We start from the raw sequence: 47,009 nt of genomic DNA, 5'->3' as shown, positions 1-47,009 counted from the left end.
TCAAACTTTTCCTTTGCCATTCCTCAGGCGCCCTTTTGCGATTTGGGGGACCCTTGGTCCCGTGGTTACATCTGCGCGCGCGAGATATTGGGTTCAGGGGGGAAAATCAAGCACATCCTGATGGAAAAGCCAGTCAGGACGCCGGATTTTGCGTCACGACCTCGGTTTCCAGCGGCTGGATCAGGTCTGGACGGCGATCAAACCAGCCGTTGTCTTTATGTTCTTCGGCGAGCCACTCTTCAACCCGGTCGGCGACCTTCAGGGCCAGCCCACTCATCTGCTCTTCTTTTGTGCGTTCATGACCCGACCCTTTGAGTGCACTACCGCCGGTCGTGTCTTCCAGCACCTGAAACTGCTTTCCTTTAGCCAGAAACTCTTTCTTGTTCACATCATAAACGTTCACAAGAACGATTGCTGTGCTTTTGGGGTTGTAGATGACAGGGATTCCCGGAGGCGCAAGCATGTAGCCCTCAAGGCTGATGCCAATGTCGTATTCCTGCGCACCTTCGTACCGGCCCAGACGGATATCGACAGCATTCTGAATGGCGTTTTCCCACTCCTTGGGTGTCGCATCCCGTGAAACCGGGCCTTGCTTAGCCTTCTCAGCAAAGGCGTAGTTCACGCGCAGCTTGAACTCACCCAACGACTCAGGCGGCTCATAAACCTGCGTTTGTGTACACGCGCCCATCAGGGCCAGTCCGGTGATCAGGGTCAGAATGCGCAACATGTGTCTCGTCTCGATAGGCTTGTTTTCTTTGATCTAGCGCACCGATACGGCCTGTGCCAAGCCGTATCGGCGGAATTCCATCACAGCGAGGTGCAGATCACGAGAATTTATAGTCTCTCGGGAAGCCATAGGGCGCTTTCTTGCCAACGCCAGCCCGCTTTGCCAGCCATTGAGACATATCGGCCTCATGTCGGGTTTTGTCGCCCCCCATGGACCATTTCAGACCTTCTTCCCAATTGAAGGTCGTCACGTCAGACAGTCCGCCATCCAGTTCCAGTGTTCCCTGTCGACCGCGCGCCATATTGTATTTCTGTAGGCGCACGCCCTTGCCGCGGGTCATCTCGGGCAGTTCTTCTGTCGGGAACACAAGGAACTTACCGTTCTGAGACACAACGGCCACGTGGTCGCCCGCGACCGGCTTACAGATCATCGCCGTCTCGTCTCCTTTGACGTTCAGTACCTGCTTACCGTTGCGCGTCTGCGCCAGCACGTCATCTTCGGGCACCATGAACCCGTTGCCTGCGTCCGAGGCCACCAGCAGCTTGCGCCCCGGCTTGTGGATCAGGATGTCGATAATCTGCGCTTCGTTCGGCAGATCGACCATCAGGCGTAAAGGTTCGCCCATGCCGCGCCCGCCCGGCAGGTTTGCGGCACTGACGGTATAGAATCGACCATTTGAGGCGAAGACCAGCAGCCGGTCCGTCGTTTCCGCGTGGAAGATGAACCGCGGGCCGTCACCATCTTTGAACTTCAGCTCTCGCTTGAGGTCGATATGGCCGGTCATGGCGCGAATCCAGCCCATCTGAGAGCAGACCACCGTGATCGGTTCCTTGTCGATCATCGCCTCAAGCGGCACCTCTTCGACCTGTCCGGCTTCAGCAAACTGCGTTCGGCGTGCACCGCCTTCGTAATCTTTGCCGAAGGTCTTCTTGGTCTCTTTCAACTGCTCGGCGATCTTGGACCATTGCAAGCCTTCGTCGGCCAAAAGGTCTTCGAGGTTGGCGCGTTCCAGCATCAACTCGTCACGCTCACGGACGAGTTCCATCTCTTCCAGACGGCGCAAGCTGCGCAGGCGCATGTTGAGGATCGCGTCAACCTGAACCTCGGACAGCTCGCCCTCGCCCGGTTTGGGCGAGACGTAATCGGCCTCGCTGGTCGCGCGGACATGATCGATCCCCCAATCCTCGCGCATCAGCGCGGCTTTGGGGTCGTCGTCGTAGCGGATGATATCGATCACCCGGTCGAGGTTCAGGAAAGCGACGATAAAGCCCTCCAAGACCTCTAACCGGTGGTCGATCTTCGCCATGCGGTGACGCGACCGCCGGATCAGCACCTCTTGCCGGTGATCGAGGAAGGCGCGCAGCACCTCCTTCATCGAGCAGACCTTGGGTGTCACCCCGTCGATCAGAACGTTCATGTTCAGGCTGAACCGCACCTCGAGGTCCGAGTTTCGATAGAGCATCCCCATCAGCACCTCGGGGTCCACGTTCTTGGAGCGTGGCTCAAGGATCAGGCGGATGTCGTCTGCGGATTCGTCGCGCACATCAGCGAGGATGGGGATTTTCTTGGTCTGGATCAGCTCGGCGATCTTTTCGATCAGCTTGGATTTCTGAACCTGATAGGGGATTTCGGTGACGATGATCTGCCACTGGCCTCGGCCAAGGTCTTCAACCTCGTATTTACAGCGGAGGCGGAACGAGCCGCGACCGGTCCTATAGGCTTGCGCGATGTTCTCAGGCGGCTCGACAATCACGCCGCCGGTCGGGAAATCCGGTCCGGGCACGAAATCAAGCAGCTTATCATCGCCAGCATTTGGATATTTGATGAGATGCAAACAGGCGTTGCACAGTTCTTCGATATTATGCGGCGGAATATTCGTCGCCATCCCCACCGCAATCCCGCTGGCTCCGTTGGCCAGCAGGTTCGGGAATTGCGCGGGCAGCATGACCGGTTCGGTCAGCGTGCCATCATAATTGTCGCGGAAATCGACAGCGTCTTCGTTCAGACCCTCAAGCAGCGCCTCGGCCACGATGGTCATCCGCGCCTCGGTGTATCGCGAAGCCGCCGGGTTATCGCCGTCGATATTGCCGAAATTTCCCTGCCCGTCGACAAGCGGATAGCGGACGTTGAAATCCTGCGCTAGGCGCGCCATCGCATCGTAAATCGCGGCGTCGCCATGCGGGTGATAGTTACCCATCACGTCGCCAGAGATTTTCGCAGACTTCCGGAACCCTCCAGTTGCACTGAGTCGCAACTCGCGCATCGCGTAGAGGATTCGCCGGTGAACCGGCTTCAGCCCGTCGCGCGCATCGGGCAAAGCGCGGTGCATGATGGTGGACAGCGCATAGGTCAGGTAGCGCTCACCAATTGCGCGGCGCAGCGGCTCGGCTATCTCGCCCCCGTTCTCAGGGGTCTCCATATTGGGGTCATCGATCGTATCGTTCATACATGATGTGATACGACGCAAGCACGGCTTGGTAAAGCAATCGACACATATTTTGCTGGGGACAAGTCGCGCTTTTTGCAACAGGGGGAGGCAAGTATCGGATTTCCCCCATTTTTCGACTCAAAGCCCGATTTATGTTAAGCTCTCGGACATTAAGACTGCTGCCTTTATTGTTGTTACGATTATCCAGGGGGTGCGCCATGACGCGCGTAATAATTATCACATTTGCCATGCTCGGATGGAGTTTCTACGTGATGAGCGGAGGCCCGGATTTCGAGCCACGTGGAACCCGTGCAGAGCAACCCCTCCGCGTCGCTTCGGTGCCAGAGCCCAAATCAGCCCCCGTTCCAGCCTCGCGTGCAAAAGATCTTGTAACCAACGTCGCCGCACGCACCGTTCCGGCACGAATTGAGCCCGAACCCCTGGCGATTGATGACGCTGCCGCTGTCTTGTCCCAAGTCACAACCGATCCGTTGTCTCAGTTTTCAGCGTTTGACGAGAACGGAGTCAGCTTCACTCTGGCTTCGCTCGAGGACGGGGCCGCCGGATTGCTGCAAGTGGAAACCGAGATTCAGGACGACATCACCCCGACATCGCAGGTGGTCGAGCCGGAAAAAGACATCCGGGAGATTTCGGGCACACGGGTGAACATGCGCGACGGGCCCGGAACGATCTATCCCATCATCGCCAAGGCAACAATTGGACAACGCGTTGAGGTACTGAGTGATTCCGGCACTGGCTGGCTGCGCCTGCGGCTTTTTCCCGATCAGCGTGTGGGTTGGATTTCTGCCTCACTGGTTCGGAAACCAACAAACTGACGCAACTGTGTCATTGTCCTGCCCGGAACCTCGCAATAGCTATGTGCGAGGTTCAGTTTCGGAAACGACATGCAAAAATCCATTCTTATTACAGGCTGCTCGTCCGGCATCGGTCTGGACGCGGCGCACGGGATGCGCGCACGGGGCTGGCGTGTCTTTGCCTCCTGTCGGCAACAGCGCGACTGCGACCGGCTGCGGGCGCAGGGTTTTGAGAGCCCTCTGATCGACTACACCGACACCGACAGCATCACATCCGGTCTGCACCAGGTTCTGGAAGCGACCGGCGGTACGCTGGATGCACTGTTCAACAACGGCGCACATGGCCTTCCCGGCGCGGTCGAGGATGTCCCCATCGAAGGGCTCCGCCTGATTTTCGAGACCAATGTTTTTGGCTGGCACGAACTGACCCGGCAGGTGATTCCCGTCATGCGCGCTCAGGGGCATGGGCGCATCGTGCAGAACTCGTCCGTTCTGGGGCTGGTCGCGTTTCCATGGCGCGGGGCATATGTCGCCACCAAATACGCCATCGAAGGTCTGACCGACACATTGAGGCTGGAACTGCGTGATACCGATATCAAAGTCATCCTGATCGAACCGGGCCCGGTCACCTCGAAAATCCGCGTGAACTCGATCCCGGTGTTCGAACGCTTTATCGATTGGAAAAACTCGGCCCTGCGGCAGCGATACGAGGAATCGCTGCTGAAACGTCTCTACGAATCGTCGGGAACCGACAGGTTCGAACTCCCTGCTTCGGCCGTTACCGCGAAGCTGGCCCACGCGGTCGAATCCAGACGCCCGCGTGCGCGATATTACGTGACAACACCGACCTATATCGCCGGATGCCTGCGCCGTATTCTGCCGACCCGAACCATAGATCGCATCCTATCTGACATCTGAGGCGAAATTACCCGTTCGCTTTTGGCCCCATCAAGGCTAGATCAGAGCCATTGGGAAAACAAACGCGAACGGTGACTCTATGGACCTGTTGATGGTCGTACTGCTTTTGGCCATGGCGGCGGTGGTCGCGGTGCTGGTACTTGGCATCGCTAATTTCGGAAAACCCGGCAAGGACGCCGCGCTAAGAAGCAACAAAATGATGCGCCTGCGTATCCTACTCCAGTTCGTTGCCGTGGTGTTGATCGTGCTCTACGTCTACCTGCGCGGACAAGGAGTTTAGCAGATGGTCGTTCTCAACAAGATTTACACACGCACGGGTGATGACGGGAAAACCGCGCTGGGCAATGGTGAACGGGTCGCCAAGTATTCCGGACGCGTGGCGGCCTATGGCACGGTAGATGAACTGAATTCATTTGTTGGCGTGGCGCGAACCGAAGCGGACGGAGAGGTCGAAGCGGCCCTGTCACGCATCCAGAACGACCTGTTCGATCTTGGCGCCGATTTCTGCCGCCCCGACATGGACAAGGATGCCGAGGCCGACTATCCGCCCCTGCGCATCGTTCCCGCCCAGATCGACCGGCTTGAGGCCGAGATCGACGCGATGAACGACACGCTCGAACCCCTGCGCAGTTTCATCCTGCCCGGTGGTTCTCGTTTGGCGGCGCATTTGCACGTGTGCCGTACTGTTTCGCGACGGGCTGAACGGCTGGCGGTTGAACTGACCAACATGGAACCGGTGAACGAGACGGCTGTGAAATATCTCAACCGTCTCAGCGACTGGTTCTTTGTTGCCGCACGCTGTGCCAACAATGGCGGGCGGGATGATGTGCTATGGGTTCCGGGCGCGAACCGCTGACACCGGCGCTGGCGACCTGTATCGAAGACGCATATGCCGTCTTCGATAGGCCAAAGCCGACATCGCTGGATGTGTGCGAACGATGCTGCATGTATCCCGAGATCGAGGATCATTTCTTCGAGCCTGATATTCGGGACCTCCCCCTTCACTATGTGAAAGATTGGTTTTTTGCCGCCTCCGACCCGTTGGTCTCTCTGGCCCTGTCCCGCTATCTGCTGCCGCGGGTGATGGAATTGCTGGCACAAGGGCAAGAGATTGCAGACGTCGGCCTGGAAGTCAGTTTGAAACGATTCGGAACGGGCCTGCCGGATCGGTGGACAGCGCGGGAAGCCGAGATCATCAACCGATTTACCCAGCTTTATCTCGACCGGTTCAAAGCATCAGACCCTGCACCTCCGGACAACTATTTGGATGATGCCTTGTGCATGTTCGCCAGCGCCGGTCAGGACCCCGACCCTCTGTTAAGCTACGTCTGGTCATGGAGCGACGCGGATCTCTTTGGTCGTCTGGCCCACGATTGGAACATGGCAGGCCATTTTCCAAGCATCTGGTCAACAGCCTTCTGGTCGGAGGATGAGTTCAGCCTGCCCGGGCAAGCCACACGGGCAAAGCAGGTTGCAAAATGGTATCGCAGCCCCGAGATGATGGCCCGCGCCGCAGCCGCGATGGACCGGCCCGATCCGTCAGGCAACCTCCACAATCACGCAGCATGGATTCTGGATACATTGGCTAGCGCCTGAACTCACCCTGCTCCCCAACATCGTACCGGTCGGAGATTCAGCTTAGATTCCCGCGAGAAAAGGCAAAACGCGACGTCCCAACGCCATGACGTGACGATTTTGCTCTGTTGCCGGGCTGCGCAAGGCGCTATCTAAGCCTGCGAAAGCATCGGTCGAGCTGTAAGGCGGCTTGTCGTTTTTTTGAGGAGAAAGCGCTAAAATGAAGGTACTCGTGCCTGTCAAACGCGTGATTGACTACAACGTGAAGGTTCGCGTCAAAGCGGATGGTAGCGGTGTTGATCTCGCCAATGTGAAAATGTCGATGAACCCGTTCGACGAGATCGCAGTCGAAGAGGCGATCCGCCTGAAAGAAGCTGGCAAAGCCGATGAGGTTGTTGTGGTTTCGATCGGTGTGAAGCAGTCGCAGGAAACTCTACGCACCGCGCTGGCCATGGGCGCCGACCGCGCTATTCTGGTTGTCGCTGCCGATGATGTGCATCAGGACATCGAGCCTCTGGCCGTTGCCAAGATCCTCGCCAAAGTGGTCGAAGAAGAGCAGCCGGGCATCGTTCTGGCGGGCAAGCAGGCGATCGACAATGACATGAACGCCACCGGCCAGATGCTGTCGGCTCTGCTGGGCTGGAGCCAGGGCACTTTCGCGTCCGAACTGGACATCGAAGGCGACACCGCCAAGATCACCCGCGAGGTGGATGGCGGTCTGCAGACCATCAGCGTCAAGATGCCGACCATCGTGACCGTTGACCTGCGCCTGAACGAGCCGCGCTATGCGTCGCTGCCCAACATCATGAAGGCGAAGAAAAAGCCGCTGGATGAAAAAACCGCCGCCGATTATGGCGTCGACGTCACGCCGCGTCTGGAAATCGTCAAGACCGAAGAGCCGCCGGCACGTGCCGCTGGCATCATCGTGGGCTCGGTTGATGAGCTGGTCGAGAAACTCAAAGAAGCGGGGGCTGTGTAATGGCTGTTCTTCTTCTCGCAGAGGTTAACAACGGCGAACTGTCGGTTGACGCCACCGCCAAGACCGTTGCCGCCGTCAAATCGCTGGGTGACATCACCGTTCTGGCCGCAGGCGGCTCTGCCGCTGCTGCCGGTGAGGCCGCTGCCAAGATCGATGGTGTGTCCAAGGTTCTGGTCGCCGAAGATGCCTCGCTGGGCCACCGCCTGGCGGAATCAACCGCAGCCCTGATCGTGGGTCTGGCCGATGGATACGAGCATATCGTTGCCCCTGCCACCACCGACGCCAAGAACGTGATGCCGCGCGTTGCAGCCCTGCTGGACGTAATGGTGATCTCGGATGCGTCCGGCGTAGTCGACGCCACGACGTTTGAGCGCCCGATCTATGCGGGTAACGCGATCCAGACGGTGAAGTCGAACGACGCCAAGAAAGTTGTGACCATCCGCACAGCCAGCTTTGATGCGGCGGGCGAAAGTGGTTCGGCGGCTGTCGAAACCATCTCGGTCGGTGACAACCCCGGCCTGTCGTCGTGGGTCGAGGACAAGGTTGCCGAAAGCGACCGTCCAGAACTGACTTCGGCTGGCGTTGTTGTTTCAGGCGGCCGTGGTGTCGGCTCGGAAGACGACTTCAAACTGATCGAAACCCTGGCTGACAAGCTGGGTGCCGCCGTTGGCGCCTCGCGCGCCGCAGTTGACTCGGGCTACGCCCCGAACGACTGGCAGGTGGGTCAGACCGGTAAGGTTGTTGCCCCGGATCTGTATGTCGCTGTCGGCATCTCGGGTGCGATCCAGCACCTGGCTGGCATGAAGGACTCGAAGGTCATCGTCGCGATCAACAAGGACGAAGAGGCACCAATTTTCCAGGTCGCAGACTTCGGTCTGGTCGCCGACCTGTTCCAGGCGGTGCCGGAACTCACCGAAAAACTCGGTTGATCCCAGATAGAGATTTTTCGTCGAAAAATCTTGGAAGGCCCGCCAATGGCGGGCCTTTTCTTTTCTATCTAGACACCAACGTCGTTGATCGCGTGCGCTAGAGCCTCAGCTATTCTTCGATGCGTGGCCGGGCCAATCATATGCTCCGCCATTGGCTGTTGCAGGGTGCCAAACAACATGTCCTCAAGCTCATCAGATACACCGGAAACCTGAACGCCCAGTGTTGTGACCTCAGCACAACGGGGCCTTAGCGCTTCGATCATCTGTGAATCGACCGCAGCAGGTTCGTAGGGCATCGAAGTCGCAGCAGCACCCTCCACCTCCAGGCGCAGCATCACGACAGGAGGTCGGACCTTGTCCAGAAAGGTGCTGAGCCTTTCGATCCATCCTGTTCGCAATTCCTGTTCGACAAGCTCGATTCGGGCGTCTGATCGCGCCTTCAAACGGGTCAGCAGATGGCGGACAAAGTGGATATCCGTGAAATCTTCCTCGGGATACAGCGCAATGAGATCCGGGGTTGGCGTCACGAAACGGTCATTGCGGCGGGGATGCACGCGGTAGAAACGGTTTGATTGGCCCAGCAAACCAGGCATCTGCAGGACGCAGACATCTGCAGCGTTCACGATGTCCAGCAGACCCGCATCCTGCGTCAATGCCTCGACCCCGCAGAACAGGCTACCGAGGTTAAGGCATCGGCGATCCAGTCGGCGCTCCAATATGGTGGGAAAGGGATCTTCCACGAATCGCCCGAAGGTTTCCTCACCTCCCAAACACGCCACGTAGGAGCTGTTCAGAGCCCTTTGCGGGCCTCTGAAGTGCAACAGCGAGGCACCGTAGCTGCACGTTGTTTCAGCGGGGCCGTCCGCATTGATTGATTGATAGCTCATCACACTCACCCAAATTTTCACCCGGTTGCCATTTTGACGCCGCAGGTCTTGCAAAATCCCTAATGCGCGCATTTGAAGCGAATTTGACTGGCCCCCTCCCCTTGCCGCCTGAGCGGAACTGCCGATAATGTCGCCATATCCTGCAAATAAGGGCATCAGAACATGGACGTAAAATCAGTCGGAGTGATCGGCGCCGGGCAGATGGGCAACGGTATCGCCCATGTCCTGGCGTTGGCAGAGTATGATGTTCTGCTGAACGATATCAGCCAGGACGCGCTGGATGGCGCAATCACGACGATTGAGACAAATCTGGCGCGTCAGGCCTCGCGCGGCAAGATTACTGACGATGCAATGAAAGCCGCGTTGGGACGGATTACCACTACGTTGAATCTACCCGATCTGGGTCAGACCGACCTCGTGATCGAAGCCGCGACCGAGCGGGAAGCGGTCAAACAAGCGATCTTTGAGGATTTACTGCCACATTTGCAGCCCCATACGATCCTGACCTCGAACACCTCGTCTATTTCCATTACGCGACTGGCCAGCCGCACCGACCGGCCCGAGCGGTTCATGGGGTTCCATTTCATGAATCCGGTGCCGGTGATGCAGCTGGTCGAGCTGATCCGGGGGATCGCCACCGACGAGCCGACCTTCAATGCCTGCAAGGCGGTGGTCGACCGGCTGGGCAAGACCTCGGCCAGCGCCGAGGATTTCCCGGCCTTTATCGTCAACCGTATTCTGATGCCGATGATCAACGAAGCCGTCTATACCCTGTACGAGGGGGTCGGGAGCGTTCAGTCCATCGACCAGTCGATGAAGCTGGGTGCAAACCACCCGATGGGACCGTTGGAATTGGCGGATTTTATCGGGCTGGATACCTGCCTGGCGATCATGAACGTGCTGCACGATGGGTTGGCGGATACCAAGTACCGCCCCTGCCCGCTGCTGACTAAATATGTCGAGGCCGGATGGCTGGGCCGTAAGACCGAACGTGGATTTTATGATTACCGTGGTGAAGTCCCGGTGCCGACGCGGTAAGGGGAGAGGGCAGCCCTCTCTTGAGCCTATGGCTCAATTCACTCCCGAAGTATTTTTTGGCCAGATGAAGCTGCGGATCAGGATTTAGGCGTTTGGCCCAGCGCCATCGTGTGGTTTCTGAGCCAGGCCATGAAGCCACGAGGATCACGTTCCAGCAGAGCCATGTCATCGTCCGAAATCGGACCGCCGATCACCGGCGACTGGGGTCTGTTGCATGATCGGACGATTTCGTGCAGCAGGAGGCCCTGGCGAAGGATGGGCGATATCCGGTTGGCGATTTGATACCAGCGCGAGTTGCTTCCCGGGAAAAAGATCGGAACAACCTTGGCGCCCGACCGGCGGATCATCTTCGCGGTGAAGACATTCCACTCCCGCTCAATAGCTGGGCCGAACCAATCATCCGACGACATCACCACGCCAGACGGGAACAGCGCGACAACGCCTCCATCTGCCAAGTGTTTCATCGTTTTGCTGCGCATCTCGAGCATCTTGGCCTGCGCCTCAGGATCGTGCGGGAACGGCACCGGGATCATGAATGAGGTCGCAGCTTCATCCAATCCGGTCAGGACGGAACGGGTCAGGATGCGATAGTCACTGCGGACCCGGCCGATGAGTTCGGCGAAAATCATGCCATCGACCATGCCGTGCGGATGGTTCGCGACAACCACTACGGGGCCTTCTTTGGGGATACGCGCGATCTGTTCGGCGGGGGTTGTCAGCTCGATACCCATGGTCTTGAGCGCACCGCCCCAGAATTTCTGACCTCGGTAGCGTTCGTTCTGTTTCTCGAACTTGTTGACCATGCGCAGGATGGTCAGTTTGCCGGTACACCATTCAATGGCGCGGATAGCCGTAGACGTCCAGGCATCGTCAAACGAGTTTGCGTAGGTCAGGGTTCTGCGGTCGTAGATTTCGCCCTGATCTGTGTCATGCTCTGCGACAGGGCCTGTCTTGGTATCGTGCGTGGTTTCCGCCAATTGCCTGGTCTTTCATCCTTGATGTCGCGGCAGCCGTAACGTCAGAACCCTTCTCCGAATTTATCATTCACCAAGGTTTCCAAAGCTTCTGCCAACGCCTCAGCATCCGGGCCGGACGTCTCGACGTCAATAGTGGTTCCGCGCGACGCTGCCAACATCAAAAGGCCCATGATGCTGTCGCCTGAAGCAGATAGTCCGTCACGGGACACTTCGGCACGTGCGTCAAATCCTTCCACCACCTCAACCAGCTTGGCCGATGCACGGGCATGTAGGCCCTTTTCGTTGATAATTTTCAAACTCTTGTTCGTCATATGCATCTATCCGGTATCAATCCAGCGTCACATTTTGCGCATTGATGTATTTTCGTCCAGCTTCCAACGCCAGACGCACCGCCTCGGCCAATGGCAGGTGGCGGCTTTTGGCCAGTTTGATCAGCATGGGCAGGTTGGCCCCGTAAAGGATTCGCCGGTCTTGTGGCGCGCAGGCCCGCAGGCTGAGATTCGATGGGCTACCGCCAAACAGGTCGGTCACGACAACGACCCCGTCGCCCATGTCGACCTCATCAGCGGCGCGGCAAATCTCGGCTTGTTTCGCCTCACGATCATGATCGGCTTCAATCGGGATGGCCACCAGTCCGGGTTGTTTTCCGACCACATGCTGCGTGGCGGCCAAGTACTCCTGAGCCAATCCACCATGTGCAACAATTACGATCCCGATCACTCCGGCCTCACATTCAACGCACGTCTTTCCATCTCGCGATGCCTAATTGCCACCTGCTGCCCCCCCTCTGCAAGGGCCTTTGCAACAGCCTCGGCAACAGCGACCGAGCGGTGTTGCCCCCCGGTACAACCGAACGCAACCGAGAGGTGTGCCTTTCCCTCCTCACGGAACGCCGGAAGCAATTCAATCAACAGGTCTACGACCCGGTCGAAGAAAGCTTCGTAATTCGCGTCTGATTGAACATAGGCCGCCACATCGACGTTTCGACCATCCGCAGTACGCAATTCGGGTCGCCAATACGGATTAGCCAGGAAACGGCAATCAAACACCATATCCAGACCACGTGGCAGGCCTCGCTTGTACGAGAAGGACTCAATTGACACCGCCAGATGCCGCCCTCCTTTCGGCGCAAACCATCGCTCGACCTCCTCACGCAACTGATGAACGTTCAATGCGCTCGTTTCGATAAGTGTGTCGGCGATCTCACGAATCGGGGCCAGCAGTTCTTTTTCCTGTCGGATACCAGTTTCCGGGCTGGCATCTGCGGCGACCGGGTGGCGGCGGCGGGTTTCCGAGAACCGGCGCAGCAGCACCTCGTCGCTGCAATCCAGATAGAGGATCGTCAGGTCGACATCTTCCATCCGGTTCAGCTTGGCGGCAAGTTCGATGAAGCCGATGGTCGAGAAATCCCGGTTACGCGCATCAATGCCCAAAGCCATCGGACCTGTTGGCTTGGAACTGACAAGCAATCGCACCAGCAGACCCATCGGCAGGTTATCAATCGCCTCAAATCCTAGGTCCTCAAGCACATGGATCGCAGTTGAACGTCCGGCGCCCGAGGGGCCTGTCACCAGTACGACGCGCTGTTGTGCTGTCATGTATTCGGCCATTCCGGAGCCACGCGCCCCATCTTCAAAAGTTGCATAAGTCCTGCGGCCAAGTTGGGCACGCCAGCGGCGTGAAGCAAGGGAACAGTTTGCCCCAGCACCCGAACTTCTTCTGGTTCGGGCAAGCGCGCTGGCTCAGGGCCATCCAAATCCACAACATAGGCCAATCGGGCTGGCCCCGCCGGTTCAGCCCGCAACAAGCCGACACCACGTGCCTCGATCAATCCAAGGATTTGCGGAACTGCACTCGCCATCACATGGTTATCCTGCGTCAGTAGATTAACCCTGTCATCTGCAACAAGCTGAGCCCCCAGCGCCATCATCTGTAGCGCCAGCGCGGATTTACCCGTGCCCGAAGCACCGATAATCAACACGCCCGCATTCTGTACCGCTATGCAGGTGGCGTGAACGCAAGCTGTTTCCTGATCCGCAATGTCGGAAAGAGGAAGCTTGCCCATCGCTCTAGACAGGAAGCCCGACCACGAACCGGGCCCCCAGCGGGTCCGAGGTGATGTCCGCTTCGGTCGGGCGGATGTTTTCGGCCCAGATCACGCCGCCATGCGCCTCGACGATCTGTTTCGAGATCGCCAACCCCAGGCCGGAATTATTGCCGAAATGCTCTTCGGGGCGTTGGGAATAGAAGCGCTTGAAAATCTTGGTCAGAGCCTGATCAGGGATACCGGGGCCGGTGTCTTCGACCACGACCAGCACGCGGTTATCACGGCGGCGCACCCAGACACGGATGGCGTCTTTGTCCTCGCAGAAAGAAATCGCATTGGTGATCAGGTTGACAAAGACCTGAGCCAGACGCGCCTCGAGCCCGTTGACCACGATCGGGTCGGACGGCAGGTCAGTGATATAGTCGATGCCCTTCGAACGGGCATCTTCGCCCAGAAACTGACTGATATTGCCGAGCAGATTGAGAAGATCGAAGGGTTGCTCTTCTTCTTTTACCAGCTCCGCATCCAGCCGCGACGCATTCGAGATGTCACTGACCAGACGATCCAGTCGCCGCACGTCATGTTCGATCACCCCCAACAGCTTTTCCCGCTGGTCGTCACGCTTGACCATGCGCATGGTGCCAACGGCGGACTGCAGGCTGGCGAGCGGGTTCTTGATCTCATGCGCCACATCGGCGGCAAACTGTTCGTTCGCGTCAATTCGGTTGTAGAGCGCCGTAACCATACCGCGCAAAGCCTGGCTGAGGCGACCAATCTCATCCGGGCGCGCGCTGAGGTCGGGGATGCGGATACGCCCCGGGTTCACCCCCGTGCCACGATCCTTACCCATCTCGGCCGCCGCCGCCAGATCGGCAAGAGGGTTGGCAATGGTCGAGGCAAGAACGAGGCTCAGGCCAATCGAAACAAGAAGTGCGACAACAAACATCTGAAGGATACGCTCTTGTTCCTTGCGGGCCAGCGCATCAATCTCGCCCGCAGGGCCCGCCATCGCGACGGCACCCACAGGCGTATCGTCCAACAGGATCGGAGCGACGGCCACAATCACAGTCTGGCCCAGGTCGTCCTTCACGGCCTGCACCTGCGTCCCACCATCCAGCGCCTTTGGGATCATCTCCTGAACCCGCTGCGCCAGCGTCGGAGCCTCACTTTCAGAAGAACCGCTGAAGATCGCGGACACTCCACTCCACACCGCGTTCAGCGCGTCGCTGATCAGCGTGCTTCCGGTGGCGGTGCCGGCATCCCGATGCAACAGGCTTGGCAGTTCGGAGGCCGGAGATGCACCGCGCGTCCATCCAATCAGTGTACCGGTACTGTCATAGACAAAGACCTCGCCCCCTTCGGGCAGGCTGAGGCCCGACAACGTATCCCGTACATCCAGCGCTCCCGCCCCATTGGCGGAAGGCTGGCGCAGTTGGGTCTCAAAAACGTTGCTGACAAGCTGTGCATCCCCGACCAGATTGCCTGCGGTCTGTTGAACCCGCTCTTTTCGCGTGTCGTCCAGATACAGCAGCCCTGCCACCAGGATGACAAGAGCGATCAGGTTGAACGTGATGATCCTGCGCGCCAGAGGCGAATAGCGCAGCGTAAACAGGTTCCGCCGCGACCGCTTGGCCTGCAACTCGGCCGACTCGGGGTCCTGAGGAATGACCCAGTCATCCCCGAGAACGACGTCCGCGTCGCGCACTTGGTTGGCTTGTTCAGTATCGCGCACGAGACCCCTTCGCCTTTTAAAAACGGCCGCGCCTATTCTTCGTTATAACGATATCCGATACCATACAGCGTTTCGATCGCCGAAAACTCGGAATCTGCGGCACGCATCTTTTTGCGCAGCCGCTTGATATGGCTGTCGATTGTCCGGTCATCCACATAGACCTGATCGTCATAGGCCACATCCATCAACTGATCGCGGCTTTTGACAAAGCCGGGACGTTGTGCCAGCGCCTGAAGCAGCAAAAACTCGGTCACCGTCAGCGAGACATCGTTGCCCTTCCAACTGACCGCATGACGCAACGGGTCCATCCGCAATTCGCCACGCTCCATCACCTTGGTATCGCCCGAGGCGGCGTTGGTCACGTCACCATCGGTCGCTTCCTGACGGCGCAACAGCGCACGGATGCGTTCGACCAGAAGGCGCTGGGAAAAAGGCTTTTTGACGTAGTCATCTGCGCCCATCCGCAGGCCCAGAACCTCGTCGATTTCGTCATCTTTCGAAGTGAGGAATATCACCGGCATCTGGGTTTTCTGCCGCAGTCTTTGCAGCAGATCCATGCCGTCCATGCGCGGCATCTTGATATCCAGAACGGCCATATCAGGCAGCTTCTTGTTGAACGCGTCCAACGCAGCCTGACCATCATTATATGTTTCGACCTCAAACCCTTCGGCTTCGAGTGTCATGGACACGGACGTCAGGATATTTCTGTCGTCGTCCACCAGTGCAATCTTTGACATCGGGTTCACCCCTATTCCTGCTCACTCGCGCAATAATACGCTTTTTTGTAAGGCATTGTTGGCGGTTTTGAGTCGCCGAATCAATCCGTAACTGCGAATCGTGCCATTCTTGCGGCAGGTATGCGGCAAAATTGCCTTGCTGAACTCAAAATGCCGCCTTGATTTGTGGCAGGCAATTCGTGATGGCGCTAAACCTGAACTTGGTTGCGCTAACTCCTCCAAACCGTCCTGTTCATGCCCTAAAATACCATGATAAGAGGCGCCTGACCGCCGGACTATTTCCGGTATCCGCCCCAATGGCGCAGCCGGCCCGACAGCCAAAGCGCCGCCACAGGAGAAGACACACATGACATCTGGACGGGTTAACCCGCAATTCCGCCTCGAAGATCAGGGCATCGAGGGTCTGGGCAATGTCTATTACAACTTCATGGAACCGGCGCTGATCGAAGAGGCGCTGAAGCGCGGCGAAGGCACCCTTGGCAATGGCGGAGCCTTTTTGGTCACCACCGGCAAGTTCACGGGCCGTTCCCCCAAAGACAAGCATGTCGTCAAAACCGACAGCGTCGCCGACAGCATCTGGTGGGAAAACAATGCCGCCATGAGCCCCGAAGGCTTTGATGCGCTGTACGAAGATATGCTGGCCCATATGAAAGGCCGCGATTACTTTGTGCAGGACCTGGTGGGCGGGGCCGATCCCAGCTATTCGATCAATGTGCGCATGGTCACCGAACTGGCCTGGCACAATCTGTTCATCCGCCACCTGCTGCGCCGTCCGGATCGCGAGGACCTGGATGAGTTCACGGCAGATTTCACAGTCATCAACTGCCCCAGCTTTCAGGCCGATCCCACCAAGCATAACTGCCAGAGCGAGACCGTGATCGCACTGAACTTCGACCGTAAGCTGATCCTGATCGGCGGCACCGAATATGCCGGTGAGAACAAGAAATCCGTCTTCACCCTGCTGAACTATATGCTGCCGGAAAAAGGTGTGATGCCGATGCATTGTTCGGCCAACCACGCGGTTGGAAACCCGGTCGATACTGCTGTGTTCTTCGGCCTCTCCGGCACCGGCAAGACAACCCTGTCCGCCGATCCGTCGCGTATCCTGATCGGGGATGATGAACATGGCTGGTCAGATCGCGGCACCTTCAACTTTGAAGGCGGTTGCTATGCCAAAACGATCAACCTGAACGCCGAGGCCGAGCCGGAAATCTACGCGACCACCAACAAGTTCGGTACGGTGATCGAGAACATGGTCTTCGATCCCGAGACCAAGGAACTCGATTTCAACGACGACTCGCTGACCGCAAACATGCGCTGCGCCTATCCGCTCGAATATATCTCGAACGCATCCAGCACCGCTCTGGGCGGGCACCCGAAAAACATTATCATGCTCACATGTGACGCGTTTGGCGTGCTGCCTCCGATCGCGCGGTTGACCCCGGCGCAGGCGATGTACCACTTCCTATCGGGCTTCACCTCGAAAGTCGCCGGAACCGAGCGTGGCGTGACCGAACCCCAACCGACCTTTTCGACCTGTTTTGGCGCACCCTTCATGCCGCGCCGCCCCGAGGCCTATGGCAACCTGCTGCGCGACAAGATCGCCCAGCACGGCGCGACCTGCTGGTTGGTCAACACCGGCTGGACCGGCGGCGCCTATGGTGTTGGCAGCCGGATGCCGATCAAGGCCACACGCGCTCTGCTGACAGCCGCGCTGGACGGATCGTTGGCGGATGCGGAATACCGCAAAGACGCCAATTTCGGCTTTGACGTACCGGTCTCGGTTCCGGGTGTGCCTGAGGTTCTGCTGGACCCGCGCCGCACCTGGGACGATCAGGTAGCATTCGACAAGCAGGCTGAAAAACTGGTGCAGATGTTCGCCGAAAACTTCGAGCAATACCTGCCCTTCATCGACGAAGATATCAAAGCCGTCGCAATCGGCTGACCCGGACCGGGGGCCTTCGCGGCCCCCGTTTCGCCCCGGATTACGTTGCGGCAACCGCATACTCACCGACAAGTTCATTGCGGGAACGGGTAACTTGCGCTATCGCATTCTATCTATGAAACTCTGGAACCCGGCGCGCATTTATGTCGGTTTTCTTGGAATTTGAACGTTGGACGATCCGGGCGATCTTGCTCACACCTCGTTTCGGGCCGTTCTGAAAGGGTAACGACTATTTCCACATGGGGATGGGTGTCGGGTTGAAGTTCGCCAAAGGTTTTAGCCTTTCGATATGCCTCGGTCAGACACGGAAACTATAGGCAGGTTATGACTGAAATCTCAAAACTCACCGAACTGCGCAAACTTATGCAGAGCATGGAGCGTACGCTGGGACTGGAAGAATTGTCTCCGGTCGAGCGCGACATCTATTACGCCGCCGAAGAGCTGTCAAAAAACGATCGGGAAGTCCGCACCTTCGGCCTGATCGAGCATACGCTGGTCAAAAGCGTCTCACGCCCGACCTTCTTCCGCGCTCTCAAGTCGCTTGTTCAGAAGGGCTATCTTTCGCAAAGCGGAAGCGCCAATCGCGGGCGGTATCTGGTTCATGCGCCCAGGTGATCGCCGCCTGAAATCTGCAAACGGCTAAGCCCCGTGAACAGATGGGCCACTGACACATTCTATGCCTCTTTGGCCTATGTTGCCGCATCGCTCCTCACATTCGAGGTTCTGATGCCGCTTCAGAATGTCTTTTTTCCAGAATACCCCAGCTACGCCAGCCTGCTGTTTCTCCCGCATGGGGTTCGGGTGCTGTCGGCCTGGCTGCTGGGATGGCGTGCGATATTCGCCCTGCTTCCAGGCGTAGCCATCGTCTTTGTCATGATCGGTGGCTGGGATGTATTGCTGCCCAGCAGGTTGCTGGCGATTACCATCGCCGTAACGATCACCCCTGCCGTTTTCTATGCCTGCAAGGCGCTGGGCTGGGATCTGTTCCCCCGCGCCGACCGGAAACCCTGCTGGCTGTGCGTGATGGGCGTTGGAGTCATAACGTCCGTACTGGTTTCAGGCCTGACCAATATGGCCTTTGGCAGTGCCACCGCCGAGTATGTGGCCTTTCTGATCGGCGATATATCGGGCTTGTTCTTCCTGATGTTGGGCCTGCATTTCGCATTCCGGATTGCCGATAGGCGCAGCTAACCCATAATGCCGCGCCGCAGCAGGTTCAGCCCGGCAATCAGCAGAACCAGCAGCGTGAGCTTGCGAAATTGTGCCTGATCGATCCGATCCTGCAGAAACAGGCCCGCGCGCATCCCCAACAGCGCCGGTAAAATCAACAATGCCGAAAACAGCGTTGTTTCGGGCCGCAAAACACCTGATCCCACATGCGCCACCACCAGAGCCACCGCACCCAGCCCATAGATGACCCCCTGAACCCGCATCTGGTCTTTCTTCGGCGTATTCAGCGCCGTCAGATACGCAACCGTTGGCGGCCCCCAGACACCTGAGATGCCGCCGACGGCCCCTGCAACCGCACCCACCAGCGCCTCGACCCGCATCGTAGGCTTCTGCAGCGTCAGCTTGAGGCCCAGAAGTTGAACCAGCGCAAAAAAAGACACCGGCACACCCAGCGTCAGCAGGAAAGTCCTGGTGGACAGGACGTTGATCAATTGCGCGCAGGCTAGAAGGCATACTAGCCCCACCCCCAGAAAAACGCGGAACCTGCGGATTGATGCCATAGCAGCAGGTGCGCCTTCGCGCAGGGCCTGCACTCCGTTGGTCACGAGGGTTGGCAGGATCAGGCCCGCAAGCGCCAGATTGGGGGGCAAAACCATACTGAGCCCCGACACGAACACCATCGGCATGGCGAAACCGACCATACCCTTGACCCACCCCGCCACAAAAGCGATGGCGAGGGCCAGATAAAATTCCTGCGGAGACATTAACGAAAACACGTTCATCGCCCCTTCATAGCACCTGAATTTTTTTCTGCATTGCAAAACGTTCAAGAAATATTTGAACTTTTCTGGGGTTATTTGCGTATTTTTGTTGCGCTGCACGTGCAGCATGATATGACCAGACGACCCAGCAGAGGACGTGATTCATGGCCCATGACGGACAGGATATGACGAACATGACGCAGCCGGCGGTTTTACCCGAGCTTTTGACACTCAGCGCGGCAGCTCTGCCCGCAGTTCAGACAGTATTCGACAAAGCGCGTGAGTCGGTACGTGCGATGGTAACGGCCGAGGACCGCATCTCGGGCGCGTTGATCGAGGCGCATCAGACAGCCGCGCATGGGCTGGCTTGGCTCGCGACCTATCATCAGTCACTGCAGCAGATGCAACGCTGGGCCGAGGCGCTTCAGGCCGAAGGGAAATTTGGTGAGATGGAGCAGCTGCTGCATCAGATCGCCTTTGGTGAGTACCTGCACCAGATCGCCGGTGGCATCCCGATGAACCAGGGCGAAGTCGTGCGCTTGCAGGACCTTGGCCTCGGCTGGGACGCCCTGTCGGGATTCCAGTGCAGTGAAGTACAAACCCTGATGGCGCAGGCCAATTCTCAGACTGCACGGACCCGTCTGGTCGAGCTGATGCAGGACCAATCCGGCGCCACCATGTTTGGCGCATCAGGTCTGGACGAAGAGCTGGAGATGATCCGCGACCAATTCCGTCGCTATGCCGTTGAAAAGGTTGAGCCAAATGCGCATGACTGGCACCTTAAGGATGAGTTGATCCCGATTGAGATCATCGAAGAACTGGCCGAAATGGGTGTTTTTGGCCTGACTATCCCCGAGGAGTTCGGCGGGTTTGGCCTGTCCAAAGCCTCGATGTGTGTGGTGTCGGAAGAGCTGTCACGCGGGTATATCGGCGTTGGGTCTCTGGGCACCCGCTCGGAAATCGCGGCTGAACTGATCATCGCGGGCGGCACGGATGAGCAAAAGGCCAACTGGCTGCCAAAGCTCGCCAGCGCCGAGATTCTGCCGACAGCCGTATTCACTGAACCCAACACGGGTTCGGATTTGGGCAGCCTGCGAACACGCGCTGTAAAAGGGGCAGATGGTAACTATAAGATAACAGGCAATAAAACATGGATTACGCACGCCGCGCGGACTCATGTGATGACCCTGTTGGCGCGGACCAATCCAGACAGCACCGATCACCGTGGGCTGTCCATGTTCCTTGCCGAAAAGACTCCCGGTACCGATGAGAACCCGTTCCCCACACCCGGTATGACCGGCGGCGAGATTGAGGTTCTGGGGTATCGCGGGATGAAGGAATACGAGCTGGGCTTCGATGGTTTCGAAGTGAAGGGCGAGAACCTTCTGGGTGGCGAAGAAGGTAAAGGTTTCAAGCAGTTGATGGAAACCTTCGAATCCGCACGCATCCAGACCGCCGCCCGTGCCATCGGTGTGGCGCAGAGCGCGCTGGACATTGCCATGCAATATGCGCAGGACCGCAAGCAGTTCGGAAAAGCATTGATCAACTTCCCGCGCGTTTCGGGCAAGCTGGCGATGATGGCAGTTGAGATCATGATTGCACGTCAGCTAACATACTATTCCGCCTGGGAAAAAGACCACGGCCAGCGTTGTGACCTTGAGGCCGGGATGGCCAAGCTGCTGGGGGCCCGGGTTGCCTGGGCTGCGGCGGATAACGGGTTGCAGATTCATGGCGGCAATGGGTTTGCCCTGGAATACAAGATCAGCCGCGTGCTGTGTGACGCTCGCATTCTGAACATCTTTGAAGGTGCCGCAGAAATTCAGGCACAGGTCATCGCGCGTCGGTTGCTGGGATAAATCCCGAACCAACGCGGTTTCCCCAACTGAACCCGGCCTTGTGCCGGGTTTTCTTTTTCTTCCGTGTTGTACATGCCCCAGAGACCGGATCTTCCGAGTTGTACAACTCTGTTTTGCCGTCTCGCGGACGAAACTTCCCCCTCGGATCGGGTTGAGAAATCCGTTAAAGGACCGTGAACGGAACAGACCCGCATGTCGGTCGAAGGAGACTCGAGCGTGAAACTCATCATTGCCATTCTGGCCACCTGCCTGACCCTCGCGGGGTGCGCCATGGCCCCTACAGGCGGCCCCAATGATGTCGACCGGCTGGCGCAGGCGATACAGAATCTCGACCCCGGGGTCGACCCGACCGAGGCGCGCCGGGCGGCCGAGATATCCTATTCCTACGCAAACCAGCTGAAACGAGACTGGGGCGTCAACGATCCGGCCATTATTCACAATGCAAAGGTCATCAACGGCTTTCGTGAGAAAGGCCTGTGCAATGACTGGGCGCAGGCCATGACCACGCGCCTGAAGCAAGAGAACTTTCAGACGCTCGACCTGCACTGGGCCACGTCACCCCCGACCGCCTTCCGGATCATCCACCATTCGGCTCTGATCAGCGCCAAGGGAGATTCGATGTATGACGGCATCATCCTCGATCCGTGGCGCAACAGCGGCGCGCTGTTTTGGGCACCGGTGCGCGAAGATACCAGATACAACTGGCGGCCCCGTCTGGATGTGCGCGAAGAACTGATCAGCGGCGCGAACCCTTATTGACAGGATACTGCGATGATACGTCTGACCCTGCTCCTGCCCCTCGTGGCGCTGTTCCAATGCGACAAGGATGAAACCGTCGCCGCTTATGGCGCGGCGGACCAGACATGGGCCTTGCAGGAAATCGACGGAGAACCGTTCGAAGCCAGCGCCCTGCTGCGCTTTCCCGAGGAAGGGCGGATTGAGGGGAATGCGCCCTGCAACACCTATTCAGGTACTCTTGATGCGCCCTACCCCTGGTTCGAAATCGCCGATCTGGCCGCCACCCGCGCAGCCTGCGCCTGGCTGGAGGCTGAGGGCCTCTATTTCGCTGCATTGTTGGCGATGACACAGTCCGAGGTGTCAGGCGATGTGCTGATCCTGCGCAACGAGGACGGGCACGAAATGGTATTCAAAGCCGCCGAGTAAACTGCGCCACGAAGCGTGCCCGTGCGTCGGGTAGCGGCGTGTGGCCTAGCGACGGGGCTAGGTGGTGTTCCAGAAAATAACCGGTGGTAAGCAGGGCCTCGGCGATCTCAGCATCCGGAGCAGCCCCTTCACCCCGCAGGCAGGGCGGCAGGGGCAGCAGCTTGTCGGCCCACTCTCCTGCCCCCGCAGCGCTGACGGCGCGGCCCGTTTTGGGCGAGACGTAGACCAGCCCCTCGGTCGCGCCGGTCACGGCGCAGTCCGACAGGTCGAGGGCAAAACCCAGCTCTTCCAGCAGGGCCAGTTCCCAGCGCAGATAGGCCAGCGGCCAGACCTCGTCCTGCCCCAGCAGGTCCATCAACTGTTCGGTCTGTTTGTAGATCGCCGGGTGCGGTTCGCGTTCGGGCAGGCAGAAGGACAGCAGCGCCACCACCGCGTTCAACCCGGACAGCGCCAGCCGACCCGAGAACGCCGCCGCCGCGCGTGACCGCAAAGGCTCAACCTGAAAGGTGCCGATATGTTCTTCGAGCCGCGCACGCCAGAGTACATCCAACTGAGCACCCGGTTGCAGGATGGGCGCGATCTTGCGGCTCGTCCCGCCGCGCACAACGCCCGCATGGCGGCCGTGACCCTCGGTGAAAACCTCGATAATCGCCGCAGTTTCGCCATGGCGACGAGAGCTCAGGAGTATGCCGTGATCGCGCCAGTCCAAGTTCGGCCCCGTTAAGTCACCAGATACGCCGACAGAAAATCTCAAGCCCGCTGCACGTTCAAGGTCCAAACGGGTCGGGCCACGCGAAAACCGGCAATCGCTCTGGTGGTTACCGCAGTCGCTTCGGCTGGGTGCCGCCTTTGAAACAAAACTGGAAAAACGCGTTGCGTGTATCCGGCGCAGGTATTAACGTTCGCCTTATGTTCTTACCAGCAGGATTCCCAAATGTCTCTTAACTATGTCATGATCGGCTCGAACGATGTCGCGAATGCACGCGCTTACTATGACGCGCTTGTGCCGCGATTGGGCGGGAAGGTTGTTGCCGAATACATGCCGCACGCTGTCTGCTATGAATTGCGCGGCGGCGGGCGCATGTGGATCGCGACTCCACATGATCAGCAAGCCGCCACGGTCGGAAACGGCAACATGGTCGGCTTGCTATGCGAAAGCGAGGCGGAAGTTCGCGACGCACACGCGACGGCGCTGGCCAATGGCGGGACAAATGAAGGCGATCCAGGTGAACGCCCCCAATATGGCCCGGAGTTCTATGGCGCGTATGCCCGCGATCCGGAAGGCAACAAAATGAGTTTTGTCTACTTTCGTGAGGCGGATTAACCACGCCCGAACCTGCTGATCAGGCCGAGGCGGTCTGCGGGGCAATCAGCGGACGATTCAGTATGTCATCCCCGCGTGAATCAGGATGCCTACGACCATCAGCAGGTTCATCACCATCGAGAGGCCATTGCCCACATAGATGGGAAGCTTTCCGACCACCAATCCATAGGTGAACCAGAGAAATGACAGCGTGGCAAAGAGCGACCAGGAAACCAGCGACTGGCCTGACGCATGATCGGAATGGGTAAAGTAGAGCTTGATCAATTGCGGAAGCGTGGCGAAGGGACCTACGATTCCGATAAAGACCATGAAGCTTTCGAACCGCTGCATCCAGTGTCCGAGATTGGAGTTTTCCAGTTTCTGAGCAAGCGTTTCAGCCACGAAATCACCTCCTAATCTTACTGTATTCCATAGATGGCCGGTTCTCAGCGGCCCGGTTGGCGCCAAAATAGTCACTTTGATCTGTGTGTCCAAGCCCCCCGGGCGCCGGGTTAGTCAAGCCCGTCCTCGCCCAGCAGATGCCGTCCCTGCCGGTCTTCGACTTCAATCACCCAGAGATCGGGATCAAAGCTGCGTTGCCGGGTGATGGCTGTATCCACATCGACCTCGGGGCCGCTGGAAAGCTCCACCCATTTGCGTTCCCCGCTCATCAGATCAAAGCTGCGCTGAAACGCCATGGCCTGCCCGTCGAGCGTGTTGAGCTTGACCAGAACCGCGCCTGCGGTGTCATCGCCATGGGCCACCACAAAGGCCGGGATTTCCTGAAACCGCAGCCGTGCCAGATAAGCGTGGACCCAGAATTCCGCCGTCAGACGCGTCATCGCGCCGACCTGTCCATCAGGCGCGAGAATTTTCGTCGAAAATTCTTGGTCCGTGTCATGCGTTGCCGTCTTTGAAATCCAGCCCCATCTCTGAGTAGCGCTCGGATTCCTCCAGCCAGTTGGGGCGGACTTTGACCTGCAGGAACAGGTGAATCTTGCGGTCGAGGAATTCTTCCAGCTCCGCCCGCGCGGCCTGACTGACGGCCTTGATCGTCTCACCACGTTTGCCCAGCACGATCCCTTTGTGGCCGTCGCGCATGACGTAAATCACCTGATCGATCTTGGCGGAACCGTCTTTGCGTTCCTCCCAGTTCTCGGTCTCGACGGTCAGTTGATAGGGCAATTCCTGATGCAGGCGCAGGGTGAGCTTCTCGCGCGTCATTTCGGCTGCGATCATGCGCAGGGGCAGATCGGCAATCTGGTCCTCGGGATAAAGCCACGGACCTTCGGGCAGTTCCGATGCCAGCCACTCGCGCAGATCTTCGACGCCATGGCCTTTCTCGGCCGAAATCATGAAGGTCTCGGCAAAGGGATAGCGCGCGTTCAGGTCACTGGTCAGGGCCAGCAGTTTCTCGGAGGGCACCTTGTCGATCTTGTTGATCGCCAGCGCGATGGTGCGGCCCTGCCCGATCTCTTCCAGACCTTCAAGGATGCGTTCGACCCCTTCGGTGATACCGCGATGCGCCTCGACCATTAGCACGACCACATCCGCATCTGCAGCCCCGCCCCAAGCGGCGGCGACCATGGCGCGGTCCAGACGGCGGCGCGGCTTGAAGAGGCCGGGCGTGTCCACGAAGATCAGCTGCGCGTCGCCCTCCATCGCCACGCCGCGAATGCGGGCGCGGGTGGTTTGCACCTTATGGGTCACGATCGAGACCTTGGCCCCGACCATGCGGTTCAGAAGGGTGGATTTGCCTGCGTTGGGCTCTCCGATCAGGGCGATAAATCCGGCGCGTGTGGTCATGTTCTATGCGATCCTGTTTGCAAGTGCGCACCCCTATAGCAGATTGCGCGGACGGGCCAGAGGCATTTGTCGCATTGTGATTCCGCGCCCGGAATGGCACCAAGGCGATGCGCCGCGCCGATACCAGCCAGGCGATCATCCGTTCAGTGAGGCAAGATATGAAACGTCGCGAGTTTCTTTTGGGCAGCGGGGCCGCTGTGAGTGCGCTGGGTCTGGGTGGGTTCGCTCTGGCATCCGGTCCGCAGGAATTGGTGGTCCAGCCCGCCCGTTTTGCCCTGCGCGAACAGGTTACGAATGGCATGGTCAGCCTGTCCGCCGACGCGCCGCCTCCAGCTCTTTATGGCAAACAGGGCGAGGTGATGCGGTTGCCTGTGCGCAATACTCTGCCCGCCTATACCTCGATGCATTGGCATGGGCTGCGCATCCCTAATGACATGGATGGGGTGCCTTACCTGACCCAGATGCCGATCGGGGAAGGCGAAACATTCGACTATGCGTTCACGCCCCCGGATGCGGGCACGTACTGGTATCACCCGCATTGCATGACGATGGAGCAGATGGCCCACGGATTGACCGGCATCATGGTGATCGCCGAGGCCGAGGACCCCGGATTCGACAGCGAGCAGATAATCAACCTGCGCGACTTCCGGCTGGATGACGCGGACGCGTTCCTGCCCGCCTATACGCCACGCGGCGCCGCGCGTGCAGGAACGTTCGGCAATGTCCACACCGTGAACTGGCTGCAGGCACCGGTCTATGATCATACCGCCGGCGGACTGGTGCGGTTGCGCGTGGTCAACACTGACACGACGCGGATTTACAAACTGAATCTGGACGGCGCCGAGGCCCGGATCATTGCCTGGGACGGACATCCGGTAGAGATTGAGGTGCCGATGCCCAGCGCCCAAGACCCGTTGCTTGTCGGCCCCGGGCAGCGCGTCGATTTTGCGGTGAAGATGCCCGAGCGCGAGGGCCAGACAGTGAACCTGATGGCCAAGCTGCCGGGTCAGCCGCTTCGCGCGATGGCCGGGCTGCGTTCGGTCGGGGCATCTGTGTCGCGGGACATGCGCGAGTTGCGCCCGTTGCCCTTCAACCCGGTTGCCAGGCCCGATCTCGCCAACGCGGAAGTGCATGAGTTCGTGTTTGGCTGGACCCCCGAAGGCGGTGTGCCGAACAACGGGTTCTGCGGCTCGTTGGGGTATAATTTCAGGTCGATCAATCGCCTGCCATGGCCCGGAGATGCGGCGCAGGATGTGGGGCCTCTGGCCACGCTGGAGATGGGCAGAAGTTATGTTCTGCGCCTGCGGAACGAATCTCCCAACCTGCATCCGATCCATTTGCATGGTCTGGCCTTTGTGCCGATAAAGTCGAGCCTGCGCACCCTGCCGCCACTGATGACGGACACGATGTTGCTGTTGAAAGATGAAGTGGTCGAGATCGCGCTGGTCGCGGATAATCCCGGCGACTGGGCATTTCATTGCCATGTGATCGAGCATCAGAAAACCGGGCTGACGGGGTTTATTCGGGTGGTTTGAGGATCGGATTGGCTGTGCCAATCCGACCGGCAGGGGGCCAGCCCCCTCGCCCGGAGTACTTTTGGCCAGATGAAACACGGACCCGGTATTGAGCCGGCGCTATAGAGGAAGAGGGTCCACCACCAGCGAGAGGACATGGTTGGGGTAGGACCGATCCTGGATACGGAATTCGGTGACCCCGACCTGTCTGAAACCCTGAGACAGGTAAAATCTGATTGCCGGAATGTTTTCGGAGTTTGTCGTCAGCCAGACAGAGGGTTCGTCGTATGTGCGGCAGTAGTCTTTGGCGATCTGCAGCAGGGCCTTGCCGATACCTTTTCCATGATGGCGCGGTTGGACATAGAGCGTTGAGATTTCCGAGCCGGACAGGCCGGTGATCGGGGCCGGGCTGCCTTTGGTCAGGCGCAGGAAACCGTCGATCCCGTCTGCGTTTTCGGACACCATCACATACTGGTCGGGGTCGGCGATCAAAGCCTCGAACCCGACTTTGGTGTATTCTGACAAAACGTAGTCGGCAAAAAAGGCATTCACGCCCTGCCGCAGATAGGTTCCGACCCAGACCTCGATCGACAGGGCTGCAAGGCTGGCCGCGTCCGACCGGCGCGCTGGTCTGATCGTCATCGGTGGGCCCCGACCGCAGGCAGCGTCAAGACAGCCGGTCCAGCAGGGCCTTGGCAGCCGCCTGTTCGGCCTGACGTTTGGAGCCGGCGGTGGCTTGTGCCTCGGTGCCGTCCTGCAGGCGAGCGGCGATGGTGAAGATCGGAGCGTGGTCGGGGCCGGTGCGTTTGACTTCGACGTAAGCAGGCGGCTTCTGACCGCGGGCTTGCGCCCATTCCTGCAACGCGGTTTTGGCGTCGCGGGCGTCGGCCTCGACCTTGTGGATGCGGTCGCCCCAGAGGGCGAGAATCACATCACGGGCGGTCTCGAACCCTGCGTCGCGGTAGATGGCGGCGATGACGGCCTCCATCGCGTCGCCCAGCAGGGCCTGTTTGCGGCGGCCGCCCGAAAGCATCTCGGACCGGCCCAGTTTCAGCACCGCGCCCAGATCAATCTGACGCGCCACGTCGGCGCAGGCCTCTTTGCGGACCAGTGCATTGAAACGCGGAGCCAGCTGACCCTCGGAGGCTTTTTTGTCGGCCTCAAGCAGAGCCGTCGCCATGACAAGGCCCAAAACCCGGTCACCCAGAAATTCCAGACGCTGGTTATCGGGTCGGGTCGATGAAGACACCGAGCCGTGGGTCAGTGCGCGCACCAGCAACTCGGGGTCGGAGAATTCGTACCCCAGGCGCTGCTGGAACGCCTTTATTTCAGCCGATAGCTTCAATTGACCGCCTTGAAGAAACGATCACCGCGCCATGTCCAGAAGAACAGCATCGACCGGCCAGCGGAAGAGAACATGATCCGGTCGGCACGACCGATCAGGTTCTCGTAAGGGACAAAGCCCACTCCCCCGGCGGATTGCGGCAGGCGGCTGTCGGCCGAGTTGTCGCGGTTATCGCCCATGAAGAAATAGTGCCCTTCGGGTACGGTGTAGATGCCGGTGTTGTCCGAGCCCTGATTACCGATATCCAGCACGTCATAGGACACGCCATTGGGCAGGGTCTCGATCAGGCGATTCTTTTCGCACACGCCGCCGATCCCGACGGGACCGTTCGCGCAGCGCGGGCGCAGGCGTTGCGGGCCCTGAGGTTCGGCGATTTCGGTGAACACGCCATCCGGCTGCTGTGGAACAGGCGTGCCGTTCAGGATGATCTGGCCTTCGCGGATCTGGATGCGGTCACCGGGCAGACCGATCAGGCGCTTGATATAGTCGCGCCCGGTCACCGGGTGGCGGAAAACGATGACATCGCCACGGTCGGGCTCACCGCCCAGAAGGCGGGTATTGTCATCGCCCTGCATCCAGCCGCAGATATCTTCGGCGTCGATGTTCAGGCCGACGCTGGGGATGATCAGGCTGGGGCAGGACGCATAGGAGTAGCCATAGGCCATCTTGTTGACGAAGAGGAAATCTCCGATCAGCAGCGTCGGCTTCATCGAGCCGGAGGGAATCCAGAACGGCTGAAAGAATAGCGTGCGGAAAACGCCCGCGATCAGCAGGGCATAGACGATAGTCTTGATCGTCTCCCAGACGGCGTTTCCGGATTTGGCTTCCTCGGCCATACTGCTCTCTCCGATCCTTTGGTGGTTGGCTGCTACATGCGGGGCTGGTGAGGGCAAGTCAAGGCCGTGGGGGCGCTTCGTGAAGCGGGCGCGCCTCGATCACCACAAAGGCCTGCGCCCAGGGGTGATCGTCGGTCAGGGTGACGTGGATAATCGCCTCGTGACCCGCAGGCGTCAGTTCCTTCAGGCGCTCGGCGGCCCAGCCGGTGACATGCATCACGGGCTGGCCCGTGCGCAGGTTGGTCACCGCCATGTCCTTCCACGCGATGCCCATGCGCAGGCCGGTGCCCAGCGCCTTGGAACACGCCTCTTTCGCGGCCCAGCGTTTGGCATAGGTGCCTGCGGTGTCGGCGCGGCGCTCGGCCTTGCGCTGCTCGGTCTCGGTGAAGACACGGTTGCGGAACCGGTCACCGAAGCGATCGAGCGTGCCCTGGATGCGGTCGATATTTGCGAGGTCTGTGCCGATGCCGAGGATCATGAAGGTTCGCCTGAGATGATTGGCAGCCGCTGTTTTGCTGCGCGCAAGCCAACACCAAAGGAGATGCGGCACAGAAGGGTTGCGGTGACAAGGGCGGCCACGCAATAGAAGCTGTCCCAAAAACCGTTCCAGGATTGGAAAAAGGTCGCGCCCCCCAAGACTAGAAAATCAATCAGCAGAAGCATACCAAGCAGAACACCCAAACCGATCAAAGCCATGGCCAGGGAGCCTGAAAGCATATTCACGCTGATGGGCGAATTGGTGTTTCTTTTGAAGTAGTTTCTGCCTTCGGCATGAGCCGCGATAGCAAAAGCTCCAACGAATGCAACTAGCGTAAACTCGGCGTAATCTTCAATAAATGGCCGCACCAGTTGTACGCCAATAGAAAGAAACGGGAACCGGGTACTGACAAAGTTACCCAGACCAAAATCTCCGATCAAAATTATCAGCACTAATTCGAGCACAAATAATACAGGAATAGCAACGGATATCCCCGTAAACACACCCAGATATCTAAAGAATCTGAAGTTCAAAACCTCGACCCCGCTGCAAAAACACAGATGGCAACGGAGGTTGATCCTGCGGCAGAATGTGCCACTCCGACGTTTGCGATCACATCAGACCTCCAGTACCACGGTGCCCAGCTTCTGCCCCGCCTCAACCATTGCATGAGCTTGTGCCGCATCCGCCAGACCTCCGCCCGGGACAACGGCGTGGGACAGCACGTCCTGTTCCAGCCATTGGCTCAACTGCGCCTCGCCACGACGGCGGGCGGCGGCGTCGAGTTGGTAGACAATCAGCATGTGCAGGCGGATGTTCTTGAACATGAAGCCGTAGAAATCCAGCTCGGGCGACATTTGCGAGGCCGAGGCATAGCTGGCGATGGTGCCGCCGGGGCGGATCAGGGATAGAGAGGTGCCTTGATTGGCGGCGAAATCGACCTCGACAATGCGGTCGACGCCTGCGCCGTCTGTCAGGTCCATCACGGCTTCGGTCACGTCCTGCGTGCGGTAGTTGATCCACTCAGCCGCGCCGGAATGAGCGGCTTTGTCCCCGGAACTAACGGTGGTGATCACCCGCGCGCCGCCCAGCGCGGCCATCTGGCAGGCATAGCGCCCGACCGTGCCCGCACCGCCGGTGACGAGCACCGTCTTGTCTGTGATCGGGCCGTCGCGATAAAGCGCATACCACGCGGTCATGGCAGGGATGCCAAAACAGGCGCCCTCGGCAAAGCTGGTGGTGTCGGGCAGGTGCACGGCCTGCTCGGAAGGCAGAGCGATATACTCGGCCCCGGTCCCGAACGCGCGTTGCCATTGGCCGTTCCAGATCCAGACGCGCTGGCCCAGGCGGGCCGTGTTGACACCCGCGCCGATGGCCTCGATCACGCCGGCCCCGTCCGAATGAGGGATGACGACCGGGTATTGCATCACCGCGCCCGGGCGTGCGCCGCCGCGCAGTTTGACGTCAGAGGGGTTAATGCCGCTGGCCTGGACGCGGATCAGAACTTCGCCCGGAGCGGGTTCGGGTGTGGGCATGTCGACAAGTTCAAGGACATCCGCCGCCGCTCCGAAACCGCGATAGGTGATTGCTTTCATGACATTCCCTCGTTTTCCATTACCCAGCCGGGTCAGGCCCTTCCAGATCGAAGACCAGTATCCCGTCTGCCCCTCCGACACACAGGGCGACAAGCCGTGCGCCCAACCTGCGGTGCGCATCATCAGCGGCATAGCGCTGCAAGTCAGGTTCGCTGGTGAAATCCAGCGTGAACCCGTAGGGGTGATCCGGGGATTTGGCCTCGAAGTCGCGGTTGCGACCGTGGACAAAGGCACTGCAACCGGGCAGGCGCGCGGCGACTTGGTCGAGGCCGTGCATCACGGCAGCAAGCTCTGCCGGGTCATGATCGGGCCTGAGACGCAGCATGACGCAGTGTCGGATCATCCCTGCACCTCAACCGTCACGACAGCCTCACGGTGAAAATCTTGTAGCTGGCAACGCCAAAGAAGCCCGCAAATGCAAAATCGAACCAGCGGCGGGCGCGGCGGTAGCCGTTGACCATGCGGGCCGAGGAGAACAGGAAGGCGTAGCCGATGAAGATCAGCAGCGAGCCTGCATAGAGCATCGCGAAATAACCCAACAGCATCGACAGGCTGGCGTCGTTCGGGGCGACGATGGCGTAGATCGAGCCCCAGCTGAGGATCGCCTTTGGGTTGGTCAGGTGGATCGCCGCGCCTTTCGCGAAGATGGTCCCCAGCGACCCGGTGACCGGATTGCCCAGCGCCACCTCATCCGAGGACAGAGCGCGGCGCAGGGCCTTGAAGGCCAGCCAACCCAGATAAGCGACACCGATATAGCGGATTACCTCGAACACCCAGACATTGGCCAGCATGATCGCCGACAACCCCAAAGCGGCGGCGATCCCCCACGCAGCGGAGCCCGCGCAGATGCCCAATGCAAAGGCCAGACCAGCGGTGCGGCCTTCGTTCATCGCGGTTCCGGCAATGCCCATGGTGGCAGGGCCCGGGGACCCTCCGGCCATCAGCCAGGCAATCCAGATCGCTATGAAGCCCGAGGAGATCATCGCGCAAAAGCCGATCTTATGAGACTCAGACCCGCGACTGCGAACAAGCCCGCGACAACCCCGTCGATCCAACGGCGGAAGCGCCGGTATCCAGCCATCATGCCGCTGACCGAAAACAGCATCGAATAGAGGAAGTTGTTGAGAAAGCCTGCCGCGATGCAGATCAGAGTCGCGGCGGCAACGGACAGCAAACCATCCTCCGGACCGAGGCCAACCGACAGGGCCGCCATCCACGCAATCACCGATTTCGGATTGGAGAGGTTCAGGATCAGCCCGCGCCAGAACCATTTGCCCTTGGCGGGTACGGATACCTTGGCGCCGTCGGATTGCAGCGCAGAACGCCCCGACTGCCACGCCAGCCACAGCAGGTAGAGACCGCCCAACACTTTGAGCACCATCAGAACGTAAAGTGAGCTTTGCAGAACCGCGCCCATCCCGCTGGCAGCAACCAATCCCCAGAACACCAGACCGCTGGACAAGCCTGCTCCGTAGACAAGGCTGGTTTTGCGCCCAAAGCTCATGGCGACGGCAGCGTTTGAGATATTTGCGGGACCCGGCGAGACCGCAACGACAAAGAAGGCAAGCGCCGTGACCGCAAGAGAGGTCAGGTCGATCATTCCCGCGCCTCGTTCATGAAAAAGTTATTAATAAAATCAAAGATGGGATCAGCAACAATACTCAATGTTTATTGCCCCTTAGCTGGTTGTTTGAGCTTCGCCTTCAAAGCCGATTTTGCACCGATGGTAACCCCCCATCTAATTGCGAAGTAACCCATAGCAATCATAATGAGGAATACAGCCAACATGAGGATCTTACCATCAGCGCTCGCGGCTGCGGTGATAAACTCAAAAAACTGATTCCCCATGAAAATATAGCCCCAGGCGAATGAGGTGACTATCTCAGCCAATATCGCAACGAGCAGGGCCGCACGTGAAAATCTGTTTACCTCATGCGGCGGTATGAGTTCACCGTGTTGGTTTCCGTATCGCTGACCTGCGATCATTGCCGCAAACATGGGGGCGATCACCGAGATTCCCGAGGAACCCAGTTCAAAGTTCAAAAACATCGCTACGAGAATTGCGACAATCGGGTAAGCCATCCGAAAAGCGAATAGCCAAACGGAATACCTTAGAAGGCTCAATTTGTTCATCTGACTAAAGTCCTAATGAAAAACATCCTACTTCAACAATCCTCAGAATAGCGATCATCCCCGCGCCTCATCCATCAGGCGGCGCATTTCGTGGACCGCCGGGGTGAGGCCGCGGAAGATGGACTCGCCGATCAGGAAGTGACCGATATTGAGTTCGCGCACTTCGGGGAAGGCAGCGACCGGTTGCACGGTGTCATAGGTCAGGCCATGACCCGCGTGGACCTCAAGGCCCAGCGAATGGGCATACGCGGACATCTCACGCAGGGCTTCCAGCTCGCGCGCGGCCTCTTCCGGTTTGCCTTCGGCGTGGTAATCGCAATAGGCACCGGTATGCAGTTCAATCACCTCGGCGCCGATGCGGTGGGCGGCGTCGATCTGGCGCTGGTCGGCGGCGATGAAGATCGACACGCGGCAGCCCACGTCGCGCAGGGGCGCGATGAAATGGGCCAGTTTGTTTTCCTCGCGCGCGACTTCGAGCCCGCCTTCGGTGGTGCGTTCCTCGCGCTTCTCGGGGACGATGCAGACGGCGTGCGGCTTGTGGCGCAGGGCGATTTTCTGCATCTCGTCCGTCGCGGCCATCTCGAAATTTAGCGGGACGGTCAGCGCCTCCATCAGCCCTTCGATATCCGCATCCAGGATATGACGGCGGTCTTCGCGCAGATGGGCGGTGATGCCATCGGCCCCGGCCTCTTCGGCCAGTTTCGCGGCACGGATCGGATCAGGGTATGCCCCGCCGCGTGCGTTGCGGATGGTGGCAACGTGGTCAATGTTCACGCCCAGACGCAAATGGTTGTCAGACATCTTTCGAATCCTTCCTGGTCCCTGAGGCCGAGCCTAGTCGTTTTGTCGCCGGAACGTCAGCCTCTGCCTGCGCAAGACGTTTGATTTGTTCAAACTTCGCCTTGATCTTGGCGCGACGCCGCTGCTGATAGGTGCGGATCAGCGGCAGGCTGAGATAGGCGCAGACCACGCCCGCGACGATGCCCGGAATAACGCCACCAACCATGTAAGGAAAAAACACATCGTCATAAAAGCGGCTCAGGCCATGCCAGTCGGCCTCGCGCCCGGTGAACATGGCGATGCAGTTGTCTTTCAGGTCGCCCATCGCATCGGCAAACTTGCCCATCAGCCCGTGCGTGTCGTGCTTGCGATATCGGGTCCCCAACAGGAAATGCCCGGTCTGAAGACTGACCACACCGATAGGCACATAGGTCAGGGGGTTGCCGAAGAACGTGCCGCTGAGGGCCGCCAGTATATTGCCGTTGAGCAATCGGGCCAGAACCGCAGCGACGACAAAGTGCAGACCATAAAACGGTGTAAACGAGGCAAACACCCCTGCCCCGATGCCACGCGCGATGCGCTCGGGGCTGTCAGGCAGGCGACGGACGCGGTGTTTGACGTAGTGAAAGGCACGAGTCCAGCCGCCGCGCGGATAGACGAACTCTGACGCGATCTGGACGGCTGAGCGGCGATCTCGGCGCTTGAAAACCACTCGTGATCACCCCTTCTCAGCCAGCTGCGACCGCAGATTTTGCGCTTTCCCGATACCGCTCGACCGCAGCGACATCGCTTTCCGCCTCGAGCATCAGCATCAGCGAATGCAGCTGTTCGAGGTCGCGCAGTTCGACATTGATCATCAGGCGGTAAAAATCCGGTTTGCGGTCAACAAATTCGAGGTTCGAGATATTGGCCTTTTTCTCACCAATCAATGTGCAAATACGCCCCAGCACCCCGGCGTCATTGCCGATGGTCAGATCAAGCGTCGCGCCATAGACGGCGGGGTGGGTGCCCGAGTGCCAGTGCAGGTCGACCCAGCGCTCGGGCTCGTCCTCGAAATCGGACAGGCGGTCGCAGTCGATGGCGTGCACCACAACGCCCTTGCCGCGATAGGTGATGCCTACGATCCGCTCACCCGGAAGCGGCTGACAGCAGGGGGCGCGGTCGAATTTCTGGCCGGGCTCAAGGCCGATCACCGCACGGCGGGGCGAGATGGCATCCCCGTCGTCCTTGGTGAGTTCGGGATAGACGGCCTCGACCAGTTCATGCGCGGTCAGTTCAGCGCTGCCGAGTCGGGCCAGTAATTCGTGACGGTCTTTCAACCGCAGATGTTTGGCGGCGGTGTCCAGCGCCTTGTCGGTCGCCTTGCGGCCCACGTTTTCGAACCCGGCGCGGGCCAGTTCCTTGCCCAGCTTGATGAAACGTTCACGATCCACCTCGCGCAGGGCGCGGCGAATGGCGGTGCGGGCTTTGCCGGTAACCGCAATCTCAAGCCATGTGACCTGCGGCATCTGGCCATCGGCGGTGATGATATCCACCGACTGCCCGTTCTTGAGTCGGGTCCACAGCGGCACCCGGATCGTATCGACCTTGGCCCCCACGCAGGCATGGCCGATGCGCGTGTGGATGGCATAGGCAAAATCGATCGGCGTCGCCCCGCGCGGCAGTTTCACCACGTCGCCCTTGGGGGTGAAGCAGAACACCTGATCCGAATACATCTCAAGCTTGACGGCTTCGAGGAAGTCCTCGTGATCCTCCTCATTGTCGAATTGCTCGGTCAGATTGGAGATCCATTTGGCCGGATCGACGGCAAAGGGGTTCTCGGTCCGCACACCATCGCGATAAGACCAGTGCGCGGCCACACCGGTTTCAGCCACGTCATGCATCTGACGTGTGCGGATCTGCACCTCGACGCGTTTGCCATCGCGCCCGGACACGGTGGTGTGGATCGAGCGATAGCCGTTCGATTTCGGCTGGCTGATATAGTCCTTGAACCGCCCCGGAACCGCGCGCCAGCGCTGGTGGATCGCGCCGAGGGTGCGATAGCAGTCTTCCTCGGACCCGGTGATGATGCGGAAGCCGTAGATGTCGGACAGGCGGGAAAAGCCCTGATCTTTTTCCTGCATCTTGCGCCAGATGGAATAGGGTTTCTTGGCGCGGCCAAACACCTCGGCCTCAATCCCGGCCTTTTCCAGCTCGTGCCGCATGTCGCCGGTGATGCGATGGATCACATCGCCGGTTTCGCGTTGCAGGGTGATGAAACGCCGGATGATTGACTGTCGGCCTTCGGGGTTCAGGACGCGGAACGCGAGGTCTTCCAGCTCCTCGCGCATCCATTGCATCCCCATACGGCCCGCAAGCGGCGCGTAGATATCCATCGTCTCGCGCGCTTTCTGAACCTGCTTTTCGGGCCGCATCGCCTTGATCGTGCGCATGTTGTGCAGACGGTCGGCCAGCTTGACCAGAATGACCCGCAGATCCTTGGACATGGCCATGAACAGCTTGCGGAAGTTTTCGGCCTGCTTGGTTTCTCGGCTGGACAGCTGCAGGTTGGTCAGCTTGGTGACGCCATCGACCAGCTTGGCGACCTCATCGCCGAACAGTTCGGCCACCTTGCCATAGCTGGCCTTGGTGTCCTCGATCGTGTCGTGCAGCAGAGCCGTGATGATGGTCGCATCATCCAGACGCTGTTCGGTCAGGATGGCGGCAACGGCAACGGGATGAGAGAAATAGGGCTCGCCCGAGTGGCGGAACTGCCCTTCATGCATCTGAAGGCCAAATTCATAGGCCCGTTCGATACGCTCGGCATTTGTCTTGGGGTTGTAATTGCGGACCAGCGCAATCAGGTCTTCTGCAGAAATCATCCGGTCCGCACCTTTGTCGCTGGGGTTTACCCCTGGCCCTGAGCCTCCATCAGAGCGCGCAGGAGCTTTTCTTCCGACATGTCGTCATCGACAGGCTTGTCCGATTCCGCGCCCATAAGCAGAGCCATCTGATCTTCTTCGGGCTCATCAACCTCGATCTGGGTCTGGTTGGCCTCGATCAGACGTTCGCGCAGCTCATCGGCGCTTTGGGTCTCATCCGCAATTTCACGCAGGGAAACGACCGGGTTCTTGTCGTTGTCGCGGTCGACGGTGATCGGGCCACCGGCGGAAATCTCGCGCGCCCGGTGGGCTGCAAGCATCACCAGTTCGAACCGGTTCGGGACCTTGTCTACACAATCTTCGACCGTAACGCGGGCCATGGGGCGCTCTCCGTAAATGAATCCGTGGCAGGAAGGGGTTTATCTAAGCGCGAATCCCCGCCTTGACAAGCAGGAAATGCCGCAAATGCGAGGATCACAGAGGCGTGACCCCGGCCACATCCCCGGGCGGCAGTGCGGCAACCATCTGCGTGACCGTTCTGTCCAGCACGGGATGACGCCAATCGGGGGCGACATCTGCCATCGGCACCAGTACGAAAGCGCGGTCCTGCAGGCGGGGATGGGGCAAGATCAGGTGTTCAGGCGCGCATCTGGCCTGATCTTCGGGCGCAAGGGTCAGCCAGCGCTGGTATTCGGCGTCATCGGGCAGCACAAGATCGTCCCAACAGACCAAATCAAGATCCAGCGTCCGCATTCCCCAGCGTTGTTCGCGGGCGCGCTCAAAATCATGTTCGATGCGGTGGAGCAGATCCAGAACACCCTGCGGCGTCAGGTCGGTTTCGATCAGAACCGCCGCATTGACATAATCCGGCCCCGCCCCAGCCGGAAAGCACGGGGTGGCAAAAAAACGGCTTGTGGCGCGAATCACCAGACCGGCCCCCGCCATCGCGGCCAGAGACTGCTCAAGTGTCACCTTGGGTCCATGACCTCTCAGACTGAGATTTGCACCCAGCGCGATGACGGCTTTTGACAAGGATTTGTCCACTTCAGACCCCATATTTGGACCAGAGAATGCTTGCGATATAACCAAAAAGACCTATTTTAAGCACACCATTGCACTGACCAATTACTTTTCACTCACGGAGCTCACGGTGCGGTGGCTTATACCGGAAGGACCATTTTATGTTTTACAAGGACGAACGGCTAGCGCTGTTCATCGACGGCTCGAATCTTTATGCGGCCGCAAAAGCACTGGGGTTTGACATCGACTACAAGTTGCTGCGTCAGGAATTCATGCGCAGAGGCAAACTGCTTAGAGCTTTCTACTACACAGCGCTACTGGAAAATGATGAGTATTCCCCGATCCGACCTCTGGTGGACTGGCTGCATTACAACGGCTTCACCATGGTCACGAAACCGGCCAAGGAATACACCGACAGCATGGGGCGTCGGAAAGTCAAAGGAAACATGGATATCGAACTGACCGTCGATGCCATGGAACTGGCGCCACGCGTCGATCATATTGTGCTGTTTTCGGGCGATGGGGATTTCCGCCCGCTGATTGCCAGCCTGCAACGGCAGGGCGTGCGCGTCTCGGTCGTCTCGACCATCCGCAGCCAGCCGCCGATGATCTCGGACGAGCTGCGCCGTCAGGCGGACAACTTCATCGAGTTGGAAGACCTGCGCGACGTGATCGGCCGGCCTCCGCGTGAGATGCCGACTGAACCGCGCAGCGTGGCCGCAGCCGGGGGGCACTGAGGCCGACGGACCCGGGCTCACGAACGGGGCATATTGGATAAAATTTGCGCGGTCAGGGCCAGAAGCCCTGGCCGCGCTGCTTTAACTAGGCATAGGTGCTGAAACACCCTCTGGCTATCAGTGATTCATGTCAGGTAAATGACGCGCTCCTGTCTGGACCATGACAATGAAAAGACCTAGGTGTCGCAGGCAAGGAGATCACCGCATGACCAAGCCGCCGCTGACATTGTATCTTGCCGCCCCGCGCGGGTTTTGCGCCGGTGTGGACCGCGCCATCAAGATCGTGGAAATGGCGCTGCAGAAATGGGGCGCGCCGGTCTATGTGCGCCATGAGATCGTGCACAACAAATTCGTCGTCGACGGGCTGCGTGCAAAGGGCGCGGTCTTTGTCGAGGAACTGGACGAATGCCCCGATGACCGGCCGGTCATTTTTTCGGCCCATGGGGTGCCCAAATCCGTCCCCGCCACCGCCGCGCAGCGCGAAATGATCTATGTCGATGCGACCTGCCCCCTGGTGTCCAAGGTCCATGTCGAGGCCCAGCGCCATGCGGATGCCGGGCTGCAGATGATCATGATCGGCCACAAGGGCCACCCCGAGACCATCGGCACCATGGGGCAATTGCCCGAGGGCGAGGTGCTGCTGGTCGAGACGGTCGAAGATGTGGCGCGGGTCGCTGTGCGTGATCCCGAAAAGCTGGCCTTCGTCACCCAGACAACCCTGTCAGTGGATGACACCAAGGACATTATAGCCGCGCTCGAGGCCCGGTTCCCGGCCATCGTCGGCCCGCATAAGGAAGACATCTGCTATGCCACGACCAACCGGCAGGAAGCGGTCAAGGCGGTTGCGCCGAAATCCGACGCCCTGCTGGTGGTAGGCGCGCCGAACTCATCGAACTCACGTCGTCTGGTCGAGGTCGCCTCGCGCGCGGGCTGCACGTATGCTCAGCTGGTACAACGCGCGACCGAGATCGACTGGCGCGCGTTGCAGGGCATTTCAAGCATTGCCGTCAGCGCCGGGGCATCCGCGCCTGAGGTGCTGGTGAACGAGGTGATCGATGCATTCCGCGATCATTATGACGTAACGGTCGAACTGGTAGAAACTGCCGTGGAGAACGTGGAATTCAAGGTGCCCCGCGTATTGAGGCAACCGGCATGAGCGGCATCCCCCGCGCGCCGCTGGTTCTCGGGCTGGCGGGGTTGATTCCGTTTGTCTGGGGCGCGCTGAGCTATCTGAGCGGAGATCTGAACGACTGGGGCCGGCAGGCGCTGGGATCGCGGTTCGTGGGACCCTATATCCAGTTGTTCTATGGCTCGGTCATCCTCAGCTTCATGTCTGGCGTTTTGTGGGGCTTTGCCACCAAAACCTCGGGCAGCAAGGCGGCGACCTGTTACGCCCTGTCCGTACTGCCTGCGCTGTGGGCGTTCTTCATGACCGGCGGCGGGCCGGTCACTGCGGGCACAAACCTGATGTATGGCTTTGCCGGGTTGCTGATGCTGGACGCCATGTTCTCATACTGGCGGCTGACCCCGGTCTGGTGGATGCGGCTGCGCATCCTGCTGACTGCGGTCGTGCTGGCCAGTCTTGCCGTGGGGGTTTACCTGTGAGTGACGAGCGGACGATCAATGCCTATACGGCGCGGATCGCGGAATATCTGAGAATCCCCCTGCCTGCCGAGCAGCTTGAGGCGCGTCAGGCTTTCGTCGATGCCGTCGGCGACGGTGGATATGTGCTGGATCTGGGCTCGGGCCCCGGATCGGACAGCGCGTTCCTGATGCGCCAAGGGCTGAAGGTGCGGGCACTGGATGCGACGCCCGGCTTTGTCGAATACGCCCGCGAGAATGGCGTCGACGCCTATCTGGGCACTTTCGATGACGTCACCGAAGTATCGGAGTATGACGGCGTTTATGCCAGCTTTTCCCTGCTGCACGCCCCCCGCGCGGATTTCCCGCGTCATCTGGGCGCGATCCACCGAGCGCTGAAACCCGGCGGCCAGCTGTTCCTTGGAATGAAACTGGGCACGGGTGAGCATCGCGACGATCTTGACCGCTACTATACCTATTATACTCAGCCCGAAATTGAGGAGGCTCTGGCCGCCGCAGGCTTCTCCATCGACCGCACTGTGCAGGGGATGGGTCAGGGGTTGGCCGGGTCTTATGACGGGTTCATTCTGGTGTTTGCCCATGCCTGATCTGTTTGCCTATACCGATGGTGCCTGTTCCGGAAATCCCGGCCCCGGCGGCTGGGGTGTGCTGCTGCGCGCGATGGATGGAGAGACCGTTCTGAAAGAGCGCGAGTTGAACGGCGGTGAGGCCGAGACGACCAACAACCGCATGGAGCTACTGGCCGCAATCAGTGCGCTGGAGACGCTGGAGCGCCCTTCGAAACTGACCATCGTCACCGACAGCGCCTATGTGAAGAACGGCGTGACCGGGTGGATTTTCGGGTGGAAGCGGAACGGCTGGAAGACCTCGAACAAGAAACCGGTCAAGAATGTCGATCTGTGGCAGCGGCTGGATGAGGCCGCGCAGCGTCACGAGGTGACCTGGGAATGGGTCAAGGGCCACGCGGGCCATCCCGAAAACGAACGCGCGGATGAGCTGGCCCGCGCGGGCATGGCGCCCTTCAAACCAAAGAAGGCGCAGGCGTGAGCGGGCTGGCCCTGCTGGACTATGCCTCGGTTCTGGTCTTTGCGCTGACCGGAGCCTTAGTCGCGAGCCGGGCGCAGCTGGATCTGGTGGGATTTGCCTTCATGGCCTGCCTGACGGCGGTCGGTGGCGGTACGGTGCGCGACCTGCTGCTGAACCGGCATCCCGTTTTCTGGGTCGGCCAGCCTGACTATATCCTGATCGCATGTGGCGCCGCAGCGCTGATCTTCTTCACCGCACATCTGGTGGAAAGCCGGTATAACTGGCTGATCTGGCTGGACAGTTTCGCCCTGTCCATCGCGGTGGCCGCCGGAACGGGGGCGGCGCTGTCGTTGGACCAGCCCGGTACGATCGTGGTACTGATGGGCGTCACCACCGGTTGTCTGGGCGGCCTGATGCGTGACGTCGTGTGCAACGAGGTCCCGCTGGTACTGAAACAGGGTGAGCTGTATGTGTCCAGCGCCTTTGCCGGGGCATTGATGGCAGTGCTGGCGGCGCGCCTCGGGCTGAGCAGCCTGATCGCGCTGAGTTTGTGCGCTCTGGTCTGCTGGGCCCTGCGGGCCGGGTCGCTGCTGTTTGGCTGGCGGTTGCCCGTCTACAAGGCGCGACCTCCACGGCGATAGTGTTTAAGCAAAAGCGAGAGATGTCGATGAACCTCGGACTTCCATACCTGGCCGCGACTTTGCTGCTGCTGGCGGCGTGCACGCCGCCCTACAGCTCGGTCAGTTTCACCGCCGAGGGCGATCAGATCGTCGCATCCGGAACGATCGATCACACCACGCTCAGCGCCTTTGAAGAGGTTATGGACGAAAACCCCGGGATCAAGACGCTGGTGCTGCAGAATATCGAAGGCTCGGTCGATGATGACTCGAATGTCGTCTTCAGCCGCGTGGTGCGCGAGGAAGGGTTCGATACGGTGGTGCCATCCGACGGCTTGGTCGCCTCGGGCGGGACCGACCTGTTTCTGGCGGGCAACCGGCGGGTGCTGGAACCCGGTGCCTGCGTGGGTGTCCACAGTTGGGGCGGCGGCGGGTTCGTCGCCGCGGAACTGCCCGAGGGCCACCCTGAACATGACCGATACCTCGACTATTTCGAGGATATCGGTGTTGATCCTGCATTCTATTGGTTCACGCTGGAGGCCGCATCGGAAAACGAGATGCACTGGATGACCTCGAGCGAGGCAAACAGGTTCGACATAACCACGCGCGCCGCCCCCAGGCTTGGGACCGCCGCGATCTGCGACGAACGTTAGCGGGTCAACAACCGCGCCCCGATTTCCTTGACGAATTTCGCCGCCACCATGGCGGTCATACCATAGGGGTCGCGGTGGGGGTTCAACTCGACAATATCCGCGCCGACCAGTTGACCCTTGAACCGGTGGATCAGGTCGATCACCTCGCGCGTGCTGAGGCCACCGGGTTCATGATGCGAAACACCGGGGGCAAAAGCCGGGTCAAGCGCGTCGAGGTCCAGTGACAGATAGACCGGGCCATCAAAGCTGATCTCCAGATCGGGGCGCCAGTTGCGCATGTCGATCACCTCGACCCCGAACTTGTCGGCCTGTTCCTGCTGATGTGCATTCATCGTGCGGATACCGACCTGCACGAGGCGCTTGATCTTGCCGGTTTCCATCACGCGCGCGAAAGGGCAGCCATGGCCCAGCGGGCCGATCTGCTGGCTGTCATAGAGGTCAGGGTGCGAGTCGATATGCAGGATATTCAGCCCCTCATACCGGTCGGCATGGGCCTTGATCAGCGGGTAGGCCACCGAATGATCTCCGCCCAGCGACAGCAACCGCGCGCCGGTTTCGATCCGTGCAGCGGCACCGGCCTCGATCCGGTCTATGGGTTCCTGGCCCATCATCTCGAACACATCCAGATCGCCGGTATCCTTGAAGCGCTCGGTCGCGCCCAGATCGGTGCCATCCTCGGCGGTCAGGTTGGCCGCGCCCGAATGCAACGCCTCGCGGATACGGCCCGGGGCAAAGGCGGGGCCCTGCAGGAACGAGGAATGCAGGTCCAGAGGCACGCCCATCAGGGCGACGTCACCGGCGGTCAGATCATGCGACATGGGAAACCTTTCGATACAGTGTTCCCGGGACACTGGTCGCAGAACGAGGCGAAGGTCAAGCCGTCAGCGACGCAGGTATCTCTGCCAGAGCCAGATCACCAGCAGCGCCCCAAGCACGGCCCCGATAAAGCCCGAGAGCCAACCCATCACGGTGATCAGCGTACGCAGGATCAGCCCGCCGACAAGCGCGCCAACGATGCCGATCAGCACGGTGGTGGGAATACTTGCCTCGATTCGCATAAGGCGGGTGGCGAGGAAGCCTGCAGCTGCACCAACGACGATCAGGACGACGATGGGCATGTCATTTCCTCCAATGCGTGGGCACAATGATCAGCGCACCGATGGAGGACAGTACCGCGTCCAGCCCCGGCGGGCCAAAGCTGATGCCGAACATGATGCGGACGAAGTAGAACAGGAAGGCCCCGCCGACGCAGATGATGATCGATTGCAGGTAACCGTTATGTGTAAAGCCCGTCTTTTCCGACAGGTAGCCCACAATCCCAGCGATCACGACGGTGCCCATCAGGATCATGAACATGGTTTACTCCGATGACAGGCGGGTGCCGACCGGAATCGGCCAGCCCCGCAGAAAGGTTTCCCTATCCTGCGCGCCTTTGCCTGCCCGTTGCAAGCGCAGCAACTCGACCGCGCCCGTGCCGCAGGCCACGCGCAGGTGGTCGTCCAGCACCTCGCCCGGAGTGCCCTGCCCGTCGGCTAAGCGGGAGGCGAGAAGCTTGATCCGGTCGCCCTCGGCCTCGGTCCACGCGCCGGGGAACGGCGAGAGGCCGCGGATTTGTCGATCAACCTCGGTGGCGGGGGCCGACCAGTCGACGCGGGCCTCGGATTTGTCGATCTTTGCGGCGTAGGTGACGCCCGCCTCGGGCTGTGGCTCGGGCGCGAGGCCGGGCAGCTTGGCGAGCGCTTCGACGATCAGATGTGCGCCCATGGTTGAGAGACGGTCATGCAACTGGGCGGTGGTTTCGTCGGGTCCGATCTCGGTGGCTTCGTGCATCAGGACGGGGCCGGTGTCGAGCCCTGCCTCCATCTGCATGATGCAGATGCCGGTCTGTGCGTCGCCTGCCATGATCGCGCGGTGGATCGGCGCGGCACCGCGCCAGCGCGGCAGCAGGCTGGCGTGGATGTTCAGGCAGCCACGGGCGGGCGCGTCCAGAACAGGTTGCGGCAGGATCAGGCCATAGGCGACGACCACGGCGATGTCGGCGTTCAACGCGGCAAAGCTGTCCTGTTCCTCGGGCGATTTCAGCGACGTCGGGTGGCGCACCTCAAGGCCCAACGCTTCGGCGCGGGCGTGGACCGGGGTCGGTCGGTCTTTTTTGCCACGACCGGCGGGGCGCGGGGGTTGGCAGTAGACGGCGGCGATGTCGTGACCCGCGTCCACCAGCGCATCCAGCACCGGGACCGAAAAATCGGGGGTTCCCATGAAGATTATACGCATCGTCGGCTCCGGGGTTGGGGGTGCCGGGCTGAAGCCCGGCCTACGGGCATTACGTGGATTTGCGCGCTTTGCGCAGCAGCATGTCGCGTTTGACCTTGCTGAGCCGGTCGAAATACATCCGCCCGTTCAGGTGATCGATCTGATGCTGCACGCTGGTGGCCTCGATGCCGACGAAATCGCGGCGGTCAATCTGGCCCTGTTCGTTGAGGAACTTCACTGTCACCGCGCGCGGGCGTTTCACCTTGGCGGAGACACCGGGCAGGTTCGGGCTGGCCTCGTCATGTTCGCGCAGCTCAATGGAACTGTGCAGGATTTCAGGGTTGGCCAGACGCACGGCGCGGCCCCGCTCGGTCGAGCCATCCACGACCGCCAGCCGCAGCATCACCCCGATCTGTGTCGCGGCGAGACCGACACCCGGCATCGCCTCCATCGTGTCGATCATGTCGTCCCAAATGGCGCGGATGTCATCGGTGATCTCGGTGACATCCTCGGCCTTGGTCCGCAGCCGTTTGTCGGGCCATGGCAGGCAGGTTCGCACGGTCATGTGCGGGCCTTTTCGCGCTTGAGCTTCTGCATTTTGCGGGTGATCATCTGGCGCTTGAGCGGTTTTAGATAATCGATGAACAGCTTGCCGTTCAGATGGTCGATCTCGTGCTGAACACAGGTCGCCCAGAGATCATCAAAGGTTTCCTGTTGCAGATTGCCGTCGCGATCCAGCCAGGTGACATCCACAGTCTTAGGACGGGTCACTTCGGCATATTGCTCGGGGATCGACAGGCAGCCTTCTTCGTAGACGTTTGTCTCGTCTGACGACGCGATGACCTCGGGGTTGAACATCACCAGCGGGCGCGGGGCCTCGCCTTCTTCCTTGACGCAGTCGATCACGATGAGCCGATCCAGCACGCCGATTTGGGGTGCAGCAAGGCCGATGCCGGGCGCGTCATACATCGTCTCCAGCATGTCATCGGCCAGTTTGCGCAGGTCGTCGGTGATGTCGGCCACCGGCGCGCAGACCTTTTTCAGGCGGGGATCGGGATGGATCAGGATATTGCGTTTCATGAGGCTGATTTAGGCCATCGCGCCCGCCACCGCAACGGCCCCCTTGCACCTGATGGATTTGTGGTTAGCTTTCGCCTCGACAGATGGAGATGACATGACTTTCAACGACCTGATCGACCGCCGAGGCACCAACTCTTCAAAATGGGACAAGATGGAGCAGCTCTATGGCGTCTCGCCCGAGGATGGGCTGGCCATGTGGACCGCCGATTCCGACTATGCCACTGCCCCTTGCGTGATCGAGGCCGTGCGCAAGGCCGCCGATCATGGTGCATTTGGGTATTCTTGGATGCACCCGGATTATCTGAATGCGATCCAGTGGTGGATGAAGACCCGTCACAATTGGGAGATCGATACCGATTGGGTGCTGACCTCGCAGGGTCTGGGCAATGCCATTGCCCTGTGTCTGGATGTCTGGAGTGAACCGGGTGATGGCGTCGCGATCTTCACGCCCGTCTACCATGAGTTTGCCCATAAGGTGAACAAATCGGGCCGTCGCGTGGTTGAATGCCCTCTGGTACGTGACGGCGACAGTTATGCGCTTGATCTGGACGATGCGCAGTCGCGGCTGGACGGTTCGGAAAAGCTGCTGTTGTGGTGCTCGCCGCAGAACCCGTCGGGCCGGGTCTGGACGCCAGAAGAACTGCGAGCAGTAGCGGCGTTTGCAGAACGTAATGGACTGATCCTG

At 59.7% G+C, this 47,009-nt stretch carries 60 protein-coding genes (1 of these 60 running past the window's edge); 24 read left to right on the top strand and 36 right to left on the bottom strand.

Translation table 11 applies throughout. The annotated features are described in order from the left end of the window. Positions 1-133: 133 nt before the first annotated feature. Together RA27_RS17105 and RA27_RS17100 are read right to left on the bottom strand one after the other, a co-directional pair. Positions 134-727, bottom strand: a complete 594-nt coding sequence (locus RA27_RS17105) for a hypothetical protein (RefSeq protein ID WP_039541808.1) — start codon at positions 725-727, stop codon at positions 134-136. 97 nt (positions 728-824) lie between these two features. Next, a complete protein-coding gene (locus tag RA27_RS17100) occupies positions 825-3,173 on the bottom strand; it encodes a DNA topoisomerase IV subunit A (RefSeq protein ID WP_039541805.1) in 2,349 nt (782 codons plus the stop codon). A 200-nt stretch (positions 3,174-3,373) separates the two neighbouring features. Between RA27_RS17100 and RA27_RS17095 the strand changes: the two genes are divergently transcribed. The 7 genes from RA27_RS17095 (at position 3,374) to RA27_RS17065 (ending at position 8,371) form a co-directional block, all read left to right on the top strand. Further along, the gene (locus tag RA27_RS17095) at positions 3,374-3,991 is read left to right on the top strand and encodes an SH3 domain-containing protein (RefSeq protein WP_241484096.1); all 618 of its coding nucleotides are present in this window, start codon (positions 3,374-3,376) and stop codon (positions 3,989-3,991) included. A gap of 69 nt (positions 3,992-4,060) precedes the next feature. Continuing rightward, positions 4,061-4,888, top strand: a complete 828-nt coding sequence (locus tag RA27_RS17090) for an SDR family NAD(P)-dependent oxidoreductase (protein ID WP_039541802.1) — start codon at positions 4,061-4,063, stop codon at positions 4,886-4,888. 79 nt (positions 4,889-4,967) lie between these two features. Then, complete coding sequence (locus RA27_RS17085) at positions 4,968-5,168, top strand: twin transmembrane helix small protein (protein ID WP_039541798.1); 201 nt, start codon at positions 4,968-4,970, stop codon at positions 5,166-5,168. Positions 5,169-5,171: 3 nt separating this feature from the next. Further along, the gene (locus RA27_RS17080; protein ID WP_039541795.1) at positions 5,172-5,744 is read left to right on the top strand and encodes a cob(I)yrinic acid a,c-diamide adenosyltransferase; all 573 of its coding nucleotides are present in this window, start codon (positions 5,172-5,174) and stop codon (positions 5,742-5,744) included. Continuing rightward, positions 5,720-6,484 carry a hypothetical protein gene (locus tag RA27_RS17075; RefSeq protein WP_039541793.1) on the top strand — a complete coding sequence of 255 codons (765 nt, stop codon included), beginning with the start codon at positions 5,720-5,722 and terminating at the stop codon, positions 6,482-6,484. The genes RA27_RS17080 and RA27_RS17075 overlap by 25 nt, the downstream gene beginning before the upstream one ends. 199 nt (positions 6,485-6,683) lie before the next feature. Continuing rightward, positions 6,684-7,442, top strand: coding sequence for an electron transfer flavoprotein subunit beta/FixA family protein (locus tag RA27_RS17070; protein ID WP_039541791.1), 759 nt, complete (start codon positions 6,684-6,686; stop codon positions 7,440-7,442). After that, the gene (locus RA27_RS17065) at positions 7,442-8,371 is read left to right on the top strand and encodes an electron transfer flavoprotein subunit alpha/FixB family protein (protein WP_039541788.1); all 930 of its coding nucleotides are present in this window, start codon (positions 7,442-7,444) and stop codon (positions 8,369-8,371) included. The genes RA27_RS17070 and RA27_RS17065 overlap by 1 nt, the downstream gene beginning before the upstream one ends. Positions 8,372-8,439: 68 nt before the next feature. Here RA27_RS17065 and RA27_RS17060 read toward each other — a convergent pair whose 3' ends face one another. Then, the gene (locus tag RA27_RS17060; RefSeq protein WP_039541858.1) at positions 8,440-9,258 is read right to left on the bottom strand and encodes a DUF6473 family protein; all 819 of its coding nucleotides are present in this window, start codon (positions 9,256-9,258) and stop codon (positions 8,440-8,442) included. A gap of 162 nt (positions 9,259-9,420) precedes the next feature. Here RA27_RS17060 and RA27_RS17055 point away from each other — a divergent pair, with 162 nt between their 5' ends. Next, the gene (locus tag RA27_RS17055; RefSeq protein ID WP_039541785.1) at positions 9,421-10,296 is read left to right on the top strand and encodes a 3-hydroxybutyryl-CoA dehydrogenase; all 876 of its coding nucleotides are present in this window, start codon (positions 9,421-9,423) and stop codon (positions 10,294-10,296) included. Between the two features lie 77 nt (positions 10,297-10,373). Here the strand turns inward: RA27_RS17055 and RA27_RS17050 are convergent, their stop codons facing one another. Genes RA27_RS17050 through RA27_RS17020 form a run of 7 tightly spaced genes read right to left on the bottom strand, consistent with a single transcriptional unit; the run spans position 10,374 to position 15,789 of the window. Further along, entirely contained in the window at positions 10,374-11,273 is a 900-nt protein-coding gene (locus tag RA27_RS17050; protein WP_039541783.1) for a lysophospholipid acyltransferase family protein, read from the bottom strand. A gap of 41 nt (positions 11,274-11,314) precedes the next feature. Beyond that, on the bottom strand, positions 11,315-11,584 hold the full coding sequence (locus RA27_RS17045; RefSeq protein WP_039541855.1) for an HPr family phosphocarrier protein: 270 nt from the start codon (positions 11,582-11,584) through the stop codon (positions 11,315-11,317). Positions 11,585-11,600: 16 nt separating this feature from the next. After that, positions 11,601-11,993 (bottom strand): PTS fructose transporter subunit IIA, encoded by a 393-nt coding sequence (locus tag RA27_RS17040; RefSeq protein WP_039541780.1) that lies wholly within the window; start codon positions 11,991-11,993, stop codon positions 11,601-11,603. After that, entirely contained in the window at positions 11,990-12,871 is an 882-nt protein-coding gene (gene rapZ / locus RA27_RS17035; RefSeq protein WP_241484095.1) for an RNase adapter RapZ, read from the bottom strand. The genes RA27_RS17040 and rapZ overlap by 4 nt, the downstream gene beginning before the upstream one ends. After that, positions 12,868-13,338 carry a serine kinase gene (locus RA27_RS17030; protein ID WP_052265334.1) on the bottom strand — a complete coding sequence of 157 codons (471 nt, stop codon included), beginning with the start codon at positions 13,336-13,338 and terminating at the stop codon, positions 12,868-12,870. The genes rapZ and RA27_RS17030 overlap by 4 nt, the downstream gene beginning before the upstream one ends. Before the next feature lie 4 nt (positions 13,339-13,342). Beyond that, a complete protein-coding gene (locus tag RA27_RS17025; RefSeq protein WP_039541774.1) occupies positions 13,343-15,052 on the bottom strand; it encodes a sensor histidine kinase in 1,710 nt (569 codons plus the stop codon). 32 nt (positions 15,053-15,084) lie between these two features. Then, a complete protein-coding gene (locus RA27_RS17020) occupies positions 15,085-15,789 on the bottom strand; it encodes a response regulator transcription factor (RefSeq protein ID WP_039541771.1) in 705 nt (234 codons plus the stop codon). A 346-nt stretch (positions 15,790-16,135) separates the two neighbouring features. Here RA27_RS17020 and RA27_RS17015 point away from each other — a divergent pair, with 346 nt between their 5' ends. The 3 genes from RA27_RS17015 to RA27_RS17005 all read left to right on the top strand — a co-directional run bounded on the left by RA27_RS17015 (position 16,136) and on the right by RA27_RS17005 (position 18,925). Then, complete coding sequence (locus RA27_RS17015) at positions 16,136-17,734, top strand: phosphoenolpyruvate carboxykinase (protein ID WP_039541768.1); 1,599 nt, start codon at positions 16,136-16,138, stop codon at positions 17,732-17,734. Positions 17,735-18,058: 324 nt separating this feature from the next. Further along, entirely contained in the window at positions 18,059-18,349 is a 291-nt protein-coding gene (locus RA27_RS17010) for a hypothetical protein (RefSeq protein WP_039541767.1), read from the top strand. A 33-nt stretch (positions 18,350-18,382) separates the two neighbouring features. Continuing rightward, positions 18,383-18,925, top strand: a complete 543-nt coding sequence (locus tag RA27_RS17005; RefSeq protein WP_241484094.1) for a hypothetical protein — start codon at positions 18,383-18,385, stop codon at positions 18,923-18,925. Here the strand turns inward: RA27_RS17005 and RA27_RS17000 are convergent. Next, complete coding sequence (locus RA27_RS17000) at positions 18,922-19,686, bottom strand: sulfite exporter TauE/SafE family protein (RefSeq protein ID WP_039541846.1); 765 nt, start codon at positions 19,684-19,686, stop codon at positions 18,922-18,924. The two genes, RA27_RS17005 and RA27_RS17000, sit on opposite strands and share 4 nt — an antisense overlap. A gap of 143 nt (positions 19,687-19,829) precedes the next feature. Between RA27_RS17000 and RA27_RS16995 the strand changes: the two genes are divergently transcribed. The 3 genes from RA27_RS16995 to RA27_RS16985 all read left to right on the top strand — a co-directional run bounded on the left by RA27_RS16995 (position 19,830) and on the right by RA27_RS16985 (position 22,685). After that, positions 19,830-21,521 carry an acyl-CoA dehydrogenase family protein gene (locus tag RA27_RS16995; RefSeq protein WP_039541764.1) on the top strand — a complete coding sequence of 564 codons (1,692 nt, stop codon included), beginning with the start codon at positions 19,830-19,832 and terminating at the stop codon, positions 21,519-21,521. Between the two features lie 216 nt (positions 21,522-21,737). Continuing rightward, positions 21,738-22,280 carry a hypothetical protein gene (locus tag RA27_RS16990; RefSeq protein ID WP_039541843.1) on the top strand — a complete coding sequence of 181 codons (543 nt, stop codon included), beginning with the start codon at positions 21,738-21,740 and terminating at the stop codon, positions 22,278-22,280. A gap of 12 nt (positions 22,281-22,292) precedes the next feature. Beyond that, positions 22,293-22,685, top strand: a complete 393-nt coding sequence (locus tag RA27_RS16985; protein WP_039541760.1) for an META domain-containing protein — start codon at positions 22,293-22,295, stop codon at positions 22,683-22,685. On the opposite strand, the gene recO is transcribed toward RA27_RS16985, so the two are convergent. After that, on the bottom strand, positions 22,669-23,394 hold the full coding sequence (recO, locus tag RA27_RS16980; protein ID WP_039541758.1) for a DNA repair protein RecO: 726 nt from the start codon (positions 23,392-23,394) through the stop codon (positions 22,669-22,671). The two genes, RA27_RS16985 and recO, sit on opposite strands and share 17 nt — an antisense overlap. A 225-nt stretch (positions 23,395-23,619) precedes the next feature. On the opposite strand from recO, the gene RA27_RS16975 reads away from it, so the two are divergent. Next, positions 23,620-24,009, top strand: coding sequence for a VOC family protein (locus RA27_RS16975; protein WP_039541755.1), 390 nt, complete (start codon positions 23,620-23,622; stop codon positions 24,007-24,009). A gap of 57 nt (positions 24,010-24,066) precedes the next feature. On the opposite strand, the gene RA27_RS16970 is transcribed toward RA27_RS16975, so the two are convergent. The 3 genes from RA27_RS16970 to era all read right to left on the bottom strand — a co-directional run bounded on the left by RA27_RS16970 (position 24,067) and on the right by era (position 25,794). Next, complete coding sequence (locus RA27_RS16970; RefSeq protein WP_039541752.1) at positions 24,067-24,390, bottom strand: SemiSWEET transporter; 324 nt, start codon at positions 24,388-24,390, stop codon at positions 24,067-24,069. A gap of 110 nt (positions 24,391-24,500) precedes the next feature. Beyond that, entirely contained in the window at positions 24,501-24,830 is a 330-nt protein-coding gene (locus RA27_RS16965; protein ID WP_039541750.1) for a DUF1491 family protein, read from the bottom strand. Positions 24,831-24,885: 55 nt separating this feature from the next. Further along, positions 24,886-25,794: a GTPase Era gene (gene era, locus RA27_RS16960; protein WP_039541749.1), complete on the bottom strand. Its 909-nt coding sequence runs from the start codon at positions 25,792-25,794 to the stop codon at positions 24,886-24,888. Positions 25,795-25,952: 158 nt separating this feature from the next. Here era and RA27_RS16955 point away from each other — a divergent pair, with 158 nt between their 5' ends. Continuing rightward, positions 25,953-27,329 (top strand): multicopper oxidase family protein, encoded by a 1,377-nt coding sequence (locus RA27_RS16955; protein ID WP_039541841.1) that lies wholly within the window; start codon positions 25,953-25,955, stop codon positions 27,327-27,329. 99 nt (positions 27,330-27,428) lie between these two features. Here RA27_RS16955 and RA27_RS16950 read toward each other — a convergent pair whose 3' ends face one another. The 15 genes from RA27_RS16950 to folK all read right to left on the bottom strand — a co-directional run bounded on the left by RA27_RS16950 (position 27,429) and on the right by folK (position 38,392). Further along, entirely contained in the window at positions 27,429-27,950 is a 522-nt protein-coding gene (locus RA27_RS16950; protein ID WP_039541747.1) for a GNAT family N-acetyltransferase, read from the bottom strand. Positions 27,951-27,975: 25 nt separating this feature from the next. Beyond that, positions 27,976-28,653 carry a ribonuclease III gene (rnc, locus tag RA27_RS16945; RefSeq protein ID WP_039541746.1) on the bottom strand — a complete coding sequence of 226 codons (678 nt, stop codon included), beginning with the start codon at positions 28,651-28,653 and terminating at the stop codon, positions 27,976-27,978. Continuing rightward, positions 28,650-29,489, bottom strand: a complete 840-nt coding sequence (gene lepB / locus RA27_RS16940; protein WP_039541744.1) for a signal peptidase I — start codon at positions 29,487-29,489, stop codon at positions 28,650-28,652. The genes rnc and lepB overlap by 4 nt, the downstream gene beginning before the upstream one ends. 58 nt (positions 29,490-29,547) lie before the next feature. Beyond that, on the bottom strand, positions 29,548-29,967 hold the full coding sequence (gene acpS, locus RA27_RS16935; RefSeq protein ID WP_039541742.1) for a holo-ACP synthase: 420 nt from the start codon (positions 29,965-29,967) through the stop codon (positions 29,548-29,550). Continuing rightward, on the bottom strand, positions 29,964-30,500 hold the full coding sequence (locus RA27_RS16930; protein WP_152610722.1) for a hypothetical protein: 537 nt from the start codon (positions 30,498-30,500) through the stop codon (positions 29,964-29,966). Before RA27_RS16930 ends, acpS begins: the two co-directional genes overlap by 4 nt. Positions 30,501-30,584: 84 nt before the next feature. After that, the gene (locus tag RA27_RS16925) at positions 30,585-31,562 is read right to left on the bottom strand and encodes an NADPH:quinone reductase (protein WP_039541737.1); all 978 of its coding nucleotides are present in this window, start codon (positions 31,560-31,562) and stop codon (positions 30,585-30,587) included. 19 nt (positions 31,563-31,581) lie between these two features. Beyond that, positions 31,582-31,905, bottom strand: coding sequence for a Dabb family protein (locus RA27_RS16920; protein ID WP_039541735.1), 324 nt, complete (start codon positions 31,903-31,905; stop codon positions 31,582-31,584). A gap of 16 nt (positions 31,906-31,921) precedes the next feature. Then, positions 31,922-32,545 (bottom strand): LysE family translocator, encoded by a 624-nt coding sequence (locus RA27_RS16915; RefSeq protein WP_039541732.1) that lies wholly within the window; start codon positions 32,543-32,545, stop codon positions 31,922-31,924. Then, a complete protein-coding gene (locus RA27_RS16910) occupies positions 32,542-33,162 on the bottom strand; it encodes a LysE family transporter (RefSeq protein ID WP_039541730.1) in 621 nt (206 codons plus the stop codon). Before RA27_RS16910 ends, RA27_RS16915 begins: the two co-directional genes overlap by 4 nt. A 68-nt stretch (positions 33,163-33,230) precedes the next feature. After that, on the bottom strand, positions 33,231-33,695 hold the full coding sequence (locus RA27_RS16905) for an ABZJ_00895 family protein (protein WP_039541727.1): 465 nt from the start codon (positions 33,693-33,695) through the stop codon (positions 33,231-33,233). A 54-nt stretch (positions 33,696-33,749) separates the two neighbouring features. Beyond that, on the bottom strand, positions 33,750-34,496 hold the full coding sequence (locus RA27_RS16900; protein ID WP_039541724.1) for a pyridoxine 5'-phosphate synthase: 747 nt from the start codon (positions 34,494-34,496) through the stop codon (positions 33,750-33,752). Continuing rightward, positions 34,489-35,187, bottom strand: coding sequence for a DUF2062 domain-containing protein (locus RA27_RS16895; protein WP_039541722.1), 699 nt, complete (start codon positions 35,185-35,187; stop codon positions 34,489-34,491). Before RA27_RS16895 ends, RA27_RS16900 begins: the two co-directional genes overlap by 8 nt. A 16-nt stretch (positions 35,188-35,203) precedes the next feature. Then, complete coding sequence (locus tag RA27_RS16890) at positions 35,204-37,336, bottom strand: bifunctional (p)ppGpp synthetase/guanosine-3',5'-bis(diphosphate) 3'-pyrophosphohydrolase (protein WP_039541720.1); 2,133 nt, start codon at positions 37,334-37,336, stop codon at positions 35,204-35,206. Positions 37,337-37,362: 26 nt separating this feature from the next. Then, positions 37,363-37,716: a DNA-directed RNA polymerase subunit omega gene (gene rpoZ / locus RA27_RS16885; protein WP_039541717.1), complete on the bottom strand. Its 354-nt coding sequence runs from the start codon at positions 37,714-37,716 to the stop codon at positions 37,363-37,365. Between the two features lie 94 nt (positions 37,717-37,810). Next, positions 37,811-38,392 carry a 2-amino-4-hydroxy-6-hydroxymethyldihydropteridine diphosphokinase gene (folK, locus tag RA27_RS16880; protein WP_082025171.1) on the bottom strand — a complete coding sequence of 194 codons (582 nt, stop codon included), beginning with the start codon at positions 38,390-38,392 and terminating at the stop codon, positions 37,811-37,813. A 125-nt stretch (positions 38,393-38,517) separates the two neighbouring features. Between folK and RA27_RS16875 the strand changes: the two genes are divergently transcribed. The 7 genes from RA27_RS16875 (at position 38,518) to RA27_RS16845 (ending at position 42,991) form a co-directional block, all read left to right on the top strand. Further along, positions 38,518-39,093, top strand: a complete 576-nt coding sequence (locus tag RA27_RS16875; protein WP_039541714.1) for an NYN domain-containing protein — start codon at positions 38,518-38,520, stop codon at positions 39,091-39,093. Positions 39,094-39,298: 205 nt separating this feature from the next. After that, positions 39,299-40,249, top strand: a complete 951-nt coding sequence (gene ispH, locus RA27_RS16870; protein ID WP_039541712.1) for a 4-hydroxy-3-methylbut-2-enyl diphosphate reductase — start codon at positions 39,299-39,301, stop codon at positions 40,247-40,249. Next, the gene (locus RA27_RS16865) at positions 40,246-40,698 is read left to right on the top strand and encodes a DUF3429 domain-containing protein (RefSeq protein WP_039541708.1); all 453 of its coding nucleotides are present in this window, start codon (positions 40,246-40,248) and stop codon (positions 40,696-40,698) included. Before ispH ends, RA27_RS16865 begins: the two co-directional genes overlap by 4 nt. After that, positions 40,695-41,282 (top strand): class I SAM-dependent methyltransferase, encoded by a 588-nt coding sequence (locus RA27_RS16860; protein WP_039541705.1) that lies wholly within the window; start codon positions 40,695-40,697, stop codon positions 41,280-41,282. The genes RA27_RS16865 and RA27_RS16860 overlap by 4 nt, the downstream gene beginning before the upstream one ends. Beyond that, positions 41,275-41,742, top strand: coding sequence for a ribonuclease HI (gene rnhA / locus RA27_RS16855; RefSeq protein ID WP_039541702.1), 468 nt, complete (start codon positions 41,275-41,277; stop codon positions 41,740-41,742). Before RA27_RS16860 ends, rnhA begins: the two co-directional genes overlap by 8 nt. Next, positions 41,739-42,362 (top strand): trimeric intracellular cation channel family protein, encoded by a 624-nt coding sequence (locus tag RA27_RS16850; protein WP_039541699.1) that lies wholly within the window; start codon positions 41,739-41,741, stop codon positions 42,360-42,362. The genes rnhA and RA27_RS16850 overlap by 4 nt, the downstream gene beginning before the upstream one ends. A 26-nt stretch (positions 42,363-42,388) precedes the next feature. Continuing rightward, a complete protein-coding gene (locus tag RA27_RS16845) occupies positions 42,389-42,991 on the top strand; it encodes an alpha/beta hydrolase (protein WP_039541837.1) in 603 nt (200 codons plus the stop codon). Here RA27_RS16845 and speB read toward each other — a convergent pair. The 6 genes from speB to def (RA27_RS16815) form a co-directional block, all read right to left on the bottom strand. Beyond that, positions 42,988-43,809: an agmatinase gene (gene speB, locus RA27_RS16840; RefSeq protein ID WP_039541697.1), complete on the bottom strand. Its 822-nt coding sequence runs from the start codon at positions 43,807-43,809 to the stop codon at positions 42,988-42,990. The genes RA27_RS16845 and speB overlap by 4 nt on opposite strands. A 63-nt stretch (positions 43,810-43,872) precedes the next feature. Beyond that, a complete protein-coding gene (locus RA27_RS16835) occupies positions 43,873-44,109 on the bottom strand; it encodes a GlsB/YeaQ/YmgE family stress response membrane protein (RefSeq protein ID WP_039541694.1) in 237 nt (78 codons plus the stop codon). Position 44,110: 1 nt separating this feature from the next. Next, complete coding sequence (locus RA27_RS16830; protein ID WP_039541692.1) at positions 44,111-44,347, bottom strand: hypothetical protein; 237 nt, start codon at positions 44,345-44,347, stop codon at positions 44,111-44,113. Between the two features lie 3 nt (positions 44,348-44,350). Continuing rightward, positions 44,351-45,265 (bottom strand): methionyl-tRNA formyltransferase, encoded by a 915-nt coding sequence (gene fmt / locus RA27_RS16825; RefSeq protein ID WP_039541689.1) that lies wholly within the window; start codon positions 45,263-45,265, stop codon positions 44,351-44,353. A 49-nt stretch (positions 45,266-45,314) separates the two neighbouring features. Further along, positions 45,315-45,809 carry a peptide deformylase gene (gene def, locus RA27_RS16820; protein WP_039541686.1) on the bottom strand — a complete coding sequence of 165 codons (495 nt, stop codon included), beginning with the start codon at positions 45,807-45,809 and terminating at the stop codon, positions 45,315-45,317. Then, positions 45,806-46,324: a peptide deformylase gene (gene def, locus RA27_RS16815; RefSeq protein ID WP_039541683.1), complete on the bottom strand. Its 519-nt coding sequence runs from the start codon at positions 46,322-46,324 to the stop codon at positions 45,806-45,808. Before def (RA27_RS16815) ends, def (RA27_RS16820) begins: the two co-directional genes overlap by 4 nt. A gap of 94 nt (positions 46,325-46,418) precedes the next feature. Between def (RA27_RS16815) and RA27_RS16810 the strand changes: the two genes are divergently transcribed. After that, positions 46,419-47,009 carry the 5' portion of a PatB family C-S lyase gene (locus RA27_RS16810; RefSeq protein WP_039541679.1) on the top strand. 582 nt of this gene lie beyond the right edge of the window, so only the first 591 of its 1,173 coding nucleotides appear in the window; its start codon is at positions 46,419-46,421; its stop codon lies beyond the right edge, outside the window.

Source organism: Ruegeria sp. ANG-R, from assembly GCF_000813985.1.
Taxonomy (GTDB): Bacteria; Pseudomonadota; Alphaproteobacteria; order Rhodobacterales; family Rhodobacteraceae; genus Ruegeria.
This window is presented reverse-complemented; position numbering and strand designations above follow the sequence as displayed.

Bases quoted from the DNA above. Each gene is read 5' to 3' on its own strand.
- RA27_RS16985 (WP_039541760.1), top strand. From the start codon at position 22,293: ATGATACGTCTGACCCTGCTCCTGCCCCTCGTGGCGCTGTTCCAATGC.
- RA27_RS17080 (WP_039541795.1), top strand. From the start codon at position 5,172: ATGGTCGTTCTCAACAAGATTTACACACGCACGGGTGATGACGGGAAA.
- RA27_RS17065 (WP_039541788.1), top strand. From the start codon at position 7,442: ATGGCTGTTCTTCTTCTCGCAGAGGTTAACAACGGCGAACTGTCGGTT.
- RA27_RS16845 (WP_039541837.1), top strand. From the start codon at position 42,389: ATGAACCTCGGACTTCCATACCTGGCCGCGACTTTGCTGCTGCTGGCG.
- fmt (WP_039541689.1), bottom strand. From the start codon at position 45,265: ATGCGTATAATCTTCATGGGAACCCCCGATTTTTCGGTCCCGGTGCTG.
- RA27_RS17045 (WP_039541855.1), bottom strand. From the start codon at position 11,584: ATGACGAACAAGAGTTTGAAAATTATCAACGAAAAGGGCCTACATGCC.
- RA27_RS16890 (WP_039541720.1), bottom strand. From the start codon at position 37,336: ATGATTTCTGCAGAAGACCTGATTGCGCTGGTCCGCAATTACAACCCC.
- RA27_RS16830 (WP_039541692.1), bottom strand. From the start codon at position 44,347: ATGTTCATGATCCTGATGGGCACCGTCGTGATCGCTGGGATTGTGGGC.
- rapZ (WP_241484095.1), bottom strand. From the start codon at position 12,871: ATGACAGCACAACAGCGCGTCGTACTGGTGACAGGCCCCTCGGGCGCC.
- RA27_RS17060 (WP_039541858.1), bottom strand. From the start codon at position 9,258: ATGAGCTATCAATCAATCAATGCGGACGGCCCCGCTGAAACAACGTGC.
- RA27_RS16995 (WP_039541764.1), top strand. From the start codon at position 19,830: ATGGCCCATGACGGACAGGATATGACGAACATGACGCAGCCGGCGGTT.
- RA27_RS17095 (WP_241484096.1), top strand. From the start codon at position 3,374: ATGACGCGCGTAATAATTATCACATTTGCCATGCTCGGATGGAGTTTC.
- RA27_RS16920 (WP_039541735.1), bottom strand. From the start codon at position 31,905: ATGATCCGACACTGCGTCATGCTGCGTCTCAGGCCCGATCATGACCCG.
- RA27_RS17075 (WP_039541793.1), top strand. From the start codon at position 5,720: ATGGGTTCCGGGCGCGAACCGCTGACACCGGCGCTGGCGACCTGTATC.
- rpoZ (WP_039541717.1), bottom strand. From the start codon at position 37,716: ATGGCCCGCGTTACGGTCGAAGATTGTGTAGACAAGGTCCCGAACCGG.
- RA27_RS17085 (WP_039541798.1), top strand. From the start codon at position 4,968: ATGGACCTGTTGATGGTCGTACTGCTTTTGGCCATGGCGGCGGTGGTC.
- RA27_RS16915 (WP_039541732.1), bottom strand. From the start codon at position 32,545: ATGATCTCCTCGGGCTTCATAGCGATCTGGATTGCCTGGCTGATGGCC.
- era (WP_039541749.1), bottom strand. From the start codon at position 25,794: ATGACCACACGCGCCGGATTTATCGCCCTGATCGGAGAGCCCAACGCA.
- RA27_RS17055 (WP_039541785.1), top strand. From the start codon at position 9,421: ATGGACGTAAAATCAGTCGGAGTGATCGGCGCCGGGCAGATGGGCAAC.
- RA27_RS16865 (WP_039541708.1), top strand. From the start codon at position 40,246: ATGAGCGGCATCCCCCGCGCGCCGCTGGTTCTCGGGCTGGCGGGGTTG.
- RA27_RS16955 (WP_039541841.1), top strand. From the start codon at position 25,953: ATGAAACGTCGCGAGTTTCTTTTGGGCAGCGGGGCCGCTGTGAGTGCG.
- RA27_RS16965 (WP_039541750.1), bottom strand. From the start codon at position 24,830: ATGACGCGTCTGACGGCGGAATTCTGGGTCCACGCTTATCTGGCACGG.
- RA27_RS16975 (WP_039541755.1), top strand. From the start codon at position 23,620: ATGTCTCTTAACTATGTCATGATCGGCTCGAACGATGTCGCGAATGCA.
- speB (WP_039541697.1), bottom strand. From the start codon at position 43,809: ATGTCGCATGATCTGACCGCCGGTGACGTCGCCCTGATGGGCGTGCCT.
- RA27_RS17105 (WP_039541808.1), bottom strand. From the start codon at position 727: ATGTTGCGCATTCTGACCCTGATCACCGGACTGGCCCTGATGGGCGCG.
- RA27_RS17030 (WP_052265334.1), bottom strand. From the start codon at position 13,338: ATGGGCAAGCTTCCTCTTTCCGACATTGCGGATCAGGAAACAGCTTGC.
- folK (WP_082025171.1), bottom strand. From the start codon at position 38,392: ATGGGGTCTGAAGTGGACAAATCCTTGTCAAAAGCCGTCATCGCGCTG.
- RA27_RS17020 (WP_039541771.1), bottom strand. From the start codon at position 15,789: ATGTCAAAGATTGCACTGGTGGACGACGACAGAAATATCCTGACGTCC.
- RA27_RS16910 (WP_039541730.1), bottom strand. From the start codon at position 33,162: ATGATCGACCTGACCTCTCTTGCGGTCACGGCGCTTGCCTTCTTTGTC.
- RA27_RS17015 (WP_039541768.1), top strand. From the start codon at position 16,136: ATGACATCTGGACGGGTTAACCCGCAATTCCGCCTCGAAGATCAGGGC.
- acpS (WP_039541742.1), bottom strand. From the start codon at position 29,967: ATGATCCTCGGCATCGGCACAGACCTCGCAAATATCGACCGCATCCAG.
- RA27_RS17100 (WP_039541805.1), bottom strand. From the start codon at position 3,173: ATGAACGATACGATCGATGACCCCAATATGGAGACCCCTGAGAACGGG.
- rnhA (WP_039541702.1), top strand. From the start codon at position 41,275: ATGCCTGATCTGTTTGCCTATACCGATGGTGCCTGTTCCGGAAATCCC.
- RA27_RS17000 (WP_039541846.1), bottom strand. From the start codon at position 19,686: ATGAACGTGTTTTCGTTAATGTCTCCGCAGGAATTTTATCTGGCCCTC.
- RA27_RS16835 (WP_039541694.1), bottom strand. From the start codon at position 44,109: ATGCCCATCGTCGTCCTGATCGTCGTTGGTGCAGCTGCAGGCTTCCTC.
- RA27_RS17090 (WP_039541802.1), top strand. From the start codon at position 4,061: ATGCAAAAATCCATTCTTATTACAGGCTGCTCGTCCGGCATCGGTCTG.
- def (WP_039541683.1), bottom strand. From the start codon at position 46,324: ATGAAACGCAATATCCTGATCCATCCCGATCCCCGCCTGAAAAAGGTC.
- def (WP_039541686.1), bottom strand. From the start codon at position 45,809: ATGACCGTGCGAACCTGCCTGCCATGGCCCGACAAACGGCTGCGGACC.
- RA27_RS16950 (WP_039541747.1), bottom strand. From the start codon at position 27,950: ATGACGATCAGACCAGCGCGCCGGTCGGACGCGGCCAGCCTTGCAGCC.
- RA27_RS16875 (WP_039541714.1), top strand. From the start codon at position 38,518: ATGTTTTACAAGGACGAACGGCTAGCGCTGTTCATCGACGGCTCGAAT.
- lepB (WP_039541744.1), bottom strand. From the start codon at position 29,489: ATGGCCGAGGAAGCCAAATCCGGAAACGCCGTCTGGGAGACGATCAAG.
- ispH (WP_039541712.1), top strand. From the start codon at position 39,299: ATGACCAAGCCGCCGCTGACATTGTATCTTGCCGCCCCGCGCGGGTTT.
- RA27_RS16900 (WP_039541724.1), bottom strand. From the start codon at position 34,496: ATGTCTGACAACCATTTGCGTCTGGGCGTGAACATTGACCACGTTGCC.
- RA27_RS17070 (WP_039541791.1), top strand. From the start codon at position 6,684: ATGAAGGTACTCGTGCCTGTCAAACGCGTGATTGACTACAACGTGAAG.
- RA27_RS16905 (WP_039541727.1), bottom strand. From the start codon at position 33,695: ATGAACAAATTGAGCCTTCTAAGGTATTCCGTTTGGCTATTCGCTTTT.
- RA27_RS17010 (WP_039541767.1), top strand. From the start codon at position 18,059: ATGACTGAAATCTCAAAACTCACCGAACTGCGCAAACTTATGCAGAGC.
- RA27_RS16925 (WP_039541737.1), bottom strand. From the start codon at position 31,562: ATGAAAGCAATCACCTATCGCGGTTTCGGAGCGGCGGCGGATGTCCTT.